Source organism: Streptomyces sp. BK79 (assembly GCF_044142145.1).
Classification (GTDB): Bacteria; Actinomycetota; Actinomycetes; order Streptomycetales; family Streptomycetaceae; genus Streptomyces.
The window spans coordinates 1-53,890 of the sequence record NZ_JBHVOC010000039.1 but is presented as its reverse complement, the minus strand read 5'-3'; the positions used below and the strand labels follow the sequence as shown (position 1 = coordinate 53,890).

At 73.8% G+C, this 53,890-nt stretch carries 18 protein-coding genes; 14 read left to right on the top strand and 4 right to left on the bottom strand.

What is annotated here, in order from left to right; translation table 11 throughout:
* The first annotated feature begins 280 nt into the window (after positions 1–280).
* From ACFIF2_RS34060 to ACFIF2_RS34040, 5 genes are all read left to right on the top strand, one after another.
* Entirely contained in the window at positions 281–1,468 is a 1,188-nt protein-coding gene (locus ACFIF2_RS34060) for an NAD(P)/FAD-dependent oxidoreductase (RefSeq protein WP_395577155.1), read from the top strand.
* A gap of 60 nt (positions 1,469–1,528) precedes the next feature.
* The gene (locus tag ACFIF2_RS34055; RefSeq protein ID WP_395577154.1) at positions 1,529–9,304 is read left to right on the top strand and encodes an amino acid adenylation domain-containing protein; all 7,776 of its coding nucleotides are present in this window, start codon (positions 1,529–1,531) and stop codon (positions 9,302–9,304) included.
* 11 nt (positions 9,305–9,315) lie between these two features.
* Positions 9,316–18,213: an amino acid adenylation domain-containing protein gene (locus ACFIF2_RS34050; protein ID WP_395577153.1), complete on the top strand. Its 8,898-nt coding sequence runs from the start codon at positions 9,316–9,318 to the stop codon at positions 18,211–18,213.
* The gene (locus ACFIF2_RS34045) at positions 18,210–22,073 is read left to right on the top strand and encodes an amino acid adenylation domain-containing protein (protein WP_395577152.1); all 3,864 of its coding nucleotides are present in this window, start codon (positions 18,210–18,212) and stop codon (positions 22,071–22,073) included. Before ACFIF2_RS34050 ends, ACFIF2_RS34045 begins: the two co-directional genes overlap by 4 nt.
* Before the next feature lie 79 nt (positions 22,074–22,152).
* Positions 22,153–22,887 (top strand): thioesterase II family protein, encoded by a 735-nt coding sequence (locus tag ACFIF2_RS34040; protein ID WP_395577151.1) that lies wholly within the window; start codon positions 22,153–22,155, stop codon positions 22,885–22,887.
* A gap of 168 nt (positions 22,888–23,055) precedes the next feature.
* Here the strand turns inward: ACFIF2_RS34040 and ACFIF2_RS34035 are convergent, their stop codons facing one another.
* Positions 23,056–24,558: an FAD-dependent monooxygenase gene (locus tag ACFIF2_RS34035; protein WP_395577156.1), complete on the bottom strand. Its 1,503-nt coding sequence runs from the start codon at positions 24,556–24,558 to the stop codon at positions 23,056–23,058.
* A 341-nt stretch (positions 24,559–24,899) separates the two neighbouring features.
* Here ACFIF2_RS34035 and ACFIF2_RS34030 point away from each other — a divergent pair, with 341 nt between their 5' ends.
* The 8 genes from ACFIF2_RS34030 (at position 24,900) to ACFIF2_RS33995 (ending at position 49,369) form a co-directional block, all read left to right on the top strand.
* Entirely contained in the window at positions 24,900–25,214 is a 315-nt protein-coding gene (locus ACFIF2_RS34030) for a phosphopantetheine-binding protein (protein ID WP_395577150.1), read from the top strand.
* Positions 25,211–26,461, top strand: coding sequence for a cytochrome P450 (locus tag ACFIF2_RS34025; RefSeq protein WP_395577149.1), 1,251 nt, complete (start codon positions 25,211–25,213; stop codon positions 26,459–26,461). The genes ACFIF2_RS34030 and ACFIF2_RS34025 overlap by 4 nt, the downstream gene beginning before the upstream one ends.
* Entirely contained in the window at positions 26,458–27,201 is a 744-nt protein-coding gene (locus ACFIF2_RS34020; RefSeq protein WP_395577148.1) for a thioesterase II family protein, read from the top strand. The genes ACFIF2_RS34025 and ACFIF2_RS34020 overlap by 4 nt, the downstream gene beginning before the upstream one ends.
* A gap of 53 nt (positions 27,202–27,254) precedes the next feature.
* Positions 27,255–30,410, top strand: a complete 3,156-nt coding sequence (locus ACFIF2_RS34015; RefSeq protein WP_395577147.1) for a type I polyketide synthase — start codon at positions 27,255–27,257, stop codon at positions 30,408–30,410.
* Between the two features lie 60 nt (positions 30,411–30,470).
* Complete coding sequence (locus tag ACFIF2_RS34010; RefSeq protein ID WP_395577146.1) at positions 30,471–36,050, top strand: type I polyketide synthase; 5,580 nt, start codon at positions 30,471–30,473, stop codon at positions 36,048–36,050.
* Positions 36,051–36,059: 9 nt separating this feature from the next.
* The gene (locus tag ACFIF2_RS34005; RefSeq protein WP_395577145.1) at positions 36,060–42,746 is read left to right on the top strand and encodes a type I polyketide synthase; all 6,687 of its coding nucleotides are present in this window, start codon (positions 36,060–36,062) and stop codon (positions 42,744–42,746) included.
* Positions 42,747–42,751: 5 nt separating this feature from the next.
* Positions 42,752–45,916: a type I polyketide synthase gene (locus ACFIF2_RS34000; protein WP_395577144.1), complete on the top strand. Its 3,165-nt coding sequence runs from the start codon at positions 42,752–42,754 to the stop codon at positions 45,914–45,916.
* Positions 45,917–46,087: 171 nt separating this feature from the next.
* Positions 46,088–49,369 (top strand): amino acid adenylation domain-containing protein, encoded by a 3,282-nt coding sequence (locus tag ACFIF2_RS33995; protein ID WP_395577143.1) that lies wholly within the window; start codon positions 46,088–46,090, stop codon positions 49,367–49,369.
* A gap of 127 nt (positions 49,370–49,496) precedes the next feature.
* Here ACFIF2_RS33995 and ACFIF2_RS33990 read toward each other — a convergent pair whose 3' ends face one another.
* The 3 genes from ACFIF2_RS33990 to ACFIF2_RS33980 form a co-directional block, all read right to left on the bottom strand.
* Positions 49,497–50,273 (bottom strand): MerR family transcriptional regulator, encoded by a 777-nt coding sequence (locus ACFIF2_RS33990; RefSeq protein WP_395577142.1) that lies wholly within the window; start codon positions 50,271–50,273, stop codon positions 49,497–49,499.
* Positions 50,274–50,277: 4 nt separating this feature from the next.
* Positions 50,278–51,078: an alpha/beta fold hydrolase gene (locus ACFIF2_RS33985; RefSeq protein WP_395577141.1), complete on the bottom strand. Its 801-nt coding sequence runs from the start codon at positions 51,076–51,078 to the stop codon at positions 50,278–50,280.
* 87 nt (positions 51,079–51,165) lie between these two features.
* Positions 51,166–51,927 (bottom strand): thioesterase II family protein, encoded by a 762-nt coding sequence (locus ACFIF2_RS33980; RefSeq protein ID WP_395577140.1) that lies wholly within the window; start codon positions 51,925–51,927, stop codon positions 51,166–51,168.
* 284 nt (positions 51,928–52,211) lie between these two features.
* On the opposite strand from ACFIF2_RS33980, the gene ACFIF2_RS33975 reads away from it, so the two are divergent.
* Positions 52,212–53,789 carry an acyl-CoA carboxylase subunit beta gene (locus ACFIF2_RS33975; RefSeq protein WP_395577139.1) on the top strand — a complete coding sequence of 526 codons (1,578 nt, stop codon included), beginning with the start codon at positions 52,212–52,214 and terminating at the stop codon, positions 53,787–53,789.
* The last annotated feature ends 101 nt before the right edge of the window (positions 53,790–53,890 follow it).

Genomic DNA, 53,890 nt, shown 5'->3' with positions numbered 1-53,890 from the left:
GGTGGCGTCGATCTCCGCGTACATCGAGTCCCTGCCCCCGGTGACCCCGTAAGGTGGGGCGCGTGCCGTGGGGTGTCCCGCCGGCGGGACACCACACGCCACGCGCCGACCTGCGTGAGAGGTCGCGGGTTCTATTTCTGCCGTCCTGCCGGACGGCTAGCATTACTTTCGTGCTCGGCAGCGTTCATTCATTCGCTGCGTCGATAGCGCGCACCATCACGATGACTTTTCCGGCTGCTGCCGCGTTGGACAAAAAACTACCCGGTAAGAGAGGCGCGCCATGTACGACGTGATTGTCATAGGTGCCCGTTGTGCGGGTTCGCCGACGGCCATGCTGTTCGCGCGGCAGGGTTATCGAGTCCTGCTCCTGGAGAAAGCGCGGTTCCCGCAGGACACGCTGTCCTCCCACTACCTCCACACGCAGGGCGTGGCCCTGCTCAAGCGGTGGGGACTGCTCGACAAGCTGATCGAGGCGGGCTGCCGGCCGATCGACCGCCAGCGCTACGAGGCGCCCGGTGTCCGCATCGACGGCTTCTCGCTGCCGATCGACGGCCAGCGGACCACGTACGCGCCCAGGCGGTACGTGCTCGACCCGATCCTCGCGGACGGAGCCGTCGCGGCCGGCGTCGAGTTCCGGCAGGGCTGCGCGGTCAACGACCTGCTGTTCGAGGACGACCGGGTCGTCGGCGTGCGGTACACGACGCCCGGCGGGGGCGAGGCGACGGACCGGGCCCGCCTCGTCGTCGGCGCGGACGGCATGCGGTCGCTGGTGGCCCGCAAGACCGGCGCGCCGAACGTCATCGAGCACCCGCGGATGACCTGCACCTACTACAGCTACTGGTCCGGGGTGCCCTCCGACTTCGAGCTGTACGCGCGGCCGGGCCGGTGGATCGGCGTCATCCCCACCAACGACGACCTCACGCTGCTCATGGCGTACTTCCCGCAGGACGAGTTCTCCGAGATGCGCAAGGCGGTGGAGCCCGCCTACCTCGACGCCTTCCGCACGACGGCTCCCGAGCTGTGGGAGCGGATGGCCGAGGGCAAGCGCGAGGAGCAGCTCTACGGCACCGGACACCAGGAGAACTACTTCCGCAAGGCCTTCGGGCCCGGGTGGGCGCTGGTCGGCGACGCGGTGAACCACAAGGACTCCATCACCGCCCGCGGCATCACCGAGGCCTTCGTGCAGGCCCAGTCGCTCACCGACCACATCGGGGACGGGCTGCACGACGACACCGCGCTCAACGCGGCGCTGCGGCGCTACGAGAACGACCTGGGCGGCGAGGCCCTCAGCCACTACCAGGGCGCGCTCAACGTGGCCGAACTGAAGCCCGAGGGGCGGGCCGAGATGCTGCAGAAGCTGGTCGGTCACCAGGAGCAGATCGACCGGTACTTCTCGACGCTGTCGGGCGCGATCTCCATCGACGACTTCTACAACGACGAGCTGCTGGACCTGCTCGACCAGAGCTGACCGCCGACTGACGACTGACGACTGACGACCGCTGACTGGTTCGCCGATTTTGGAGACACAATGATCCCGTTGTCGTTCGCGCAGCGCCGGCTGTGGTTCGTGGACCGGTTCGAGGGACCTTCGCCGACCTACAACGGCGCCTTCTCCCTGCGCCTGACCGGCGACCTGGACGTGGAGGCGCTCCAGGCGGCGCTCCGCGACGTCCTCGACCGCCACGAGGCCCTGCGCACGGTGATCGTCGAGGACGACGACGGCGTCCCGCACCAGCGGGTGCTGGCGTCCGGGGAGAAGCCGTTCGGCCTGCCGGTCGTCGAGGTCACCGAGGAGGAGCTGGCGGCGGCCGTCGACCGGACCGCCACCGAGACCTTCGACCTGGCCGCCGACATGCCGGTGCGCGCCGCCCTGCTGCGCTGCGGACCGCGCGACCACACCCTCGTCGTCGTCGCCCACCACATCGCCGTGGACGGCGAGTCCTTCGGGCCGCTGTTCCGCGACCTCACCACGGCCTACGCGGCCCGCGCCGCGGGCGGTGCCCCCGCGTGGGAGCCACTGCCGGTGCAGTACGCGGACTACACGCTGTGGCAGCTGGACGTGCTCGGTGACGAGGACGACCCCGAGAGCCTGTCGGCCCGTCAGCTGGAGTACTGGCGCGAGGCGCTGGCCGACCTGCCGCAGCCGCTGCCCCTGCCCACCGACCGCCCCCGCCCCCGGGTGATGCGCTCCGAGGGCGACCGGGTCCGCTTCGACATCGACCCCGGCCTGCTCCGCTCCGTGGAGAAGCTGGCCGTCGAACGGGACGCCACGGTGTCGATGGTCATGCACTCGGCGCTGGCGGTGCTCCTGCACCACCTCGGCTGCGGCGACGACCTGCCCATCGGCGCGCCCATCACCGACCGCACCGACGAGGAACTGCGCGACCTCGTCGGCTTCTTCGTCAACACCTGGGTGCTGCGCGCCGACCTCTCCGGCAACCCGACCTTCCACGACGTGCTCGAGCGGGTCCGGGAGCGGTCGCTGGCCGCGTACGACAACCAGGACATGCCCTTCGAGCGGCTGGTGGAGCGGCTCAACCCGCACCGGTCGACCGCCTACAACCCGTTCTTCCAGGTCATGCTCTCCTGGCAGCCGCCCGTGCCGCCGCTCCAGCTGCCCGGCCTCGGCGTCGAGGTCGAGCGGCTGGAGACCCGCACGGCCAAGTTCGACCTGTTCTTCGACCTGCTCCCGGACAACGAGGGCGGGGCGCGGTGCCGGCTGGAGTACGCCACCAGCCTCTTCGACGAGGACACCGCCGAGGCCCTCGCCCAGCGCTTCGTCCGCGTCCTGGGCCGGCTCGTGGCCGACCCGGAGCGCGCGGTCGCCACCGTCGACGTGCTCGACGAGAGCGAGCGGGAGCGGTGGCTCACCCGGTCCGGCGACCTTGCGGCCGCGGTGCCCGAGCTGACCGTCCCGGAGCTCTTCGAGTACCAGGTGGCCCGGACGCCCGACGCCCCGGCCCTCGAGTGCGACGGCCGGACGCTGACGTACCGGGAACTCGACGACCGGGCCAACGGCGTCGCCTGGGAACTCGTCCGGCGCGGCGCCGGGCCGGAGGACCTGGTGGTCCTCGCCCTGCCGCGCACCGAGGACCTGGTGGCCGGCCTGCTCGGCATCCTCAAGTCCGGTGCCGGCTACGTGCCGATGGACCCGCAGTACCTCGGCGGGCGGGCGCACACCGTGCTGGCCGAGGCCCGCCCGCGGTTCGCCGTCACCGACACGGCCACCGCGCGCGAGCTGCCGTCCGGCGACTACGAGACCGTCGACGTCGGCCTGCGCGCGCAGTGGGACACGCCCCAGGGGGCGCCCGGCGACGCGGGCCGCCGCGCGCCGCTCGGCCCGGACAACCTCGCGTACGTGATGTACACCTCCGGCTCCACCGGCAAGCCGAAGGGCGCCGCGATCACCCACCGGGGCGTCGTCAACGGTGTACGGGAACTGGCGCGTGTCCTCGACCCGGCGCCCGGGTGGCGGATGCTGGCCGGCACCTCCGTCAACTTCGACGTCTCCGTCTTCGAACTGCTCACCGCCCTCACCACCGGCGGCACCGCCGAACTGGTCCCGAACGCGCTGGCGCTCGGCGAACGGGACGGCTGGAACGGCCAGGTCGTCAGCGGTGTGCCCTCTGTGCTCGGCGAACTGGTCGGCCACCTGGACAAGACCCCCGACGTGCGCACCGTCGTCTTCGCGGGCGACGTGCTCCCGGCCCGGCTGGTGCGCCAGGTGCGCGAGGCCCTGCCCGGCGCGCGGATCGTCAACTCCTACGGGCAGAGCGAGAGTTTCTACGCCACCACCTTCTCCCTCGACCCGTCCGAGGAGTGGACGCAGGGCGACGTCGCGCCCATCGGCACCCCGCTCGGCAACATGCGCGCCTACGTCCTCGGCCCGGGACTCGCCCCGGTTCCGCAGGGCGTCATCGGCGAGCTGTACGTCGCCGGCACCTGCCTGGGCCGCGGCTACCACGACCGGCCGGGCCTGACCGCCGAACGCTATGTGGCCAGCCCCTTCGGCCCCGCCGGCGAGCGCATGTACCGCACCGGCGACCTGGCCCGCTGGAACGCCGAGGGCCGCCTGGAGTGCGTCGGCCGCGGCGACGGCCAGGTGAAGGTGCGCGGCTTCCGCATCGAGACCGCCGAGGTCGAGGCCGCGATCACCCAGCACCCCGGCATCAGCGAGGCCGTGGTGATCGGCCGCGAGGCGCCCTCGGGCGGCAAGCAGCTCGTCGCCTACGTCGTCCACACCGGCGAGGGGGCCGTCGGCGACGACGGCGCCGGCGGCATCGGCGACGTGGACGTGCAGGCCGGGGCCTCGGCCGCCGAACTGCGCAAGTACGTCGCCGCCCGCCTGCCCGACTACATGGTCCCCTCCGCGTTCGTGGCCCTCGGCCGGCTGCCGCTGGGCCCGACCGGCAAGCTGGACCGCAAGGCGCTGCCCGAGCCGGAGTTCCTGGGCGAGGCCTACCGGGAGCCGCGCACCGAGACCGAGCGGATCATCGCCGCCGCCTACGCGGACGTCCTCGGTGTGGAGCGGGTCGGCGTCGACGACGACTTCTTCGCCGTCGGCGGCGACAGCCTGCGCTCGATCCAGGTGGTGGCGCGGGCCCGCGCCCGGGGCCTGGACCTGACCACGCGGGAGATCTTCGAGTGCCGCACGGCGGCCCGGCTGGCCGAGGCGGCCGCCGACCGCCAGGGCCGGGTGCCCGTGCTCGCGGAACTGGAGGGCGGCGGCGTCGGCCCGATGCCGCTGCAGCCGGTGGCCCGGCACGTGTTCGAGCACGGCGGCGGGACGAATCGTTTCGCTATGTCGATGGTGCTGGAGCTGCCCGCGGGCATCGACGCGGACGGCCTCGCCGCCACGCTCGACGCCGTGCTCGACCGGCACGACCTGCTGCGCGCCCGCCTGGTCCGCGGCGACGAGCCCACCCTCGTCGTCCGCGAGCCGGGCGCCGTACGCGCGGCGGACCTGATCCGCCGGGTCGACTGCGACGGACGGTGGGACGAGCCGGCGGCGCTTCAGGCGGCCAAGGCGGAGCTGGACGACGCGGTCGGACGGCTCGACCCCGAGGCCGGGACCATGGCGGACTTCGTCTGGTTCGCCGCCGGGTCGGGCGAGGGCCGGCTGCTCGTGGTGCTGCACCACCTCGTGGTGGACGGCGTCACCTGGCGCATCCTCATGTCGGACCTCGCCGAGGCGTGGCAGCAGGTCAGCTCCGGCAAGGCACCCGAACTGCCCGCGGTCGGCACCTCGGCCCGGCGCTGGGCCCTGGCGCTCCAGGACGAGGCGCTCTCCGAGAAGCGCGAGGCCGAACTGGAGTACTGGCGCGACCTGCTGGAGGCGTCCGACCCGCCGCTCGGCGCGCGGGCCTTCGACCCGGCGCTGGACACCTGGTCCACGGTCGACACCGTGCGCCTGGAACTGCCCGCCGACGTCACCGAGGCGGTCCTCACCAAGCTCCCCGCGGCGTACCGGGGCACCGCGAACGACGTCCTGCTCGCCGCGCTCGCCTGCGCCGTCAACCGGTGGCGCGGCACGGACCGCTCGACCCTGGTCCGCCTGGAGGGACACGGCCGCGAGGAGGACGTCGTCCCCGGCGCCGACCTCTCCCGCACCGCCGGCTGGTTCACCAGCATGTACCCGGCCCGCGTCGACGTGCGCGGGGTGGACCCGGCCGGCGTCCTGGCCGGCGGCCCCGAGGCCGGCCGGGCGGTCAAGCTGGTCAAGGAACAGCTCCGCACGGTCCCGGACAAGGGCCTCGGCTACGGGCTGCTGCGCCACCTGAACCCGGAGACCGCCGAGCAGCTCGCCGACTACCCGGTACCGCAGATCGGCTTCAACTACCTCGGCCGGATCTCCGAGTCCGACGTGCCCGAGCACCTGCGCGCGCAGGGCTGGGGACCGGCGTCCTGGTCCTCCGAGCTGATCGCGGCGCCCGACCCGGACCTGCCCGCGCTGTCCGCGCTGGAGGTCAACTCGGTCGCCACCGACACCCCCGACGGCACCCGGCTCCAGGCCGCCCTCATGTTCGCCACCGGCGTCCTGACCCGCGAGCGGACCGAGGAACTGGCCCGGCTGTGGGTCGAGGCGCTGCACGGCATGGCCGCGCACGCCGCCCGCCCGGACGCCGGCGGCCTCACCCCCTCGGACGCCCCGCTGGTCTCGGTGCGGCAGGACGAGATCCAGACCTGGGAGGAACGGTACGGCCGGCTGGAGCAGGTGTGGCCGCAGGCCCCGGGACAGTCCGGCATCCAGTTCCAGGCCGCGCTCGCCGAGGACTCCTTCGACGTCTACCACATGCAGTTCGTGCTGCACCTGTCCGGGCATGTGGAGCCGGCCCGCATGCGGGCGGCAGGACAGGCGCTCCTGGAGCGCTACCCGAACCTGCGCTCCGCGTTCCTCACCGCCGCCGACGGCGACCCGGTGCAGGTCGTGGCCGAGCACGTCACCGTGCCCTGGCGGCACCTCGACCTGACCGGCCGCGACGAGGCCGAGCAGGACGCGGCGCTCGACCAGGCCCTCGCCGACGACCGGGCCGACCGCCTCGACCCCGCCCGGCCGCCGCTGTTCCGCCTGGCCCTGCTCACCTGCGGGCCGCAGCGCTCGAAGCTCATCATCACCGCCCACCACACCCTCTTCGACGGCTGGTCCTCCCCGCTGGTCATCAAGGACCTGATCCGCCTGTACGCCGGGACCGACGGGCTCGCCCCGGTCCGCGGCTACGGCGACTACCTGGCCTGGCTCTCCCAGCAGGACCGGGAGGCGTCCGCGGCCCGCTGGCAGGCCGAGCTGGACGGGTTCGACGAGCCCACCCTCGTGGCCGCCGGCCGCCGCTCCGAGGGGGACGCGACCGCCCTCGGCCGGGTCGAGGTGCCGCTGTCGATCGACCAGGGCCGCGAACTCGCCCGGCGCGCCGCCGGTCTAGGCGTCACGCTGAACACGCTGCTGCAGGGCGCCTGGGCGATCCTGCTCTCCAAGCTGACCGGGCAGCGGGACGTGGTGTTCGGCGCCGCCGTCAACGGCCGCCCGGCGGACCTGACCGGGGCCGAGGAGATGGTCGGCCTGTTCATCAACACCCTGCCGACCAGGGCGCTGTGCCGGCCCGACCAGAGCGTGGCCGACGTCATCACCGACCTCCAGGACCGGCAGATCACCCTGCTCGACCACCACTACTACGGCCTCGCCGACATCCAGCGCGGGGTCGGACTGCCGGCCCTCTTCGACACGATCGTCGTCTTCGAGAACTACCCGATCGACCGCGAGGGCATCGTCGAGGCGAACACCTCGGCGGGTGTCACGATCGACGCCATCCGGCCCTTCGCCGGCTCGCACTACCCCCTCACCCTCAACTCCTCCGACCCCTACCTGCGGCTCTCCCTCGACTACCAGCGCAACCTCTACGACCGCGACACGGCCGAGGCGATCGGCGCCCGGCTCGTCCGGGTGCTGGAGCAGGTCCTCGAGGACCCGGACGTGCCGGTCGGCGCCGTCGACGTCCTCGCGGACGACGAGCGGGACCGGCTGGTGCGCCAGGTCAACGACACGGCGCGCGAGGTGGTCCCGGGTACGCTGCCGGGCGCTTTCGAGGCGCAGGTGGCGCGGGATCCGGAGCGGGTGGCGCTGGTCGGCGAGGGCGAGTCGCTGACGTACGGGGAGTTCAACCGGCGGGCGAACCGGCTGGCGCACTGGCTGGTGGAGCAGGGCGCGGGTCCGGAGCGGCTGGTCGCGGTGAAGATCCCGCGCTCGGTCGACCTGCTGGTGGCGATCTACGCGGTGGTGAAGTCCGGCGCGGCCTATCTGCCGATCGACCCCGAACTGCCCGAGGACCGGGTGCGGCACGTGCTGGACAGCGCGCGGCCGCTGCTCGTCCTCGACGAGAGCCTCCCTGACGTCACCGGCTACGCGGACGGGAATCCGGAGCGGGTGCTGTCGCCGGACAACGCGGCGTACGTCATCTACACCTCCGGTTCCACCGGCGGCCCCAAGGGCGTGCAGGTGGCCCATCGGTCGATCATGAACCGGCTGGCGTGGGGGCTGTCGCACTTCGACGTCGGCGCCGAGGACCGGGTGCTGCTGAGCACCACGGCGAGCTTCGACGTGTCGGTGCCGGAGCTGTTCGCGCCGCTCCAGGTCGGCGCGGCGATCGTGATCGCCCGCCCCGACGGCCGCCGGGACCCCTCCTACCTGGCCGAACTGATCCAGCGCGAGGGAGTGACCGGCGCCGACTTCGTGCCCTCGCTCCTGGAGGCGTTCGTCATCGAGCCCTCGGCGAAGGCGTGCACCAGCCTGCGCTGGATCGAGGTCGCCGGTGAGGCGTTCCCGCCCGCGCTGGCCAACAAGGCCGCCGACCTGCTGCCCGGCTGCGGGGTGCACAACCTCTACGGTCCCACCGAGGCGTCGGTGGAGGTCACGGCCTGGCAGCACGTGCCGGGCGCGGACCGGGTGCCGATCGGCGCGCCGATCTGGAACACGCAGGTGTACGTCCTGGACGCGGCGCTGCGTCCGGTGGCGCCCGGGGTCGCCGGTGAGCTGTACCTCGCCGGCACCGGTCTGGCCCGGGGCTACCTGGGCCAGACGGGGCTGACCGCGAACCGGTTCGTCGCCTGCCCCTTCGGTGAGCCCGGCACCCGCATGTACCGCACCGGCGACCTGGTGCGCTGGAGCGAGGACGGCCAGGTCGAGTACATCGGCCGCACCGACTTCCAGGTCAAGGTCCGCGGCTTCCGCATCGAACTCGGCGAGATCGAACAGGCCCTCATCGCCCACCCGGACGTCGACAACGCGGTCGTCGTCGTCCGCGAGGACAGCGCCGACGTCCAGCGACTGGTCGCCTACGTGGTGCCGGGCAACGGCACGGCACACACCGACCTGGACCTGACGGCCCTCGCCGACCGGGCCCGGGAGAACCTGCCGGAGTACATGGTGCCGTCGGCGATCGTGCCGCTCGCCGAGCTGCCCATGACACCGAGCGGGAAGCTCGACCGCAGGGCGCTCCCCGCACCGGACCACACCGAGGCCGCGGCCGGACGAGGGCCGCGCAACCACACCGAGGAAGTCCTCTGCCGGCTGTTCGCCGAACTGCTCGGCCTGGAGGAGGTCGGCATCGACATCGACTTCTTCGACCACGGCGGGCACTCGCTGCTGGCCACCCGGCTGACCGGCCGCATACGCAACGAGCTCGACGTCGACGTGAAAGTCACGACGGTCTTCCGTCATCCGACCGCTGCCCAGCTGGCGGTCCAGATCGAGGAACTGGCCACGTCGAACCGCCCCCGGCTGCGCCCCCAGCTGGGCCAGATGACCGTTTAGGAGAAGCGTCGATGATCCCCTTGTCCTTCGCCCAGCGACGGATGTGGTTCCTCCACCGGCTGGAAGGCCCGTCCGCGACCTACAACATTCCGTTCGTACTGCGCCTGGACGGGACACTGGACACGGCGGCCCTGGCCGCGGCGGTGACGGACGTCGCGAACCGGCACGACAGCCTGCGCACCCTGATCGCCGAGAACGAGGACGGCACACCGGAGCAGCGGATCCTGCCGCCCGAGGAGGCGGTCCTCCAGTTCCGGCTGGTCGACGTGGCCGCCGACGCGGTGGAGGCCGCCGTACAGGAGGCCGCGCGCGAGGGCTTCGACCTGGACACGGAACTCCCCCTGCGCACCACGGTGTTCCGGCTCGCCCCGCAGGAGCACGTGCTGGTGTTCGTGTTCCACCACATCGCCGCGGACGGCGCGTCGATGGCGCCGTTCCTGCGGGACCTGCTGGCGGCGTACGCGGCCCGCCAGCGGGGCGACGAGCCCCGGTGGACGCCGCTGCCGGTGCAGTACAAGGACTACACGCTGTGGCAGCGGCAGCTGCTGGGCGACGAGGACGACCCGGAGAGCGTCGCCGCGGAGCAACTCGCCTACTGGCGGCAGGAGCTGGCCGGAGTGCCGCAGCCGGTGCAGTTGCCGCTGGACCGGCCGCGGCCGACGGTGGCCGGCCACCGCGGCGGCCACGTCGACTTCGAACTGGACGCGGACCTGCTCACCGGGGTCGGCAAGCTGGCCGCCGAGCGCGGTGCCACCGCGCCGATGCTCGCCCAGTCCGTGCTCGCGGTGCTCCTGCACCACCTCGGCGCGGGCAACGACCTGACGATCGGCAGCCCGATCGAGGGGCGTGCCGACGAGCAGCTCGACCAGCTGATCGGGTTCTTCGCCAACACCTGGGTGCTGCGCGTCGACCTGTCGGACAACCCGTCCTTCGGCGACCTGCTGGAGCAGGTGCGGGAGCGGGCCCTGGCCGCCTACGACCACCAGGACGTCCCGTTCGAACGCCTGGTGGAACTGCTGAGCCCGGAGCGCACCACGGCGTACCAGCCGCTGTTCCAGGTGATGCTGGCCTGGCAGTTCGAGTGGTCGCAGATCGAGATACCGGGCCTGCGCGTCACCCCCCTGCCGGCGGGCACCGGCACCGCGAAGTTCGACCTGTTCTTCAACATCGTCCCGGCCCCGTCCGGGGGCGCGTACGGACGGCTCGAGTACGCGACCGAACTGTTCGACCACTCCACGGCCGAGAACCTCGTCGACCGCTACGTACGCGTGCTGCGGCAGGTCGTCGCCGACCCCGCCACGCGGCTCGGCGCCGTGGACGTGCTCACCGGCGCCGAACGGGACCTGCTGGCCCGGGTGAACGACACCACGGCACCGGTGCGGGCGACGACGGTGCCGGAACTGGTCGCCGCCCAGGCCGCGCGGACACCGGACGCGACGGCGGTGGTCTCCGGCGGCACCACCCTCACCTACGCCGAGCTGGAACACCGCGCGGGCCGCCTGGCCGCGGTCCTGCGCGACCACGGGGTCGGCCCCGACGTCCCGGTCGCCGTGGCGCTGCCCCGGTCGGCGGACCTGGTGGTCGCGCTCCTCGCCGTGCTCAAGGCCGGCGGCGCCTACCTGCCGATCGACCCCCAGTACCCGGCCGCCCGCGTCGGCCTCCTGCTCAGCACGGCCGACCCCGCGCTGGTGCTCACCGACCGCGAGGCGGCCGAGACCGTGGCCGGATGCCGCGCGCCGGTGCTCCACCTCGACGACCAGGACCTCGACGGCCCCGCCCCCGACGCCCCGGCCGTCCCGATCGGGCCGGACCACCTGGCCTACGTGATGTTCACGTCCGGATCCACCGGCACCCCCAAGGGCGTCGCCGTCACGCACGCCGCCGTCGTCAACGGCGTCAGCGACCTGCGCCGGACGGTGGGCGTCGAGGCGGGCTCCCGGATGCTCGCCGCGACCTCCGTGAACTTCGACGTCTCCGTGTTCGAGATCTTCACCGCGCTCACCACCGGGGCGAGCGTCGAGATCGTCCGCGACGCGCTCGAACTCGCCGAACGCGGCGGCTGGTCGGGCACCACCGTCAGCGCCGTCCCCACGGTGTTCTCCGCGCTGCTCGACCAGCTCGCCGAGGACGCCCCGGACCGTCCCGCGCTCGACGTCGACACCGTCGTCCTCGCCGGCGAGGCACTCCCGGGCGACCTGGTCCGCAAGATCCAGGGCGCCCTGCCCGACGTCCGCGTCGTCAACGCCTACGGACAGACCGAGAGCTTCTACGCCTCCACCTACACGCTCGAGGGGCAGTGGGCCTCGACCGGCGCGGTACCGGTCGGACAGCCCCTGGCCAACATGCGCGCCTACGTCCTGGGGCCGGAACTGACGCCCGTCGCGCCCGGCGTGATCGGCGAACTGTACGTCGGCGGGCCGGTCGCCCGCGGCTACCACGGCAACGGCCCGGCGACCGCGGAACGGTTCGTCGCCTGCCCCTTCGGCCCCGCCGGCGCCCGCATGTACCGCACCGGAGACCTGGCCCAGTGGGACGCCGACGGCCGGCTGAGGTACGCCGGACGCGCCGACACCCAGGTGAAGGTGAACGGCATCCGGGTCGAGCCGACCGAGATCGAGACGGTCCTCGCCCGGCACCCCGCGATCGGCCAGGCCGCCGTCACGGTCCGCGAGGACCACACCGGCAGCCCGCGCCTGGTCGGCTACGTCGCCCCGGCGGATGGCGCGGCCGCGTCGGACACCACGGTCTCGGCGGCGGACCTGCGACGGTTCACGGCCGAGACGCTGCCGGACTACATGGTGCCCACCACGATCATGGTGCTCGACCGGCTGCCGCTGACCGCCAACGGCAAGGTGGACCGGGCCGCGCTGCCCGCACCGGAGTTCGCCGGCACCGAGTACCGGGCGCCGCGCACCGAGACGGAGCGGCTCCTGGCCGAGGTGTACGCCGACGTCCTCGGCGCCGAACAGGTGGGTGTCGACGACGACTTCTTCACCAGCGGCGGAGACAGCATCCGCTCCATCCAGGTCGTCGCGCGGGCCAAGACACGCGGCGTGGCGGTCACCACGCGGGAGATCTTCGAGCACCGCACGGTCGCCCGCCTCGCCGAACTGGTCGAGGGCCGGGAGGGCGAGGAGCGCGTCGTCCTGGCCGAGCTGCCGGGCGGCGGCGTGGGCCGGATGCCGCTGCCGCCGACGGCGGCACACGTCCTCGAGCTGGGCGGCGGCATCGGCCGGTTCTGCATGTCCGCGCTGCTGACCCTGCCCCAGGACATCGACCGCGACGGGCTCGTCGCGACCCTTCAGGCCGTCCTCGACCGGCACGACGTGCTGCGTTCCCGGCTGGACAGGGAGCTGCCCGGCCTGTCGGTCGAGGCGCCCGGCGGCGTCGACGCCGGCACGCTGCTGCGGGAAGTCCCCTACGGCGACGCCGACGTGCAGGCCGAACTGGACGCCGCCGCGGACCGGCTCGACCCGGACGCGGGCGTCATGGCGCAGTTCGTGTGGCTGACCTCCGGCACGGACCCGGACCGGCTGCTGGTCGTGCTGCACCACCTGGTCGTCGACGGGGTGTCGTGGCGGATCCTGGTCCCGGACCTCGCCGCCGCCTGGCAGCGGATCCGGGGCGAGGGCGCCCCGGCCCGGACCGAGGTGGGCACCTCGCTGCGCCGGTGGGTGCACGCGCTGGCCGACGAGGCGGCCTCCCCGACGCGGGTGGCGGAACTGCCCCTGTGGCAGGAGATCCTCGGCACCGGCGAAGCGGCCCTGGGGGCACGGAAGGTGGACCCGGCCCGCGATGTGACGGCCACCGTGGACACCGTGCGCGTCCAGGTGCCCGCGGACGTCACGGAGACCTTGCTGAACACGGTGCCCGCGGTGTTCCGCGGCGGTGTCGACGACGGGCTGCTCGCCGGGCTCGCGCTGGCGCTGGCCCGCTGGCGCCACGGCCGCGGCGTGCCCGCCGCCTCCTCGACGCTGGTCCGGCTGGAGGGACACGGCCGGGAGGACCACCTGATCCCCGGCGCCGACCTGTCGGACACGGTCGGCTGGTTCACCGCGATGTACCCGGTCCGGCTCGACCTGTCCGGCGTCGACGTGGCCGACGCCTTCACCGGCGGCGAGGGCGCGGGGAAGGCGGTCAAGGCCGTCAAGGAGCAGCTGCGGGCGGTCCCCGACAACGGCGTCGGCTACGGCCTGCTGCGCCACCTCAACCCCGCCACCGCCACCGCCCTGGCCGGACTGCCCGAGCCCCAGATCGGGTTCAACTACCTCGGCCGGGCCTCCGGCGCGGACATCCCCGAGGAACTGCGGCACCTGGGCTGGGCCCCCGACACCACGCACCGCGACCTGATCGCCGCACCGGACGCGGACATGCCGGTGCTGTCCGCGCTGGAGATCAACGCGGTGGCCACCAGCACCGGCGACGGCGAGGAGCTGACCGCCTACTTCGGCTTCCCGACCGGTGTGCTCACCCGCGACGAGGTGACCGAGCTGGCCGGGCTGTGGGTCGAGGCGCTGACCGCCCTCGCCCGGCACGCCGTGACCGACGCCGCCGGCGGGCTCACCCCGAGCGACGCGCCGCTGGTGAAGGTGGACCAGGGGGAGATCGACACCTGGGAGGCCCGCCTCGGCGAGCTGGCCGAGGTGTGGCCGGTGACCCCCGTGCAGTCCGGGCTGCTGTTCCACTCGATGCTGACCGCCGACGAGGCGTTCGACGTCTACCACATGCAGCTCGTGTTCCACCTGTCCGGCGACGTCGACCCGGAGCGGATGCGCCGGGCCGGACAGGCACTGCTGGAGCGCTACGACAACCTCCGCGCGGCGTTCGTCGACCGCGCCGACGGCGACGTGGTGCAGGTCGTGCCGCGGAACGTGACCCTGCCCTGGCGCCACCTGGACCTGAGCGCGGCCGACGACGCGGAGCGCACCGAGGCGTTCGAGAGGTTCCTCGTCGAGGACCGGGCCGCGCATTTCGACCTGAGCACCCCGCCGCTGATCCGGCTGGCGCTGGTCGACCTGGGACCCGGCCGGTCCGAACTCGTGCTCACCGGCCACCACGTGCTGTACGACGGCTGGTCCACGCCGCTGCTGATGCGGGACCTGATGCTGCTCTACGCGTCCGACGGCGACCCGGCCGGGCTGCCCGGCATCCGCAGCTTCGGCGAGTTCCTGGCCTGGCTCGTCAGGCAGGACAGGGAGGAGTCCGCACGGGTGTGGGCGGCCGAGCTGGACGGGGTCGACGAACCCACGCTGCTCGTGCCGCGCGCGAGTGCGGGACACGGGCCCGCCGGGGTCGGGGACCTCGACGTGACGTTCGAGGACATGCCCGGCCTGTCCCGGCGCGCCGCGCAGCTCGGCGTCACCGTCAACACGCTCGTGCAGGGCGCCTGGGCCGTCCTGCTCGCCAACCTCACCGGCCGGTCCGACATCGTCTTCGGCGCCACCGTGGCCGGCCGCCCGGCCGCCTTCCTGGACGCCGGCGACATGGTCGGGATGTTCATCAACACCATCCCCGTCCGGGTGCGCTGCGAACGCCGCGACACCTTCGCCGCGCTGCTCACCGAGCTGCAGAACCGGCAGGGCGCGCTGCTGGACCACCACCACCACAGCCTCGCCGAGATCCAGCAGGCCACCGGGCTGAGCACACTGTTCGACACCCTGGTGCTGTTCGAGTCGTTCCCGGTCGACCGGGACGCCCTCGACGAGGCCAACACCACGGCCGGGGTGGCCATCACCGGGCTCCAGCCGTTCGCCGGCTCGCACTACCCGATCACCCTGACCGCCGCGTCCGAACCGCACCTGCAGATGGCCCTGCAGTACCACCGGGACAAGCTGGACCAGGACACGGCCGCCGAGATCGTCGACCGGTTCGTGCGCGTCCTCGGCCAGGTCGTCGCCGACCCGGACGTCCGCGTCGGGGACCTCGACGTGCTCGGCGAGGACGAGCGGCGGTGGCTGCTGCACACGGCCAACGACACCACCGAACCGACCCTGGAAGAGGGCCTGGTGGCGGCCGTGGAGCGGCAGGCGCGGAAGACACCGCAGGCCCTCGCCGTCATCGGCGAGGAGCGGTCGCTGACCTACCGGGAGCTGGACGCGCGGGCCAACCGGCTGGCGCACCGGCTGATCGACCGCGGTGTGCGGCCGGAGTCCCTGGTCGCCGTCCGCCTGCCCCGGACCACGGACCTCGTGGTGGCCCTGCTGGCGGTGCTGAAGGCCGGCGCGGCCTACATCCCGATCGACCCGGACCACCCCAGCTCCCGGATCGACCACATCCTGAAGGACTCGGCCCCGGCGCTCGTGCTCGACGCCGACGCGCTGGCCGAGGACCGGTCCGCGTACCCGGACACACCCCCGGCCGTGGCCGCCTCACCCGACAACACCGCGTACGTGATCTACACGTCGGGGTCGACCGGAACCCCGAAGGGAGTCGCGGTCCCGCGCGGCGCGCTGGCGAACTTCCTGGCCACGATGGGGCGGCGGTTCCCGCTGACGCCGAGCGACCGGCTGTTCGCCGTGACGACCGTGTCGTTCGACATCGCCGGACTCGAGCTGTACCTCCCGCTGATCTCCGGAGCGGCGGTGGTGCTCGCGGGCAAGGAGACCGTCTCCCAGCCGTCGGCCGCGGTGGCCGCGATGCGCCGCCACGACGTCACCGTCGTCCAGGCCACCCCCGCCTTCTGGCAGATGCTGCTCACGGACGACCCGGACGGCGCGCGGGGCCTGCGGATACTCGTCGGCGGCGAAGCCCTGCCCGCGCCCCTGGCCGACGCCTTGGCCGGGCAGGCCGCCGAGGTGTCCAACATGTACGGCCCCACCGAGACGACGATCTGGTCGACGACGGCCCCCGTCGAACCGGGCTCCGGTGTCCCGTCGATCGGCGAACCGATCGGCAACACCCAGGTGTACGTCCTCGACGCGCGGCTGCGCCCGGTCCCGCGCGGCGTGAACGGCGAGCTGTACATCGCCGGCGACGGCCTGGCCCGCGGGTATCAGGGCCGGCCGGACCTGACCACCGGACGGTTCGTGGCCTGCCCCTTCGGCGCGCCCGGCACGCGGATGTACCGCACCGGGGACCTGGTGCGGTGGGGCGCCGACGGACGCCTGGAGTACGTCGGACGGACCGACTTCCAGGTCAAGATCCGCGGCTTCCGCATCGAACTCGGCGAGATCGAGCACGTACTGACCACCCACCCCGGCGTGGCGCAGGCCGCGGTCGTGGTGCACGAGGGCCGCGAGGACGACAAGCGCCTGGTGGGCTACGTGGTGCCGGCCCTGCACGCCGCGGTGGCCGACTCCGCCGACCAGGTGGACGAGTGGCGCGAGGTCTACGACGACAGCTACACGGCCTCCGAGGACGAGGCGCTGGGCGAGGACTTCCAGCTGTGGAAGTCCACGTACGACGGTGAGCCGATCCCGCGCGAGCAGATGCTGGAGTGGCGGGACACCGCCGTGGCCCAGGTGCTGGCGTTCTCGCCACGCCGGGTGCTGGAGATCGGTGTGGGCTCCGGCCTGCTGCTGGCGAAGATCGTCGACCAGGTCGAGGAGTACTGGGGCACCGACCTGTCCGCCCCGGTCGTGGACCGCGTACGGGCCCAGGCCGAACAGGACGGGTACGGCGACCGGGTCCGCCTGAGCGCCCAGCCCGCCGACGACATCGACGGACTGCCCCGCGCCGCGTTCGACACCGTGGTGCTCAACTCGGTCGCGCAGTACTTCCCGAGCGTGGAGTACCTGGACCGGGTGCTGCGCCAGGCGATGGAACTGGTCGCGCCCGGCGGCCGGATCGTCGTCGGTGACGTCCGCAACGCCACGACGCTGCGGGTCCTGCTGACCGCGGTGCAGCGCGCCGCGCATCCGCACGCCTCGCACGAGGAGCTGCGGACACTGGTGGAGAAGGCACTGCTCGCCGAGCGGGAACTGGTGGTCGCCCCCGAGTGGTTCGCCGAGTGGGCGCGCGAGCACGCCGACGGCGTGGACATCCGGGTGAAGCCGGGACAGGCGCACAACGAGCTGACCCGGCACCGGTACGAGGTCGTCCTGCACAAGGAACCGGCCGACGTGCTCGACCTGGCGGGCGTGCCCGCCACCGAGTGGGGCCGCCAGGTGCCCGGCCTCGACGAACTGCGCCGCCACGTCGACAAGGCGGGCGACCGCCCGGTGCGGGTGAGCGGGATACCGAACGCGCGGCTGGACGCCGAGACCGCCGCCGCGGCCGCCGCCGGTGTCGTGACCACGGCCGCCGCCTCCGGCAGGGCGCTCGACCCGCAGGAGTTCACCGCGTGGGCGCGGCAGCAGGGCCGGCACGCGGTCCTCACCCCGTCGGGCGCGGACGTACGCTGCTTCGACGCCGTCCTGCTGCCCGCAGGGGCCGCCGGACAGCCGACGGTGCACGGTGCGTTCGTGTCCAGCGGCGTCGCCGGACGGACCCGGTACAACCACCCCGGCCTCGCCCGGGTGATCGGTCCCCTGCTCGCCGACCTCCCCCAGCACCTGCGGGGGCGGCTTCCCGAGTACATGGTGCCGTCCACGGTGGTGCCGCTGTCGGAGATCCCGCTGACGCCCAACGGCAAGCTGAACCGGCGGGCGCTGCCGGCCCCGGACCACGCCCAGGTGTCGACCGGCCGCGCCCCGCGCACCCCGCGCGAGGAGACCTTCTGCGCGCTGTTCGCGGAGGTGCTCGGCCTGGGGACGGTCGGCATCGACGACGACTTCTTCGCCTTCGGCGGGCACTCGCTCCTGGCCACCCGGCTGATCAGCCGGGCCCGCGCCGAGTTGGGCGTAGAGATACCCATCCGCAAGATCTTCGACCTGCCGACAGTGGCCGCGCTCGCCGCGTGGTCGGAGGAATCGGCTGCTCCCCGTCGCCCCAGCCTGCGCCAGATGTTCGCCAAAGGAGTGAAGCAATGATTCCGCTGTCCTTCGCGCAACGCCGTATGTGGCTTCTGCACCAACTGGAGCAGGGAGCGGAGACCTACAACATATCGGCGGCGTTCCGGCTGACCGGGCCCCTGGACCGGGCGGCCCTCGTCGCGGCGATCGGCGACGTGGTCGGCCGGCACGAGATCCTGCGCACTACCTATGTGACGGACGACGAGGGCGAGCCCTCCTCGCGGATCCTGCCGATCGAGGAGGCGTCGCCGCGGCTGCCGGTGGTCGAGGTGACACCGCAGAGCGTGGCCGCCGCGATCGACGAGGCCGTCTCCCACCGCTTCGACCTGACGGCCGAGCTGCCCTTCCGGGCGAGCCTGCTGCGTTGCTCCCCCGAGGAGCACGTCCTGGTCCTGGTCATCCACCACATCGCCTCGGACGGCAGCTCCGGCGCGCCGCTGGCCCGGGACCTGGCCGAGGCCTACACCGCCCGCCTCCAGGGCCGGGAGCCGGCGTGGGAGCCGCTGCCCGTGCAGTACAAGGAGTACGCGCTGTGGCAGCGCGAGGTGCTCGGCGACGCGGCCGACCCGGACAGTGCGGCCGCGGCGCAGATCGAGTACTGGCGGGGCGAACTGGCCGGGGTGCCGCAGCCGCTCAACCTGCCGCTGGACCGCCCGCGGTCCGCGGAGGCCGGCTCGCGCGGCGACACGGTCCCCCTCACCGTGGACCCGAAGGTGGCGGCCGGGCTGCAGAAGCTGGCCCAGGAGCGCGGGACGACCATGTCCATGCTCCTCCAGGCCGCCGTGGGGGTGCTGCTGCAGAAGCTCGGCGGCGGGAACGACGTCACGATCGGTTCGCCGATCGCCGGGCGGACCGACGAAGCACTGGCCGACCTGGTCGGATGCTTCGTCAACACCCAGGTGCTGCGCGTGGACCTCTCCGGCGACCCGACCTTCGCCGACCTGCTCACCCAGGTGCGGAACAAGGCGCTGACGGCCTACGAGCACCAGGACGTGCCGTTCGACCTGGTCGTCGAGGCGATCAACCCCGACCGCTCGGCCGCCTACCAGCCGCTGTTCCAGGTGATGTTCGCCTGGCAGAACTTCGCGAGCCGGGACCTCGAACTCCCGGGACTCAAGGTGGAGTTCGAGCAGGCCATCACGTCGACCGCCATGTCCGACCTGTTCTTCTTCCTGGCCGAGGATGCCGAGGGCTCGCTGCGCGGCGACCTCCAGTACGCGACCCACCTGTTCGACCGCGGCACGGCCGAGGTGATCGCCGCGCGGTTCGTCCGGGTCCTGGAGCAGGTGCTGGCGGACCCGACGGCGCCGGTGGGCGCCGTGGAGGTGCTCAGCGAGGAGGAGCGGGACCGGCTGGTGCGCCAGGTCAACGACACGGCGCGCGAGGTGGCGCCGGGTACGCTGCCGGGCGCTTTCGAGGCGCAGGTGGCGCGGGATCCGGAGCGGGTGGCGCTGGTCGGCGAGGGCGAGTCGCTGACGTACGGGGAGTTCAACCGGCGGGCGAACCGGCTGGCGCACTGGCTGGTGGAGCAGGGCGCGGGTCCGGAGCGGCTGGTCGCGGTGAAGATCCCGCGCTCGGTCGACCTCCTGGTGGCGCTGTACGCGGTGGTGAAGTCCGGTGCCGCGTACGTGCCGATCGACCCGGAGCTGCCCGAGGACCGGGTGCGGCACGTGCTGGACAGCGCCCGGCCGCTGCTCGTCCTCGACGACGAGCTGCCGGAGGTCTCCGCGTACTCGGACGCGAACCCGGAGCGCGGGCTCTCGCCGGACCACGCGGCGTACGTCATCTTCACCTCGGGCTCCACGGGCGGGCCGAAGGGTGTGCAGGTGGCGCACCGGTCGATCATGAACCGGCTGGCGTGGGGGCTGTCGCACTTCGACGTCGGCGCCGAGGACCGGGTGCTGCTGAGCACGACGGCGAGCTTCGACGTGTCGGTGCCGGAGCTGTTCGCGCCGCTCCAGGTCGGCGCGGCGATCGTGATCGCCCGCCCCGACGGCCGCCGGGACCCCTCCTACCTCGCCGAGCTGATCCGGCGAGAAGGAGTGACCGGGGCGGACTTCGTGCCCTCGCTGCTGGAGGCGTTCGTCGCCGAGCCGGGGGCCAAGGAGTGCGAGAGCCTGCGCTGGATCGAGGTGGCGGGCGAGGCGTTCCCGGCGGAGCTGGCGAACAAGGCCGCCGAGGTGCTGCCGAACTGCGGGGTGCACAACCTCTACGGGCCGACCGAGGCGTCGGTGGAGGTCACGGCCTGGCAGCACGTGCCGGGCGCGGACCGGGTGCCGATCGGCGCGCCGATCTGGAACACGCAGGTGTACGTGCTGGACGCGGCGCTGTGTCCGGTCGCACCGGGAGTGGCCGGTGAGCTGTACCTCGCCGGCACCGGTCTGGCCCGGGGCTACCTCGGGCAGACGGGGCTGACCGCGGGCCGGTTCGTGGCCTGCCCCTTCGGTGAGCCCGGCACCCGCATGTACCGCACCGGTGACCTGGTGCGCTGGACCGGGGACGGCCAGGTCGAGTACATCGGCCGCACCGACTTCCAGGTCAAGGTCCGCGGCTTCCGCATCGAACTCGGCGAGATCGAACAGGCCCTCATCGCCCACCCGGACGTCGACAACGCGGTCGTCGTCGTCCGCGAGAACCAGCAGGGCGACAAGCGCCTCGTCGGCTACGTGGTGCCCCGGCCCGGCGCCGTGCCGGGCGACGGCGGGGTCCAGGCGGGGCAGGAGGGGTGCCAGGTTTACGACGCCGAGGCGGCCGGCCCGCTGCTCGCCCGGGTCACCGAGCACCTGCGGGCCGGGCTGCCGGAGTACATGGTGCCCGGCACGCTGGTCCCGCTCTCGCGGATCCCGCTGACCCCGAGCGGCAAGCTCGACCGGCGGGCCCTGCCGGCGGAGCACGCGACCACCGCGGCCGGCCGGGAACCGCGCAACGCGCAGGAAGAGAAGCTGTGCTCCCTCTTCGCCGAGCTGCTCGGCGTGGAGAAGATCGGCATCGACGACGACTTCTTCGCGCTCGGCGGGCACTCGCTCATGGCCACCCGGCTCAGCTCCCGCATCCGCAAGCAGTTCGACGTCTCGCTGCCCCTCACCACGATCATCAAGTACCCCACGGTGGCCGAACTGGCCGTGGTGCTCCTCACCGGCGGCGCTCACGACGAGCACACCGACCCGTTCGCGGTCGTGATGGCGCTGAACAGCGTCCCGGAGACGGACAAGCCGCCGGTGTGGTTCTTCCACGGCGGCGGCGGCGTGGGCTGGGGCTACTTCAGCTTCGTACTGCACCTCCCGGACCGGCAGGCGTACGCCCTGCAGTCCCGCGGCTTCGACGGCACGGACGTGCTGCCGGGGTCGGTGGAGGAGATGATCGACGACTACGTCACCCAGATGCTGCGCGTCCAGCCGGAAGGGCCCTTCGACCTGATCGGCTGGTCCTACGGCGGCACCGTCGCGCACGCCATCGCCGCCGAGCTGGAACGGCGCGGGCACGAGGTCTCCTTCCTGGCCATCCTGGACTCCCTGCCCGCCCAGGAAGGGTTCGCGCAACTGGCCGGCCGGGCCGTGGCGGAGTACCGGGCGGACCTGGAGGAGTACTTCGGCCAGTTCGTGAAGACCGACAACAAGGAACAGTTCCTGGACACCATGTCGAAGGTGCTGGCCAACAACCAGGCCGTCATGGCGAAGTACCACTCGCCGGTCTACGGCGGCGACGTGCTGTTCTTCAACGCGGCGCTGAAGGAAGAGGGGTCGTGGGCACCCCTGTGGCGGCCGTACGTCCAGGGTTCCATCGAGGAGCACGACGTGCAGGCCACCCACGGCGATCTGCACATGCCCGGACCCGTGTCCGAGATCTTCGCGGTGATCAACCGCAAGCTGGCCGATTGACCGGGGAACTCCGGGACGTCGCGCCATGATGTCCCGGAGCCGGTTCGACGAACCATCGAACGCATGATTGGGGTCGGTTGTGAAAGAACCCGGCACATCCGAGGAGAACCGGGACCGGACCACGCTGCTGTGCGTGCCGTTCGCCGGCGCGGGCCCGTCCTTCTTCCACCCGTGGCAGCAGCTGGCGGGGGACCGGTGGCGGGTGACGTCGGTCGAACTGCCCGGCCGGGAGCGGCGGTTCCTGGACCCGCCGTACCGCAACGTCGTCGAGGCGGCCAAGGGCGAGATCGACGCCGTCGCCGCGGACCTCGGCGAGGGAGCGCGGACCGTCCTGTTCGGGCACAGCCTGGGAGCGGTCCTCGCCTACGAGCTGACCCACCTGCTGGGCGCGCGCGGCGTGCACGTCGAACGGCTGGTCGTCAGCGGCTCACCGGGGCCGTGGACCCAGCGCCAGAGGCGCGCGGCGGGGCTTGAGGGCGACGAGTTCCTCGCCCGGGTCGAGGAGTTCGCCGGGTTCCGGCACGAGGCCCTCGACCACCCGGAGATGCGGGAGCTGATCCTGCCCACCCTCCAGGCCGACTGCGAGATGCACGAGGCCTACGTCCCGAGCACCGACGTACCGGTGTCGGTGCCGGTCACCTCGCTGCGCGGCGACCGGGACGGCCTGGTCACCGCGGAGGAGGCCCGGCAGTGGCAGGACGCGACCACGGGCGGCTTCAGCTACGCCGAGTTCCCGGGCGACCACATGTACCTGGTCGATCTCGGCCGTGAGGTGCTCGACGTGATCGAGGCGGAGTCCGCCCGCACACACTGACGCGCTCCCCTTCCCCTCCCTCGCCGCCCCGGCGGACCACGGTCCGCCGGGGCGGCGTCGCGCTGTCCGGGCACCTCGGGCCGATGCCGGCGGTCAGCGCGTCCGGGTACGGCGAAGACCGCCGGGACCACGGTGCGGTCCCGGCGGCCGGTTGTCAGGAGGGTCCGGTCAGCCGTGGGCGGCCGGCCCGCACCAGGTGGTGAGGGCGGTCCGCAGCGCGTCGGTGCCGCCCGCGCCGCCCTCGTCGGCCGCCCAGGCGACATGGCCGTCGGGACGGATCAGCAGCGCGGCCGGAGCGGGGACCTCGCCGATGGCCGGCACCGTCCAGTGGTCGTCCTCGCCGCGCGCCTCCACCAGGTCGACGCGGCCGGCCCAGCCGCCGGCGACCGCCGCCACCTCGGGGCTGCCGTGCAGGTCCAGCAGGACGGGGCGGCCGGCGTGCAGCAGCTCGTGGACGCCGATGATCCCCTCGGCCGTCTTCAGGTCGGCGTCGGGAACCCGGCGGCCCTCCAGCGGGTGGTCGCCGTCGACGGGGTACCGGATGTCCAGCGCGTTCAGCAGGTGACGCAGGTACTGGTTGACGTCGTCGGACACCATGAGGGAGCCGAACACCTCGCGCAGCGCGTCCGTCTGCGGGCCGGGCCGCACCAGGGCCGACTGCGCCCGGGTGTTGTGCAGCACGCGCGCCGCGACCGGGTGGCGCTCGGCGTGATAGGTGTCCAGCAGGCTCTCCGGCGCCCGGCCGCGCACCACCGAGGCGAGCTTCCAGCCGAGGTTGACCGCGTCCTGCACGCCCATGTTCAGGCCCTGCCCGCCGGCCGGGAAGTGGATGTGCGCCGCGTCGCCCGCCAGCAGTACCCGGCCCCTGCGGTACTCGGCGGCCTGCCGCGCGGCGTCGCTGAACCGGGACACCCACCGGGGGTTGCGCATCCCGAAGTCGGTCCCCGCGACCCTGACCAGCGACTCACGCAACTGCTCGAACGTCACGGCGTCGTCGCGGCCCGCGACCCGGTCGAACTCCGAGGTGATCACCCGGAACCAGCCCGGTTCGAAGGCGATCGCCGAGTAGTCGCCGACCGGGGTGCGCCGCACCCACACGTAGTCCTCGGTCAGCTCCGGCAGCTCCACGTCGCCGATCAGCGCGGTCATCGTCGCCTCGGTGCCGGGGAAGTCGATGCCCGCCAGCTTGCGCACGGTGCTGCGCCCGCCGTCGCAGCCCACGAGGTAGCGGGCGCGCAGCGTCGCGGGCCCGGCCTCCGGCCTGTCCAGCTCGACCGTCACGCCGTCCTCGTCCTGGCGCAGACCGCCGACCTCGGCCGACCTGAGCACCCGCACGCCGAGTTCGGCGGCCCACTCCTCCAGCAGCCGCTCGATGGTGGACTGCAGGATCATCAGCGGGTACGGGTGCCGGGACTCGGACTCGTCGAACTCCAGGTACAGGCCCGCGAAGTGGCCCACCGGCTGCAGCTCGCCCTCCGCCAGGAAGCGGTCCAGGATCCCGCGCTGGTCCAGCACCTCCAGGGTGCGGGAGTGGATCCCGCCGGCCCGGGACTCGCCCGTGGGCTCGGCGAGCCGCTCGGCCACCACCACGTCGACGCCGGCCAGCCGCAGCTCACAGGCGAGCATCAGGCCGGTCGGCCCGGCGCCCGCGACCACCACGTCCGCGTCCATGCCGGTGTGTTCCACGTCGTTGCCCCCTCATTTCCAGTGCTGTTCCACTGATGTTCCAGTGCCGCTTCACTGATCCTGTGGCGGCGTCGGGCCATTTCCGTACGTGCGAAAAGCGAGCCGCTTTCCACTTTTCCTGTCCCGCCGGCGGGACGGCTGTTCGGGGAACGGATGTTCCGGAAGTGTCAGCGTGCGGGCGTACCGGTGCGCTCTCAACCCCACCGGCCGGCGGGTGCCGCACACCGCCGGCAGCGGTGTGCGGAAAGGCGAACGCCCGCGACACTCGATTCGGCCATTCGAAGAATGTGTCTCGCCGGCGGGACAGTGCGAAGGAAGGGCTGGAAATGGAATCCTCACCGCAGGTGGTCCACGAGCGAGGTGGGCAGGAAGAGACGCCGCAGCCGCAGGCCGGGCCTTCGGGCGCGTCGGCGTCCCTGGCGCAGGAGATCGCCGAGCTGTGGGGGGAACACCTCGACAGCCCCGGGGTGGGGCCGGAGGACGACTTCTTCGCGCTCGGCGGCAACTCACTGGCCGGAATCAAGATCATCGAACGGGTGCTCCAGGACCACGGCGTCCGCCTGTCCGTGCGCGACTTCTACCTCGCCGGGACCCCCACCAAGGTCGCCGAGCTGATCGAGCAGGGGAGGGCCGGGACGTGAGGCTCACGCCGGGTCCCGCGCGCGACGTCGATCTCGACACCCTCGACCTGTTCGACCTGGACCTCTACTCCACGGGCGACCCGCACCCCATCTGGGACGTGATGCGCGAGCGGGCGCCCCTGCACCACCAGGTCCTCCCCGACGGCCGGGAGTTCTGGTCGGTCACCCGCTACGAGGACGTCCGCCGGGTGCTCAGCGACCACCGGGAGTTCACCTCGGAGCGCGGCACGGTCCCCACCCACCTCGGCACGGACGACGCCGCCGCCGGCGTGCTGATGACGTCCACCGACCCGCCCCGGCACACCGAGGTCCGCCGGCCGCTCAACGCCAAGCTCACCGCCCGGGCCGTACGGTCCTGGGAGGACAAGATCCGCGCGACGGTCCGCCGCTTCCTGGAGCCGGCGCTCGACGGCGAGACCTTCGACCTGGCCGAGCGGGCCCTGCTGCTCCCCGCCTTGGTCACCGGCCCGCTCCTCGGCATCCCGGAGAAGGACTGGGCGGAACTCGTCCAGCTCACCGCGATGGTCACGGCCCCCTCGGACCCGCACTTCCTGGTGAGCAGCGAGGCGGCGACCCTGGCCATCTCCCACCACGAACTCCTCAACTACGTCCGGGACTGGGCCACCACCCGGCGGGCGGACGGCGGCGAGGACGACAGCCTGCTGCACCACCTCATGAGCGTCCGGCCGGGAGGCGTCCCGCTGAGCGACGAGGAGATCGCCCTCGACGGCTACAGCATCCTCCTGGGTGCCAACGTGACGACCCCGCACACCGTCTCCGGCACCGTGCAGGCCCTCATCGAACGGCCCGAGCAGTTCGCCAAGGCCCAGGCCGACCCGACGCTGATCCCCAATCTCGTCGAGGAAGGACTGCGCTGGACCTCGGCCGCCTGCAACTTCATGCGGTACGCGGTCGACGACGTCCAGATCGGCGGGGGCACCATCCCGGCCCGCGCGGCGGTCGTCGCGTGGATCGGCTCGGCCAACCGGGACGCGTCCGTCTTCCCCGACCCGCACACCTTCGACATCACACGCGACGGCGCCAAGCGCCACGGCGCGTTCGGCTTCGGACCGCACTTCTGCATCGGGGCGCCCCTGGCCCGGATGACGCTGCGCATCTTCTTCGAGGAACTCCTCGAAGGATTCGCGTCGATCGAGTTCGCCGGCGAACCGGAGCACCTGCGGTCGTACTTCATCGCCGGGATGACCCACCTCCCCGTCGCCGCGCAGAAACGGCACACGCCATGACCTCCGGTCCCACCGCCACCGCCACCGCCTCGCCGTGGTTCGTGCGGCCGCCGTCCGCCGAGGCCGCCGCCCGGCTCTTCTGCCTCCCCTTCTCCGGTTCCGGGGCGTCGGCCTTCAGCGCCTGGCCCGCCGCCCTCGGCGACGTCGAGGTCGTCCCGGTGCAGTTCCCCGGCCGCGAGAACCGGCTCGCCCACCCCCACTACGGCACCTACGAGAACCTCGCCGCCGACCTCACCGAAGCGCTCACACCGCTGCTGGAGCGGCCGTACGCCCTCTTCGGGCACTGCGCGGGCGCCCTGCCCGCCTACGAGACCGTGCTGCGGCTCGCCGCCCTCGGCCTGCCCGCACCCCAGTGCCTCTTCGTGTCCGGCCAGCCCGCACCGCACGACGCCTCGCGCGACCGGATGCTCACCATGACCGAGGACGAACTGCGCGCCGAGGTCGAGGCGTTCATCCGCAGCCGCGGCATCGAGCCGCGGCCGGACATGGTCGAGATGGGCCTCATGGTGCTGCTGCGCGACCACGCCGCGGCGGGCGCCTACCGCAGGCAGGAGCTGGCCCCGCTGCCGTGCCCCGTCGTCGTCCTGCACTGGCGGGACGACCCCGACGTCAGCCTCGACGACCTCCAGGGCTGGCGCGCGTACGCCGACTCCGTCGAGTTCCGCGTCCTCGACGGCGGCCACTACGACTTCATGGACGCGCCGGACGAACTGCTGAAGACCCTGACCAGCCGGCGGTGACGAGCGGTGCAGCCCGTGACAGCCGTACGCCGAGGGAACCGGAAGGACATCACATGAGTGGCGCAGCCGCCGATATCGCCGTCATCGGGATGTCGTGCCGCTTCCCCGGGGTGCACGACCTGGACGCCTTCTGGCGCCTGCTGCTCGACGGGCGCTCGACCGTCGGCCGCTTCCCCGAGCACCGGGCGGCCGACACGCGCCGTACGGCGCCGCCCCACCCGGACGCCGACACGGTGAACGCGGGATCGTTCCTGGAGGCGATTGACGGGTTCGACGCGGAGTTCTTCGGCACGCCCCCCGGGGAGGCGGCCGCGATGGACCCCGTGCAGCGGCTGGGCCTGGAACTGGCCTGGGAGGCCGTCGAGGACGCCGGGCTGCCGGCGGCCACGCTCGCGGGCCGCGACATCGACGTCGTGGTCGGTGCCGCGCCCTCCGGGTACGACCTGCTGCGCAAGCTGTCCGGCAGCGACCAGGACGACCACTACGCCGCCCTCGGCTCGGCCGGCGCGCTGATCGCCAACCGCATTTCGAACCTCTTCGACGTCCGCGGCATGAGCCTGTGCGCCGACTCCGGCCAGTCCTCCTCCCTCGTCTCGCTCGCCCTGGCCTGCGACCGGATCCGCGCCGGCGCCGTCGACATGGCGCTCGCCGGCGGTGTGCACCTGATCACCGACCCGGAGTCGGGCCTCGGCCTCGCCAACCTCGGCGCCCTGTCGCCCGCCGGCGACTGCTTCCCCTTCGACGAACGGGCGGGCGGCTTCGTCCGCGGCGAGGGCGGGGCGTTCGTCCTGCTCAAGCGGCTCGACCTCGCCGTCGCCGACGGCGACCACGTCTACGCGGTGGTGCGCGGCTGGGGCGTCGGCAGCGGCGGCGCCTCCTCCCGGATGCCCGACCCCAGCCCGGCCGGGCAGGCGGCGGCCGTACGGACCGCGCTGACGCGCTCGGCGGTCCCCTTCGACGGCGTCGACTACGTCGAGGCCCACGGCACCGGCACCCGGCTCGGCGACCCGGCGGAACTCGCCGGACTGCGCGAGGTGTTCCGGGAGACCGGACGCGAGCGCCCCCTGACGGTCGGTTCGGTGAAGGCGAACGTCGGGCACCTGGAGCCGGCCGCCGGCATCACCGGCTTCGTGAAGACCGCGCTCTGCCTGGACCGCGCCCAGTTGGTCCCGCAGGTGAACTTCCGGTCCCCGAACCCGGCCGTCCCCGACTTCGACGAGTACTTCGACGTGGTCCGGGCCGCGCGGCCCTGGCCGGGCACGCCCGAGCGGCCCCGGCGGGCGGGCGTGACGTCGATCGGCATGGGCGGCACCAACGCGCACGTCATCCTCGAACAGGCCCCCGGGACGCCGGCGCTGGACGAGGCCACCGCCACGGACGAGGCCCTCGCCACGGACGAGGCCCCCGCCCTGACCGCCGTACCCGGCGTGGTGCCGTGGGTGCTGTCGGCGCGCTCGGAGCCGGCGCTGCGGGAACAGGCGGCGCGGCTGCGGGACCTCGTCGCCGCCGACGCGTCCCTGTCGACGGCCGACGTCGGGCACGCGCTGGCGTCGGCACGGTCGGTGTTCGAGCACCGGGCGGTGCTGCTGGGCGGGAGCCGTGACGAGGCGCTGACCGGCCTCGGAGCACTGGCGGCGGGCGAGGAGCCGGCACGCGCGGTGCGCGGGACGGCCACGGGGCGGACCGGCCCGGTCGTCTTCGTCTTCCCCGGCCAGGGCTCGCAGTGGCTCGGCATGGGCCGGAGCCTGTACGCCGAGTCGGACGTCTTCGCGCGCTCGATCGACGCCTGCGCGCGGGCCTTGGAACCGTGGCTGGACTGGTCCCTCCTGGAACTGATCACCGGCGCGGACACGGCGCCGTCGCTGGACGGCGGCGACACCGTCGTGCAGCCGGCGCTGTTCGCGATGATGGTGTCCCTGGCCCGGGTCTGGGAGTCGCTGGGCGTGGTCCCCGACGCGGTGGTGGGCACTTCGCAGGGAGAGATCGCCGCCGCGTGCGCGTCGGGCGCGCTCGGTCTCGAGGACGCGGCCCGGGTCGTCGCCCAGCGCAGCCGGGTCCTGGCCGCGCTGGCCGGCCAGGGCGGGATGAGCGCGGTGGCCGAGCCCCTCGCCCGGGTCGAGGACCGGCTGCGGCAGTGGCCCGGACGGCTCTCGGTCGCCACCGTCAACGGACCGGCCTCCGTGGTCGTCTCCGGGGACCTCGAAGCGCTGGACGCGTTCGCCGCGTCGGCCGCCGCCGACGGCGTCCGGGTGCGCCGGCTCAAGGTCGCCTACGCGTCCCACTCCCACCAGGTCGAACGCATCCGCGACCAGGTGCTGGAAGCCACCTCGGGTGTCACGCCGCGACCGACGGCGGTGGAGTTCCACTCCACGGTCACCGCGCAGCGGCTCGACACCCGCCTGCTCGGCGGCTCGTACTGGTACGACAACCTGCGCTCGACGGTGCGGTTCGGCGAGGTCGTCGAACGGCTGATGCGCGAGCGCGGCGGCGTGTACGTGGAGGTCAGCCCGCACCCCGTGCTGCGGGTGGCGATGGAGGAGACCGCCGACGCGCTGGCGGACCCGCCGGTCGTGGCCAGCACCCTGCACCGGGACGACGGGAGCGCCGGAAACATCCTCGCGTCGCTGGCCGAACTGCACGTGCGCGGGGTGCCGGTGGACTGGGAGCCGGTGTTCGCCGGGCACCGGCCGCGCCGGATCGGCCTGCCCACCTATCCGTTCCAGCGCCGGCGGTACTGGCTGACCGCACCCGACGCCACCCACCCGGACCCCGCCGCGCGGGCCGGCGGACCGGGCACGCGCACCGGAGCCCGCCTGGACACGGAGTCCTCGGTCCTCGACCTGGTGTGCGCCGAGACGGCGGCCCTGCTGAGCGTGAAGGACCCGGACGTGACCGGCCCAGCTCTGGTGGCGCGGGCGGCCGAGACCTTCAAGGACCTGGGCTTCGACTCCTCGTCGGCCGTGGGACTGCGCAACCGGCTCACCGCGGCGACCGGGGTGCGCCTGCCGGCCACCGTCGCGTTCACCTATCCCAGCCCGCGCGCGCTCGCCGCCCGCGTCTTCGCCCTCCTCGCACCGGAGGAGCCCGAGGCGCCTGAGGTGCCCGAGGTGCCTGAGGTGCCTGCGACTCCTGAGGCGCCGGAGGTGCGTGATGCGTCCGAGGCACCCGACGACGATCTGTACGCCCTGATCGACCGCGGATACGTGTAGCCGCACCTGTTCTTCTGCATCACCCTGAATCGCCCTGAATCACCCTTGGGGGAGGCCCTGGTGGAGGACGTCGACAAGCTCCGTTCCTACCTGCGACGCGCCGTAGGCGACGCGCAGCAGCTGCGGGAGCGGGTCCGCGAGCTGGAGGAGTCCGCTCGCGAGCCCATCGCGGTCGTGGGCGTGGGGTGCCGCTTCCCCGGTGGGGCGACGACCCCCGAAGGGCTCTGGTCGCTCGTGTCCGGCGAGGTGGACGCCATCGGCGACTTCCCGTCGGACCGCGGGTGGGACCTGGAGGCGCTGTACTCCCCGGACCCGGAGACGCCCGGGACGACGTACACCCGCTCGGGCGGGTTCCTGTACGACCTGCCGGAGTTCGACGCGCCGTTCTTCGGCATCAGCCCGCGCGAGGCGCTGGCGATGGACCCGCAGCAGCGGCTGGTGCTGGAGACGTCGTGGGAGGCCCTGGAGCGGGCGGGCATCGACCCGGCCGCGCTGCGGGGTTCGGCCACCGGCGTGTTCACCGGCCTCTACGCCGTCGACTACGGCCCCCGCACGGGCGGCGGGGCGGGCGCCGAGGTGGAGGGCTTCGCGGCCACGGGCACGTACACCAGCGTGGCCTCGGGCCGGGTGGCGTACACGCTGGGTCTGCACGGCCCGGCCGTGTCCACCGACACCGCGTGCTCGTCGTCGCTGGTCGCCGTCCACCAGGCCATGCGGTCCCTGCGGGCCGGGGAGTGCACGCTGGCGCTGGCCGGCGGGGTGTCGACGCTGTCCACGCCGGGACTGCTCGTGGAGCTGGGCCGGCAGCGGGGCCTGTCGGCCGACGGACGGTGCCGGGCGTTCGCCGACGCGGCGGACGGCACCGGTTTCTCCGAGGGCGCCGGGATGCTGGTCCTGGAGCGCCTCTCGGACGCGCGGCGCAACGGACGCCGCATCCTCGCGGTCATCCGCGGTTCGGCCGTCAACCAGGACGGCGCCTCCAACGGCCTGACCGCGCCGAACGAACTGGCGCAGCGCCGGGTGATCCGGGCGGCCCTCGCCGACGCCGGGCTCCAGCCGGCCGACGTGGACGCGGTGGAGGCCCACGGCACCGGTACGAGGCTCGGCGACCCCATGGAGGCGGAGGCGCTGCTCGCCACCTACGGGCAGGACCGGGACGCGGACAAGCCACTGTGGCTGGGTTCGCTGAAGTCGAACATCGGGCACACGCAGGCCGCCGCCGGGGTCGGCGGCATCATCAAGATGATCATGGCGATGCGGCACGGGGTCCTGCCCCGCACGCTGCACGTGGACCGCCCGTCGTCGCACGTGGACTGGACGGCCGGCGCGGTCGAGCTGCTGACCGAGGCCAGGCGGTGGCCCGGCACACCGGAGCGCCCGCGCCGGGCCGGCGTCTCCAGCTTCGGCATCAGCGGCACCAACGCCCACCTCATCCTGGAGCAGGCTCCCGAGCCCGCCGAGCAGGAGCCCGCCGAGCAGGAGCCGGCCGACGCCGCCGGCCCGGTGCCGTGGGTGCTGTCGGCGCGCTCGGAGCAGGCGCTGCGCGCACAGGCGGCGCGGCTGCGGGACCTCGTCGCCGCCGACCCGTCGCTGTCGGCGGCCGACGTGGGGCGTTCGCTGGTGACGGCCCGCTCGCTGTTCGAGCACCGCCAGGTCGTGCTCGGCACCGGCCGGGACGACCTGCTCGCCACCCTGTCCGCCGTCGCCGCCGGCGACGAGAACGGCGCGGTCTCCGGGCTCGCCGGTCCGGTCGGCCGTACCGTGTTCGTCTTCCCCGGCCAGGGCTCGCAGTGGGCCGGCATGGGACGCGAACTGTGGGAGTCGTCCCCGGTGTTCGCCGCGCGGATGCGGGAGTGCGCCGACGCGCTGGCACCGTACGTGGACTGGTCCCTGCCCGACGTGCTCGGCGACGCCGAGGCACTGGAGCGCGTCGACGTCGTCCAGCCCGCGCTGTGGGCGGTGATGGTGTCGCTGGCCGAGCTGTGGCGCTCCTACGGCGTGGAGCCCGAGGCCGTCGTCGGCCACTCGCAGGGGGAGATCGCCGCCGCCTGCGTCGCCGGCGCCCTGTCCGTCGAGGACGCCGCGAAGGTGGTGGCGCTGCGGTCGAAGGCGATCCTGGCGCTGTCGGGACGCGGCGGCATGGTGTCGGTCGCGCTGCCGGTCCGGGACGTCGAGGCGCGCCTCACGGACGGCCTGTCGATCGCCACGGTCAACGGACCCTCGTCCGTGGTGGTCTCGGGCGACGTCGCCGAACTCGACGCGCTGCTGGCCGCCTGCAAGGCGGACGACGTCCGGGCCCGCAAGGTCCCGGTGGACTACGCCTCGCACTCGGCGCACGTGGAGGCGATCCGCGACGAGCTGGGGCGCGTGCTGGCCGGACTGGAGCCGCGCCCGGCGAAGGTGCCGTTCTTCTCCACGGTGGCGGCCGACTGGCTGGACACGACGACGCTGGACGCCGAGTACTGGTACACCAACCTGCGCCGCACGGTCCGCTTCGAGGAGGCGGTCAGGTCCCTGGCCGCACAGGGCTTCGGGTGCTTCGTCGAGGCGTCCCCCCACCCCGTCCTGACCATCGGTGTGGAGCAGACCCTGGACAGCGCGGGCGCCGAGGCCGTCGTCACGGGCACCCTGCGCCGCACCGAGGGCGGCCTCGCCCGCTTCCACCGCTCGGCGGCCGAGGCCTTCGCGGCGGGCGCCGCGGTGTCGTGGGAGGCGGCCTTCCCGGGCACCGGCGGCCGGTTCGTCGACCTGCCCACGTACGCCTTCCAGCGGCAGCGCCACTGGATGAACGCACCCGCCGAGACCACCGCCGCCGGCACGTCGGACCACCCGCTGCTCGACGCCGTGATCGACCTGCCCGACGACGGGGAGCACGGCGGCATCGTGGGCAGCGGGCGCCTGTCGCCGGAGCGCCACCCCTGGCTCGCCGACCACGTGGTCCACGGTGCCGTCCTGGTACCGGCGGCGGTGCCGGCGGAGCTGGCGGTGTGGGCGGCTCACAAGGTGGGCTGCGACACCGTCGACGAACTCACCCTGGAAACCCCGCTGGTGCTGTCCCGGACGGCCGACCGCGAGATCCGCGTCGTCGTCGACGCCCGGCGGACGATCAGCATCCACTCGCGGGCCGAGGGCGACACCGAATGGACGCGCAACGCCGTCGGCGTCGCCGCAGCCGGCGGCCCGGACACCGGCGAGGAGGAGAGCCTCGCCGCGTGGCCTCCCGCGGGCGCGGTCGCCGTCCCCTTCGAGGAGGAGTACGCCAGGCTGTCCGCCCTCGGATTCGCTCACGGGCCCCTGTTGCGCGGCCTCAAGCAGGTGTGGCGCCGCGACGACGTCCTGTACGCGGAGGTGGAGCTGCCGACCCCCGACGGCGCCGACCGCGGCGCGTTCCGCGTCCACCCGGCCCTGCTGCACGCCGCGCTGCTCCCGCTCGGCCTCGGGCCGGTCGTCGACGGCGACCGGCCCGAGGGCTGGCTGCCGTACCGCTTCACCGGCCTGCGCGCCGGCTCCACCGGGCCGGCCGCGCTGCGCGTGCGCCTCGCGCCCGCCGGGGAGAACGCCCTGTCCCTCACCCTCGCCGACCAGAACGGCACCCCGGTCGGCGGCATCGCGTCGCTGACCCTGAGGCCCGCCGACGTCGCGCGGCTCACCGAGCTGGGCTTCGACCACCAGGACTCCCTGTTCCGGCTGGACTGGGTCCCCGTCCCGGTCCCGTCGGGCGGAAACGGCGGAAACGGCGGAAACGGCGGGAACGGCGGCCCGTACGCGGTGCTGGGCGAGGGCATTCCGGGCGCTCCGCCCGGGGCGCCCGACCCGGCCACCGCGGCCCTGGGAGGGGACGCGGCGGTCTTCACCGGACTCGCGGAACTCGCCGCGTCCGGCGGGGAGATACCCCCCGTCGTCATCGCCGCCCTCGACGGGACCGGCGCGGACGGCGACGACACGCCCGCCGCCGTCGAGCGCACCCTCCACCGCGTGCTGCGCTGGACGAGGGAGTGGCTCACCGAGGACCGGTTCTCCGACGCGCGCCTGGTCGTCGTGACGCGGGACGCGGTCCACGACGGCCGGCACCCCCGCACCGACCCGGCGGCGGCCGCCGTGTGGGGGTTCGTGCGCACCGCGCAGACCGAGAACCCCGGCCGCTTCACCCTCGTGGACACCGACGGCCTGCCCGCCTCGCTGGCCCGCGTGGCGGCAGCGGCCGCCACCGGGGAGGCCCAGCTCAAGATCCGCGACGGCCAGGTCAGCGTCCCGCACCTGGTCCACGCCCCCGACACCGCCCCGGGCCACGACGGCGCCGAGGACGCCCCCGCGCTCGGCACCGGCACGGTCCTGATCACCGGCGGCACCAGCGGCCTGGGCGCCAAGCTGGCCCGGCACCTCGTGGCCCGGCACGGCGCGCACCGGCTGCTGCTCACCAGCAGGCGCGGACCGGCGGCCCCGGAGGCCGCGGCGCTGCGCGAGGAACTCACCGACGCGGGCGCCCACGTCGACGTCGTCGCCTGCGACGTCACCAGCCGGGACTCCGTCGCCGCGCTGATCGCCTCCGTCCCGGCCGAGCACCCGCTCACCGCGGTGATCCACTGCGCGGGCGTGCTCGACGACGGCGTCGTCCAGACGCTCACCGAGGACCGGGTGAACGTGGTCCTCGCGCCGAAGACGCGCGGCGCCTGGCACCTGCACGAGCTGACCGCGCACCTCGACCTGTCCGCGTTCGTGCTGTTCTCCTCCGTCGCGAGCGTGCTCGGCACGGCCGGACAGGCCAACTACGCGGCGGCCAACGCCTTCCTCAACGGCCTCGCCGAGACCCGCCGTGCCGCCGGACTCGCGGCCACCGCCCTGTGCTGGGGCTTCTGGGCCGAACGCAGCGAGATGGTCGCCGACCTCGTCGACGCGGACCTCGTCCGCCTGCGACGCCAGGGCGTACTGCCGATGTCGTCGCAGGAGGGGCTGGCCCTCTTCGACGCGGCGCTCACCCTGGACGAACCGGTGCTCGTGCCCGCCCGGCTGAGCCTCCCGGCGCCCGACGCGGCCTCGCCGCTCCTGCGCGGCCTGTCCGGCGCGCCCGGCGGACCCGGCGGCCAAGCGGACCCGAACGCCGCCGCCGGCGGACTCGCCCAGCGGCTGGCGTCCCTGCCGCCCCACGAGGCCCAGGCGGCGCTGCTCACCGCCGTCCGGGAGCAGACCGCCCTCGTCCTCGGCCACCCCGACACCGGGCGGATCAGCCCCACCGCCGCGTTCAAGCGACTGGGCATCGACTCGCTCACCGCGCTGGAACTGCGCAACAAGCTGGTGTCGGTGACCGGCCTGAAACTGCCCACCACCCTCGTCTTCGACCACCCGAACCCGAGCGCCCTCGCACAGTTCCTGAGCGAGAGCGTCGCCCCCGAACCAGCGGCCGTCCCGGAATCACCGGCCGGTCTCCTGGTCAAGGAGATCGAAGGACTGGGCGCCCGCCTGGAGGACGCGTTCCTCGACCTGGAAGGGGCGGACCAGGCGGCCATCTCCACGCTGCTCGGCGAGTTGCAGGGACGGGTCCGTTCGATGGCGAGCGCCGCGGCACCGGCCGGCATCGCCGACCAGATCACCTCGGCATCGGCGGGAGAGCTTCTCGCGCTGCTGGACCAAGAGCTCGGCTAGGGGAGAACGATGACCAACGACAACAACGCCGATGTTCTCGAGTACCTGAAGCGGACATCGATCGAGCTGCTCGAGACGCGCAAGCGCCTCCAGGAGGTGACCGACGCCGCCGCCGAACCCATCGCCGTCGTGGGCGTCGCCTGCCGCTTCCCGGGCGGCGCCGCGTCCCCCGAGGCGCTGTGGGAGCTGGTGCGGACGGGCGCGGACGCCATGTCGGACTTCCCCGACGACCGCCACTGGGACCTAGAGAACCTGTACGACCCGGACCCCGACCGGCCCAACAGCTGCTATGCCCGCTCGGGCGGCTTCCTCCACGACGCGGGCGACTTCGACGCCGACTTCTTCGGCATCAACCCGCGCGAGGCGCTGGCCGCCGACCCGCAGCAGCGGCTGCTGCTGGAGACCTCGTGGGAGTCCCTGGAGCGGGCCGGCATCGACCCGGAGAAGCTGCGCGGCAGCGACACCGGCGTGTTCGCCGGCCTCGCCTACTTCGGCTACGGCAACCACTTCACCACCCCCGAGGCCATCTCGGGCTACGCGCAGACCGGTTCACTGCTGAGCGTGGCCTCGGGCCGGGTGTCGTACACGCTGGGCCTGGAGGGCCCGGCCGTGTCCACCGACACCGCGTGCTCGTCCTCGCTGGTCGCGGTGCACCAGGCGGTGCAGTCGCTGCGGCAGGGCGAATGCGGCCTGGCCCTGGCCGGCGGCGTCACCGTCGTGGGCATGCCGCAGGTGTTCCGGGAGTTCTCGCGGCAGCGGGGCCTGTCCGCCGACGGACGCTGCAAGGCGTTCGCCGACGCGGCCGACGGCACCGGCTTCGCCGAGGGCGTCGGCATGCTGGTCCTGGAGCGCCTGTCGGACGCACGGCGCAACGGGCGCCGGATCTGGGCGCTCATCCGCGGCTCGGCCGTCAACCAGGACGGCGCCTCCAACGGCCTGACCGCGCCGAACGGGCCGTCCCAGCAGCGCGTCATCCGGGCGGCGCTGGCCAACGCCCGGCTCCAGGCGGCCGACGTGGACGCGGTGGAGGCCCACGGCACCGGCACCACGCTCGGCGACCCCATCGAGGCGCAGGCGCTGCTCGCCACCTACGGGCAGGACCGGGACGCGGACAAGCCGCTGTGGCTGGGTTCGCTGAAGTCGAACATTGGGCACACGCAGGCTGCCGCCGGGGTCGGCGGCATCATCAAGATGATCATGGCGATGCGGCACGGCGTCCTGCCCCGTACGCTGCACGTGGACCGCCCCTCTACCCACGTGGACTGGACGGCCGGCGCGGTGGAACTGCTGACCGAGGCCAGGGAGTGGCCCGGTACCCCCGGCCGCCCCCGCCGGGCCGGCGTCTCCAGCTTCGGAGCGAGCGGCACCAACGCCCACCTCATCCTCGAAGAGGCACCCGAGCCGGAGCCCGGACCGGCCGCCGGCACCGACGGGTCCGGGCAGCAGGCCGCCACCACCGACCCCGCGCCGGCCGCCACCGGCGGCCCCGTGCCGTGGGTGCTGTCCGCGCGCTCGCCGCAGGCGCTGCGCGCGCAGGCGGACAAGCTGCGCGCGTTCGTCGCCGCCGATCCCGACGCGGACCCCGCCGACATCGGCGCGTCCCTGGTGACGACCCGGACGTCGTTCGAGCACCGCGCGGTGGCCGTGGGCCGCGACCGCGACGACCTCCTGAACGCCCTCACGGCCCTCGCCGACGGCGACGAATCCCCCGCCGTCGTACGGGGCGAGGCCGGCGAACCCGGCGAACGCGTCTTCCTGTTCCCGGGCCAGGGCGCCCAGTGGACCGGCGTGGCGCGGGAGCTGTACGACACCTTCCCCGTCTTCGCGCGGACCCTCGACGAGGTCTGCCGGCACTTCGACGCCCACCTCCCCTTCGCCCTGAAGCCCCTGCTCCTCGCCGACGAGCCCGAGGGCCGCGGACGCACCGACGTCATGCAGCCGGCGCTGTTCGCCCTCCAGGTCGCCCTGTACCGGCTCCTCACCCGGTACACCCCGGAGCCGGACCGCCTGATCGGCCACTCCGTCGGCGAGATCGCCGCCGCCCACGTCTCCGGCGTCCTCGGCCTCGACACCGCGACCCGGCTCGTCGCCGCCCGCGGACGCGTCATGCAGGCCGTCACCGAGCCCGGCGCCATGCTCGCCGTACGCGCCCCCCTCGCCGAGGCCGAGGCGCTCCTCGCCCCGTACACCCGGGTCGGTCTCGCCGTCGTCAACGGGCCCGAGTCGGTGGTCCTCGCGGGACTGCGCGACGAGGTCCACGACCTGCGCGACCGGCTCGTCGCCGACGGCAGGTCCGCGAAGCTGCTGCCGGTCGACCACGCCTTCCACTCCCCGCTCATGGACCCGGTCCTGGACGAGTTCGCCCAGGCGGTCGGCGCGCTGCCCGCCGACGGCGGGCTGTCGATCCCGATCGTCTCGACGCGCCTGGGCCGCGAGGCCACCTTCGAGGAACTGACGACCGTCGAGCACTGGGTGCGGCACGTGCGCGAGCCCGTCCGCTTCCACGACGCCGTGGAGCGGGCCCGCGAGGCGGGGGCGGACGTCTTCGTCGAGGTCGGTCCGGGCTCGACACTCGCCGGCCTCGTCAAGGACGCCTTCGCCGGCCAGGGCGTCGACGACGCGGTGGTCCTCTCCACGTCCCGCAAGGGCCGGGGGCCGGCCGACGCGCTGACCGGCGCCCTCGCCGGGCTCCACGTGCGGGGCGTGCCGGTGGACTGGGCGGCCCTGTTCGGGCCGCGCCCGCCGGTCGACCTCCCGACGTACGCGTTCCAGCGGCAGCGGTACTGGATGGACTTCCTTGCCGGACAGCGCTCCGCGGACGTCACCTCGGCCGGCCTGTCGGCCCCCGGCCACCCCCTCCTGAGCGCCGTGGTGGAGCACCCCGGCACCGACGAGGTGGTCTTCACCGACCTGTGGTCCCTGCGGACGCACGACTGGATCGCCGACCACACCGTGTTCGGCGCGGTCGTCGTCCCGGCCACCGCCTACCTGGACCTGGCGCTGTCGGCGGGCGAGCACGTCGGGTGCGGCACGGTCGAGGAACTGACCCTGGCGGTCCCCCTGATCCTGCCCGACACCGGCGACGTGCGCGTACGGGTCGTCGTCGGAGCGGCGGACGAGACCGGCCGCCGCTCCCTGGAGGTGTACGCACGTCCCGGCGAGGACGGCCCGGCCGAGGGCGGCTGGACCCGCCACGCGGCGGGAACCCTGTCACCCGACACGCCGGCCGCCGGAACCGAGGAGGGACCCGCGCTCGCCGCGTGGCCCCCGGCCGGGGCGGAGCGGATCGGCATCGACGACCTCTACGACTCCTTCGCCGACGCCGGCTTCGACTACGGCCCGGCGTTCCGCGGGCTGCGCGAGGTCTGGCGCCGCGGCGACGACCTGTTCGCCCTCGCCGCCCTGCCCGAGAGCGCCGAGGCGGCCGGCGCCGGGTTCGCCCTGCACCCGGCGCTGATGGACACCGTCCTGCACGCGGCCGTGGCCGGCGGGGCCGTCCCGGTGACCGGCGGGCAGGGCTGGATGCCTTTCGCGTGGTCCGGCGTCCACGCGCCCGCCGCGAGCGGCACGACCGTCCGCGTCCGGCTCCACGCCGCGACCGAGGGCGTCGTGTCCCTGACGCTCGCCGACGAGCGCGGCCGCCGCGTCGCGCACGTCGAGGCGCTGACGTTCCGCCCCGCCAGCGCCGAGCAGGTGCACGCGGCGCACGGTGGACAGCAGCGGTCGCTGTACGAACCGCAGTGGCGGCCGGCCCGGCAGGGCGAGGGCGAGACCCGGCGCGGGACGTGGGACGTACTCGGCGCGAAGGACGGACAGGCCGCCCGCCTCGCCGCGGCCGGCGACGGACACGTCCGCCTGCACGAGTCCCTCGACGAGGTCCTCACGGGACAGGCGCCCCGGCACCTCGTCCTGTGCCTGGACGACATCGTCACCGACGCCCCCGACCCGCTCACCGGCGCCCCCGACCCGCTCACCGGCCCCGATGCGCTCACGGCGGCAGCGGAGGCCGACAAGCACGTCCTCGCCCTCCTCCAGTGCTTCCTCGCCGAGGAACCGCTCGCCGACTCCACCCTGGTCGTCCTCACCCGCCTGGCCCAGGACGCCGGCACGGGGGAGAGCGTCGAGAGCCTGCCCGGCGCGTCCGTGTGGGGCCTGGTCCGCTCCGCCCAGACCGAGCACCCCGGCAGGTTCCGGCTGCTGGACATCGACGACGAGGAGACCTCCCGGGCCCGCCTCGCGGACGCCCTCGCCCTCCCCGAGGACCAGCTCGCCCTGCGCGACGGCGCGCCCCTCGTCCCGCGCCTCGCGCAGGCCGCGCCCGCGGACCACCGCATCGAGCCGCCGGCCGACGGCGCCCACCGCCTCGGCATCCCGAACAAGGGAACCCTGGAGAACCTGACCTGGGTGCCCTGCCCCGAGGTGGACGAGCCCCTGACCGGCGGGCAGGTCCGCATCGCCGTGCACGCCGCCGGGCTCAACTTCCGCGACGTCACCATCGCCCTCGGCCTGATCGACCGGACGGCCATCGACGCCGGGCTCGGCAGCGAGGGCGCCGGAGTCGTCCTCGAAGTCGCCGACGACGTGACCGGCTTCGCGCCGGGCGACCGGGTGACCGGCATCTTCTCCGGCGCCTTCGGCCCCGTGGCCGTCGCCGACCACCGCATGCTCGTACCCGTCCCCGACGGCTGGAGCTACGCCGAGGCCGCGTCCATGCCGTGCACCTTCCTCACCGCCTACTACGCGCTCTTCCGCGCCACCGAACTGAAGAAGGGACAGCGGATCCTCGTCCACGCCGCGGCCGGCGGCGTCGGCATGGCAGCCGTCCAGCTCGCCCGGCACGTCGGCGCCGAGGTCTACGCCACCGCCAGCCCGGCCAAGTGGCCCGCCCTGCGCGCCCTGGGCATCGACGACGCGCACCTGGCGTCCTCGCGCGACCTGGAGTTCGCCGGGAAGTTCCTGGAGTCCACCGGCGGGCGCGGCGTGGACGTCGTCCTCAACTCCCTCGCGCACGAGTTCGTCGACGCCTCCCTGACCCTGCTGCCCGGCGGCGGCACGTTCCTGGAGATGGGCAAGACCGACATCCGCGACCCCCAGCGGGTGGCGGCCGGCCACCCCGGCGTCGCGTACCGGGCCTTCGACCTCTACGCGTCCGGCCCGGACACGATCCACGCCATGTTCCAGGAGGTCATGGCCCTGTTCGCCGACGGACGGGTGCGGCTGAGCCCGATCGCCGTCCGGCACATCCGCGACGCGCGCGCCACGTTCCGCGAGATGAGCCAGGGCCGGCACGTCGGCAAGCTCGTCCTGGAGATCGGCGACACCCTCGGCGGCGGCACGGTGCTGGTCACCGGCGGAACCGGCGGCGTCGGCTCGGTCGTGGCGCGGCACCTCGTCGCCGAACGCGGCGTACGCAGCCTCGTCCTGGCCGGCCGCCGGGGCGCGGCGGCCGACGGCGTCACCGAACTGGTCGCGGACCTGGAGGGCGCGGGCGCCACCGTCCGCGTCGCGGCCTGCGACGTCGCGGACCCGGCCGCCGTGGCCGCCCTGCTCGCCGACATGCCGCCCCGCCACCCGCTGACGGCCGTCGTCCACGCGGCCGGCACCCTGGCCGACGGCACCGTGGAGTCGCTGACCGCCGAGAGCCTCGACCACGTCCTGGCCGCCAAGGCCCGCGGCGCGCTCAACCTGCACGAACTGACCCGGGACCGCCCCCTGTCGGCGTTCGTCCAGTTCTCCGCCCTCGCCGGCACCCTCGGCACCGCCGGACAGGCCAACTACGCCGCCGCCAACGCCTTCCTGGACGGCCTGGCGGCGCGACGCAGGGCGTCCGGCCTGCCCGGCACCTCGCTGTGCTGGGGCTGGTGGGAACAGAGCAGCGGCATGACCGGGGACCTGGACCAGGCCGACCTCTCCCGGCTGCGGCGGATGGGCATCGCCCCGATGCCGACCCCCGAGGCACTGGCCCTGTTCGACGCGGCGTGCGCCCTCGACAAGCCGGTCCTCGTGCCGGCCCGGGTGGACGTCGCCGCGCTGCGCGGCAGGACCGGCGACGACGTGCCGCCGCTGCTGCGCGACCTCACCGAAGGCGGCCGCCCGCGCCGCGACCGGACGAACACCGGCGGGGACGCCGGCTCCCGGGGCCTGGCCGACCGGCTGGCCGCCCTGCCCGCCGACGAGGCCCAGGCCGCCGTCCTCGACTGGGTCCGCGACCAGGTCGCCGTCGTGCTCGGACACCCCTCCGGCGCGGTCGTCAACGTCGACCAGGCCTTCACCCAGCTCGGGTTCGACTCGCTGACCTCCGTCGAACTGTGCAACCGCCTGGCCTCCTCGACCGGCCTGCGCCTGCCGACCACCCTCGTCTTCAGCTACCCGACCCCCCGCGAACTGAGCGAGCACCTGTGGGAGCTGCTGCGCCCGGCCCCGGCCACCGGCACGGACGCGGACGGGAACGGGAACGGGGACGGCGACGAGGACGCGCGGATCCGGGAAGCGCTGCGGAACGTGTCGGTCGACAGCCTGCGCGCCGCCGGTCTCCTGGACCTGGTCCTGGCCTGCGCGGACACCCCGCACCCGGCGGACGACGGCACGCGCGCGGCGTACCCGGACGCGGACATGGACGCGGACGCGGGCGTGGACGAACTGACCGACCTGGATCTGGAAGCACTGGTCGACCTGGCCTTGGACGAGAAGAGGTAAGAGACATGACCAACTCCGCGGATCGCACAGCGGACGGCGCGGACCGGGTCCAGCGGGCGCTCCGCACACTGCTGGAGGAGCGCGACCGCCTCCGGCAGGAGAACGAGGCCATGAAGGCCGGCCGCGGCGAGCCCATCGCCGTGGTCGCCATGGCGTGCCGCTACCCGGGCGGCGTGTCCTCGCCCGAGGACCTGTGGGGCGTGGTGCGCGGCGGCCTGGACGTCGTGGACGACTTCCCGAAGGACCGCGGCTGGCGCGACGTGTACGACCCCGATCCCGACGCCGCCGGCCACTCGCACACCCGCCAGGGCGGGTTCCTGAGCGACGTGGCGGGCTTCGACGCCGAGTTCTTCGGCATCAGCCCCCGCGAGGCGCTGGCGGTCGACCCGCACCACCGCCTGCTGCTTGAGACGTCCTGGGAGGTCTTCGAACGGGCCGGCATCGTCCCCGCCGAGGTGCGCGGCTCCGACGTCGGCGTCTTCTCCGGCGTCAGCTCCTCCGAGTACGGCTGGCGCTTCCTGGACAACAGCCCCGAGGAGCTGGAGGGCTACCTGCTGTACGGGAGCGCGCTCAGCGTCGCCTCCGGCCGGGTCGCCTACCAACTGGGCCTGACGGGGCCCGCGGTGTCCGTGGACACGGCGTGCTCGTCGTCCCTGGTGGCCCTGCACATGGCAGTGCAGTCCCTGCGCTCGGGGGAGTGCTCCCTCGCGCTGGCGGGCGGCGCGTCGGTCATCTCGACGCCCGCGATGTTCGTGGAGTTCTCCCGGCTGGGCGCCCTGTCGGCGGGCGGCCGCTGCAAGGCCTTCGCCGACGGCGCCGACGGCACCGGCTGGGCCGAGGGCGTGGGCGTCCTGCTGCTGGAGCGGCTGTCCGACGCCCGCCGCAACGGGCACCCGGTGCTGGCCGTGGTGCGCGGCAGCGCCGTCAACCAGGACGGGGCCAGCAACGGCCTGACCGCCCCCAACGGCCGCGCCCAGGAGAAGGTGATCCGCAAGGCACTGGCCAACGCCGGCGTCGCACCCTCCGAGGTCGACCTGGTCGAGGCCCACGGCACCGGAACCGTCCTCGGCGATCCCATCGAGGCGGGCGCGGTGCTCGCCGCCTACGGGCAGGGCCGGGCCGAGGACCGGCCGCTGTGGCTGGGGTCCCTGAAGTCGAACCTCGGGCACGCCATGGCCGCCGCCGGTGTCGGCGGCGTCATCAAGACCGTGATGGCCCTGCGCCACGGCTACCTCCCCAAGACCCTGCACGTGGACGCGCCCACCTCGCACGTCGACTGGTCCTCCGGTGACGTCGAACTGCTCGTCGAGGGCCGCGAGTGGACCCGCGCCGACGCTCCCCGGCGGGCCGGTGTGTCCTCCTTCGGCGTCAGCGGCACCAACGCGCACGTCGTCCTGGAGGAGGGACCGCCCGAGGAGCGGGCGGAGGGGGAGCGGACGGACCAGGAGCGTGCGGACGCGGACGGCCCCGGATCGGGCGTCGTCGGCGGACTCGTGCCGTGGGTGGTGTCGGGCCGCAGCGCGGCGGCCCTGCGCGCACAGGCGGGCAGGCTCCGCGACCTCGCCGCCGCCGGCACCGACCTGGACCTCGCCGGCGCCGGCTGGTCCCTGGTGTCCGGCCGGACGGCGTTCGAACACCGCGCGGTGGTGCTCGGCCGCGACCAGGACGAACTGCTGAACGGCCTGACCGCGCTCGGTGACGGCGCGGAGTCCACCGCCGTGGTGAGCGGCGTCGCCGCCGCCGCGACGGGCCCGGTCGCCTTCGTGTTCCCCGGCCAGGGCTCGCAGTGGGTGGGCATGGGCCGGCAGCTGTACGACGCCTTCCCGGTCTTCGCCGAGTCCCTCGACGCGTGCGCCGGCGCCCTCGCCGAATGGGTCGACTGGTCGCTGCTCGACGTGGTGCGCGGCACGCAGGGGGCACCGGACCTGGACCGGGTGGACGTGGTCCAGCCCGCGCTGTTCTCCGTGATGGTGTCCATGGCCGCCCTGTGGCGGTCCTGGGGCGTGGAGCCGGCCGCGGTGGTCGGCCACAGCCAGGGCGAGATCGCCGCCGCGTACGTGAGCGGCGCGCTGTCCCTGCGGGACGCCACCCGGGTCGTCGCGCTGCGCAGCAAGGCCCTCGTGGACCTGAACGGCCACGGCGGCATGGCCTCGGTCGCCGAGTCCGCCGACGTCGTGGAGCAGCGCCTCGCCCCGTGGGAGGGGAGGATCAGCGTCGCCGTCGTCAACGGCCCCCGCTCCGTGGTGGTCTCCGGCGAACCGGACGCGCTCGACGAGTTCGTCGAGAAGATGAAGGCCGACGGCGCCCAGGCCCGCCGGATATCCGTCGACTACGCCTCCCACTCCCACCACGTGACCCGGGTCCGCGACCAGGTGACCGCCGCGCTGTCCGGCGTGCGCCCCACCACCTCGAAGCTGCCCTTCTACTCGACCCTGTACGGCGAGAAGACCGACACCGCGCGGCTGGACGCCGGCTACTGGTACGACAACCTGCGCGAGAAGGTCGTCTTCGAGACGTCCGTGCGGCGGCTGGCCGAGGACGGCTTCCGGGTGTTCGTGGAGATGAGCCCGCACCCCGTGCTGACCGTCCCGGTGCAGGAGACCGTCGAGGACGTGGCCGACACGCTGGTCCTGTCGTCGACGCGACGGGACCGCGACGAGGTGGAGACCGTTCTCGGCTCGCTGGCCCAGCTCCACGTCCACGGCGGGTCCGTCGACTGGTCCGCCCTGTTCACCACCCGCCGGCGGGTGGACCTGCCGACGTACGCGTTCCAGCGGCGGCGGTACTGGCTGAACCCGGACCCCGCGCACACCGCGCCCACCGCGCAGCTGTCCGCGACGGAGCAGCCCCCCGCCGCCGACGACGACACGCTCGTCCCGCTGGCGGACCGGATCGCCGGTCTGGGCGACGACGACGCGCGCGCCCTCGTCCTCGACCACGTCCTGGAGCGGGTCGCCGTCGTCCTCGGGCACTCCGCCGACCAGGTCGTCGACCCCGACGAGGAGGTCCTGAAGATCGGCTTCGACTCGATGCTCTCGGCGGAGCTGAGCAAGCGCCTCACCGCCTCCACCGGCCTCAAGCTGCGGGCGAACATGGTGCTGCGGCACCCGACCCCCCGCCTGATCGCCGAGCACGTCACCACCTCGCTGGCGGGCCGCGGCACCCGCTGAACGACCGCGCCACACGGTGGACCCCGAGCCCCGGGGCGCCGGACCGCCGGCGGGACCGTCCCGCCGGCGGTCCGGCGCGACTGTCCCGCCGGCGGGACACCGCGAGGCCCGCGGCGGTCTGTCCCGCCGGGCACCGAGTTGTCTTGTACGGCTGCGACACCCCCCCGGAAGATGGGGGCGATCTGTGAATTCTTCCGTTACCCGGGCCTGTCTGCTGAGGGGTTGATCTGTGTGCCTTCGTTCGGTGCGTCGTCTGCGCATGAAGGGATGTGGCGGGCGCAGCACATGGCTCCCGACACGCCGAATCACGCGCTGACCATGTGGGATGTGGACGGGGAGCTGGACGCGGCCGTCATGGAGTCCGCGTTCCGGCACGTCATGGGCGAGGCGGAAGTGCTCCGCGTCAACTTCGCCGAGCACGACGGCGAACTGCGGCTCGTACCCCGGGAACTGGGGGACTGGCGGCCCTTCCACCTCGACCTCAGCGCCGAGGCCGACCCCGAGCAGGCGGCCCGCGACGCGCTCGCCGACCTGGTCCGCGAACCGTTCGACCTGGGACAGGACCTGCTGTTCCGGCTGGGCGTGGTCCGGCTCGCCGCCGACCGCTCCCTCCTGGTCATCGCCTACCACCACCTCATATCCGACGGGTTCGGCGCGGGCGGCCTGCTCTCCCGGCGCCTCGCCGAGGTCTACACGGCCCTGGTGCGCGGCGAGCCGGTTCCCGAGCTGCCCCACCCGTGGGACGTCGAGTCCTTCGCGGCCGAGGCCGTCGAGTACCGGGGCTCGCAGCGGTTCACCGAGGACACGGCCTTCTGGCGCGACTACCTCAAGGACGCCCCGGCGCCCGCGCAGGTCCCCCGCGTCGCCCTGTCCGACGAGCGGCGCTCCGCGCTGTCCGAACCCCTCAGCAGCGCCGACCGCTGGTCGGAGGTGGCCGAGACCATCGGCATGGTCAGCCGCACCCTGACCGTCCCGCGGGCCGAGGCCGACACGTGGACCGAGACCGCGAAGTCCATGGGCCTGTGGATGTCGCAGCTGCTCACCGCGTCCGCCGCGGTCTACTTCCGGCACCGCTGCGACCGCCCCGAGTTCCTCCTGTCGCTCGCCGTCGGCAACCGCGTCGGCGTGGCCAGCAGGACCCCCGGCCTGGCCGTCAACGTGGTGCCGGTACGCGTCGCCGTCCCCCTCGGCGCGACCTTCACCGACATCGCCGACACCCTCGTCGACGAGACGTACGAGATCTTCGACCACGCCGCCTGCCACTACTCGGACATCCAGCGCGCCGCCGGCACCGTCCTGAGCGGCCGCGGCAGCTTCGGTACCGTCATCAACGTCGTCGAGTTCGTGGAGCCGCTCCGCTTCGGCGACAGCCCGGCCCGCTACTCCGGCGCGACGACCGGCACCTTCGAGGAACTGTCGATCGGCGTCTACACCGACGGCAGCGCCGACAGCGACCTCTACATCCGCCTCGACGCCCCCGCCAACCTCTACCACCGCGCCGAACTGCGCTTCATCGGCGAGGAGCTGATCGCGCACATCCGCGCCACGGTCACCGCCGGCGCCCAGCCGGCCGGCGCCCTGGACGTGGTCGCCGGCGCCGAACGGCACCAGGTGCTCCGGGCGCCCAACGAAACCCAGGCGCCGCTGCCCGAGGCGACGGTCGCGGACCTGTTCGCCCGGCAGACGGAGCGGGACCCCGGCGCCGTCGCCCTGGTCCACGGCGACACGGCCCTCACCTACCGGGACCTGGACGAGCGGTCGGACCGCCTCGCCGGGGAACTGCGCAGGCGGGGCGTCGGCCCCGAGACGGTCGTGGCGGTGGCGATGCCCCGCTCGGCCGGCCTGGTCACCGCCCTGCTGGCCGTCGCGAAGGCCGGCGGAGCCTACCTGCCCGTCGACCCGGCGTCCCCGGCCGAGCGGATCCGCTCCCAGGCCGGCACCGCCACGGCACGCCTCCTGCTCACCGACACGGCGACCGCCGGCACCCTCCCCGCCGGTCTCGACGTACCCGCCCTCGTGTGCGACGACCTCCGCCCGGACACCGCCGACGGCGGCACCTTTGAGGCCCCGGCTCCCTCGCCCGCCCACCCGGACAACCTGCTGGCCGTGCTCCACGGCTCCGGATCGACCGACGCGGACACGGCGGTCGCGCTGACCCACCGGAACATGCTCCGCTTCGTCCTGGACCGGCACTGGAAGGACGGCGGCCGCGGCACCGTGCTGTGGCACGCGCCGCACACCTCCGACGCCCTCGCCCTCGAAGTGTGGGCGCCGCTGCTCAACGGCGGCCGCGTCGTCGTCGCCCCCGAGGGGCAGCTCGACACCGACACGCTGACCGAGGCGCACGCCGCGCACGGCATCACCACCGTGTGGCTGCCCGCCGGCCTCTTCTCCCAGATCGCGGCGGGACACCCCGAGCGCCTCGCCGGGCTGCGCGAGGTGTGGACCGGCGGCGACCGCGTGTCCGCCGCGGCACTGCGCCGGGTCCGCGAGGCATGCCCCGGGCTGACCATCGTCCACGGCCACGGCCCGACCGAGACGGCCGTGTTCGCCGCCCGCCACCGCCTGCCCGCCGGCGAACCGGTGCGCCACGCCGACGCGGTCGGCCGCCCGATGGACAACACCGCCCTCTACGTCCTGGGACCGGGACTGGCGCCGGTCCCCGCCGGCGTGACCGGCGAGCTGTACGTGGCCGGACCCGGCCTGGCCCGCGGCTACGCCGGACGCCCCGGACGCACCGCCGAGCGCTTCGTGCCCTGCCCGTTCGGTCCGCCCGGCGCGCTCATGTACCGGACCGGGGACCGGGTGCGCTGGGGCACCGACGGCCGCCTCGACTACGTGGCCCGCGCCGACGCCCAGGCCGACGTGCGCGGCGTGCGGGTCGAGCTGGCCGAGGTCGAGGAGGTGCTGTCCGAGTACAGCGGCCTCGCCCGGTCCGTCGTGGTCGTCCGGGAGGACGCCACCGGCCAGCAGCGCCTGGTCGCCTACGTGGTCCCGGCGGCCGGCCGGACCGTCACCGCCGACGAACTGCGCCGCTTCGCCGCGGGATGGCTGCCGGAGTCCATGGTGCCGTCCCTGTTCACGGTGCTGGAGCGCCTGCCGGAGACGGCCGGGGGCAGGGTCGACCGGGCGGCGCTGCCCGAGCCCCGGTTCGACGACGGGACGTACCGCGCCCCGCGCAACGACACCGAGCGTGCCCTGGCCAAGGCCTTCGCCGAGGTGCTCGAACTCGACCGGGTGGGCATCGACGACGACTTCTTCGACCTCGGCGGCAACTCGCTGCGGGCGATCCGGCTGGTCGGCCTGATCCGGGCCGAGCTGGACCAGGAGGTCTCCATCCGCAGGCTGTTCGCGGCGCGCACCGTCACCGGCCTGTCCGACATGTGGCGCGACCTCGCCCAGTCCCGCAAGCCGGCCCTGCGCAGGAGGACGAAGGCGGGCGCGGTCCTCTGATCGCCGTCCGCACCGGAACCCCGAGGCACCGGCGGCGCGGGCCGCCACCGGTGCCGGGGGGACCGGTGCCGGGAGATCCCGGCCGGTCGCCCGCCGGCCTGCCCGGCCGCCCCGCCCGGGCGGCCCGTCACTGGTACGGGATGTCGACGCCCGCCGCGCGCAGGTTCGCCTCGAGCAGCTCGGTCAGCCGGGCAGCCGCCGGCGCCCGGTCCTCCCGGTGGTGGTTGATCAGCCCGTAGCGGGTGGCGGCGTCGGGCCTGGCCCGGAACTCGGCCGGCATCGTCAGCAGTTCGCGGTCGGCCAGCAGTTCGGCCGCCAGGTCGGCCGCCAGCCCGTCGAGCCGCGGATCGTCCGGGTCCCAGGACTCGACGTCCTGGCAGAGCTTCATCAGCTCGATGTACCGAGGATGGGCGAGCTGGCGTTCGAGCTGGACCACGAGGCTGTCGAAGATCTCCGGGACCAGGGCCCGGGCCAGGACCAGGGCTTCCTGCTGCAGGGCCACGTAGTCGGCGCTGAAGCCGAGTTCGGCGAGCCGGTCCAGGGCGGTGCAGGCGCGCTCGGGCAGCAGGAGCCGGTCGCCGGCGGCGAGCCGGTGCAGCGCCGCCCGCCGCGCGATCAGCTCCTCGATCCGGTCGTTGAGCCGCCGCTCGACGTCCTCCAGGGCGGAGGCGAACCGCTCGGGACCGGCGTCGAGCAGATCCCTGACCTCGGCCAGCGGCACCCCCGCGCCGGCGAGCGTGCGGACCTGGACCAGCCGCAGCATGTCGGACGATCCGTACCGGCGGTAACCGGAGCTGTCGCGGTCCGGTTCGTCCACCAGCCCGAGCCGGTGGTAGTGCCGCACGGCCTTCACCGTGACACCGGCGAACGCCGCCGCCTGACCGATCGTCAGTCCGTACACCATCCGCTCAGCGGGCCCCTCGGTCGTGCGTGGCGGCGATCTCGCGCACCGCCTCGGCGACGGCCCGGAAGTCCTTGCGCAGAATGCGGGAGTGGTTGCTCGCGACCTTCGCGCTGACCCGCAGGTGCGGGTTCCGGGCGAGCACCGGGTCGAGCGAGGCCCGCATCCGCTCCATCTCCTCCCGGCCCCCGCCGAGGTTGCCGTCCGTGGCCAGCACGTACCGTACCGGGTAGGTCGCGCGGTCGAGGACCGGCCCGAGGGCGGCGCAGATCTCGTTGATCTCGATGTTGATCTCGGCATGCTGGTCGGCGCTCATCCGCGCGGACAGGCCGAACGGCCGCAGCAGCGGCAGCAACGGCCGCATCCGGCCGAACAGGCGCCGGATCCGCGCGCGGGCCTCCTCGCCGGTGATGCCGTACGGAACGGCGCCGTCCACGGACACCACCCCCAGGACGCGGTCCGGGTTCCGGTCCGCCCAGTGGACGGCCAGCGACGCGCCGTAGGACCACCCGACGAGCAGCGGACGGTCCACACCGGTCGCCCCGAGAACGGCGTCGAGGTCGCGCAGACACGCTTCGAAGGAGTAGTCCGCCGACCGCCTGGACCGGCCGCGGGCCCGCTCGTCGTACGTGATGTGCCGCCAGTCGGCGCCGAGTTCGGAGATCACGGGCCGCCAGGGCCGGTGGCCGCAGTACGAGCCGTTCAGGTAGACGACGGGAACGCCGGGGCCGCGCGTGTCGGTGAGGGACAGGGCCGTGTCGTCGACGGGGAGCATGCCGGTCCGGGACGATGCGGTGGAAGTGGTCATGTACGTCAGCGTCCACCCTGACCCAGGGTCAGGGTCAACCGGCGACATCCGGCCAGGGCCCCCGGGCCCGGCCGCCGCCCCGCGCGCTCAGGAGGCGGCGGTACCGGCGAGCCACCCTTCGGTGACGACCGCGGCTATCCGGTGGAGGTGGTCGGCGAGGTAGAAGTGGCCGCCGGAGAACACCTTCAGGGCGAAGTCACCACGGGTGTGCTCCCGCCAGGTCCGGGCCTCCCGCACCGTCACCATCGGGTCGCGGTCCCCGATCAGGGCGGTGATCGAGGTGGCGAGCGGCTCTCCCGCGCGCCAGCTGTACGAGGCGAGGGCCCGGTAGTCGGCCCGCAGCGCCGGCAGCACCAGCTCCAGCAGGTCGGGGTTGTCGAGCATGGCCTGGTCGGTACCGCCCAGCCGGCGCACCTCGGCCAGCACGTCGGCGTCGTCGTAGCGGCCGTAATGGGCGCTCTTCCCGACGTCCGGAGCGCCCCGGCCGGACAGGAACAGCCGCTCGGGGGCCGGCAGGCCGGCCGTGCGCAGCCGCCGGGCCGTCTCGAAGGCGACGAGCGCCCCCATGCTGTGCCCGAACAGGGCGTACGGCCGTCCGGGTTCCGCGGCCAGCTCACGGGCCAGCTCCTCGGCCACCGCCCCGACGAGCCGGTCCAGGGACGTGAACGGCGCCTCGTCGTACCGGTCCTGGCGCCCCGGGTACTGCACCGCCACCACGTCGAAGTCCGCCGGCAGGGCGCGCGCGAGCTGCGTGTACGCCGTCGCGGAGCCCCCCGCGTGCGGGAAGCACACGAGCCGCGGCCCGTTTCCCGCGGTCGTGGTGAAGCGCCGGAACCACTCGCTGTTCACGTTGGTGTGTCCCTTCGTCCGTGCCGGCCGACCGGCCCGGCACTGCGCGGAAGGCCCGCCGGTGCCCACGGGGGTGGGGGCGCCGACGGGCGACCGGATGCCCCGCGAGGGCTCATGCCCGTCCACACCGGAGCTCACGACCCGAGCGTCGCGCCCCGCCCTCGACGGCTGCTCGCGGACCGCTGGAGAGCCGCCCGGCCGGCGTCATCCCGCGCTCCATCCGGCTTCGAGCGACGTGACAGAGGCTTCTCGGTGGTTCATGACGACGGCCGGAAGGGGACCTCATGACCGCCCTGGACGACAAGCCGGTCGGGCGGCGCCGCGGCACGGTCGCCGAACTCGAGGCCGTACGGGACGCCGTGCGGGAGGGGCCCGGGGAGAAGGCCACCGCGGCCCAGCACGCCAAGGGCAAGCTCACCGCCCGCGAACGGCTCGCACTCCTCTTCGACGACGGCCGCTTCACCGAGGTCGAAGGGCTGCGCCGGCACCGGGCGACCGGCTTCGGCCTGGAGGACCGGCGCCCCTACACCGACGGTGTGGTCACCGGCTGGGGCCGGGTCTGGGGACGCACCGTCTTCGCGTACGCCCACGACTTCCGGATCTTCGGAGGCTCCCTCGGCGAGGCGCACGCCGAGAAGATCCACAAGATCATGGACATGGCCGCCGCCGCCGGCGCCCCCATCGTGGGCCTGTGCGACGGCGCCGGGGCCCGCATCCAGGAAGGCGTGACCGCGCTCGCCGGCTACGGCGGGATCTTCCAGCGCAACGTCCGCAACTCCGGCGTCGTCCCGCAGATCAGCGTCATGATGGGCCCCTGCGCGGGCGGGGCGGCCTACTCCCCGGCGCTCACCGACTTCGTGTTCATGGTGCGCGGCACCTCGCAGATGTTCATCACGGGTCCGGAGGTGGTCAAGGCCGTCACCGGAGAACGGATCAGCCAGGACGCACTGGGCGGCGCCGACGCCCACGCCACCCGCTCCGGAGTCGCCCACTTCGCCTACGACGACGAGGAGAGCTGCCTCGCCGACGTCCGCCACCTGCTGTCCTACCTGCCCGCCAACAACCGCGAGCTGCCGCCGGCCCAGCCCTGCGCCGACCGGCCCGACCGGCTCACCCCGGCCCTGTACGACCTGGTGCCGTCCGAGCCCCGGCACGCCTACGACATGCGCGGGGTCATCGAGGAGTTCGTCGACGCCGGCGACTACTTCGAGGTCCACGAGGCCTGGGCGCCCAACATGGTGTGCGCCCTGGCCCGCCTGGACGGCCACACCGTCGGCATCGTCGCCAACCAGCCCGCCTCCCTCGCCGGGGTCCTCGACATCAAGGGCAGCGAGAAAGCGGCCCGCTTCGTGCAGATGTGCGACTCCTTCAACATCCCGCTCGTGACCCTGGTGGACGTGCCCGGGTTCCTGCCCGGCGTCGACCAGGAACACGGCGGCATCATCCGGCACGGCGCGAAACTCCTCTACGCGTACTGCAACGCCACCGTCCCCCGCATCCAGCTGATCCTGCGCAAGGCCTACGGGGGCGCCTACATCGTCATGGACTCCCGCTCCATCGGCTCCGACCTGTCGCTCGCCTGGCCCGGCAACGAGATCGCGGTGATGGGTGCGGAGGGCGCCGCGGGCGTCGTCTTCCGGCGCGAGATCGCCGCCGCCGACGACCCCGAGGCCGCCCGCGAGCAGTACATCAAGGAGTACCGGGACCGGCTCATGCACCCGTACTACGCCGCCGAACGCGGCCTGGTGGACGACGTCATCGACCCCGCCGAGACCCGGATCCGACTGATCGACGCGCTCGCCGTGCTGCGCACCAAGCACGTGGCGCACCCCTCACGAAAGCACGGCAACCAGCCCCAGTGACGCGCCTGGCCCGCGCCCGCGGGCCAGCAACGACAGGAGTCGACACACTCATGTCCGTGGAAACCACCGCCCCCGCCATCGTGGGGGCGGTCGACAAAGAA

Excerpts from the sequence above, each read along its gene's own strand:
- ACFIF2_RS34060 (WP_395577155.1), top strand. The coding sequence starts at position 281 with ATGTACGACGTGATTGTCATAGGTGCCCGTTGTGCGGGTTCGCCGACG.
- ACFIF2_RS34055 (WP_395577154.1), top strand. The coding sequence starts at position 1,529 with ATGATCCCGTTGTCGTTCGCGCAGCGCCGGCTGTGGTTCGTGGACCGG.
- ACFIF2_RS34050 (WP_395577153.1), top strand. The coding sequence starts at position 9,316 with ATGATCCCCTTGTCCTTCGCCCAGCGACGGATGTGGTTCCTCCACCGG.
- ACFIF2_RS34045 (WP_395577152.1), top strand. The coding sequence starts at position 18,210 with ATGATTCCGCTGTCCTTCGCGCAACGCCGTATGTGGCTTCTGCACCAA.
- ACFIF2_RS34035 (WP_395577156.1), bottom strand. The coding sequence starts at position 24,558 with ATGGACGCGGACGTGGTGGTCGCGGGCGCCGGGCCGACCGGCCTGATG.
- ACFIF2_RS34030 (WP_395577150.1), top strand. The coding sequence starts at position 24,900 with ATGGAATCCTCACCGCAGGTGGTCCACGAGCGAGGTGGGCAGGAAGAG.
- ACFIF2_RS34020 (WP_395577148.1), top strand. The coding sequence starts at position 26,458 with ATGACCTCCGGTCCCACCGCCACCGCCACCGCCTCGCCGTGGTTCGTG.
- ACFIF2_RS34015 (WP_395577147.1), top strand. The coding sequence starts at position 27,255 with ATGAGTGGCGCAGCCGCCGATATCGCCGTCATCGGGATGTCGTGCCGC.
- ACFIF2_RS34005 (WP_395577145.1), top strand. The coding sequence starts at position 36,060 with ATGACCAACGACAACAACGCCGATGTTCTCGAGTACCTGAAGCGGACA.
- ACFIF2_RS34000 (WP_395577144.1), top strand. The coding sequence starts at position 42,752 with ATGACCAACTCCGCGGATCGCACAGCGGACGGCGCGGACCGGGTCCAG.
- ACFIF2_RS33995 (WP_395577143.1), top strand. The coding sequence starts at position 46,088 with ATGGGGGCGATCTGTGAATTCTTCCGTTACCCGGGCCTGTCTGCTGAG.
- ACFIF2_RS33990 (WP_395577142.1), bottom strand. The coding sequence starts at position 50,273 with ATGGTGTACGGACTGACGATCGGTCAGGCGGCGGCGTTCGCCGGTGTC.
- ACFIF2_RS33985 (WP_395577141.1), bottom strand. The coding sequence starts at position 51,078 with ATGACCACTTCCACCGCATCGTCCCGGACCGGCATGCTCCCCGTCGAC.
- ACFIF2_RS33975 (WP_395577139.1), top strand. The coding sequence starts at position 52,212 with ATGACCGCCCTGGACGACAAGCCGGTCGGGCGGCGCCGCGGCACGGTC.